Below are 57671 nucleotides of genomic sequence, written 5' to 3' on the forward strand. Positions count from 1 at the left end.
TCTGGCGACCTTCTCCGGCATTCTCCAGGCAGATGCTTACGCTGGTTTCAGGGAACTCTACAAACCCGATGTCGCTGGCGCCGTGCGCGTGCGCGAGGCCGCATGCTGGGCCCACCTGCGACGGGATTTCCACGATATCTGGAAAGGCAGCGGCTCGACGATCGCCAGGGAAGCGCTCGACCAGATCGGCGTGCTTTACGATATCGAGCGCCAGATCACGGGACGGCTGCCCGAACAGCGTCTGGCCATTCGACAAGCGGAAAGCCGTCCCCGCATCGAGAAATTCCGCGTCTGGTGCGAGGCCCAACTCGCCCGCATTCCCGGCAAGGGCGAACTGGCCAAGGCCATCCGCTATGCGCTCAATCGCTGGACCGCCTTTACCCTGTTCCTCGAAGACGGTCGCGTCGCCATCGACAATAATGCCGCCGAGCGCGCCATACGCCCCGTCGTCGTCGGTCGGAAAAATTACCTGTTCGCCGGTTCCGATGCCGGTGGCGACAACATCGCCGACGCCATGACCCTGATCGAAAGCGCCAAGCTCTCCGGGCTCAACCCGCAGGATTATCTCGCCGATATTCTCGCCCGGATCAACGACCACAAGGTCAACCGTCTCCATGAATTGTTGCCGTGGAATTGGCATCCCATGGCAGAACTTCAAAAACAGGCCGCGTGATCATGCGGTCTTGAGCGGCCGGTTACTTTTCAGGTGCCAGACGGAACGCCTTCGCTGCATATGCAGGGTGTCGTCAATTTGGCTTTCCCGTGTGCCACCAACGTGTGCCACACACTGCCGAAGCCAAGAAAAAGACGAATGAAATCAGTTGGTTAGGGTAATGGCGGAGAGAGTGGGATTCGAACCCACGGTACGCTATTAACGCACACACGCTTTCCAAGCGTGCGCCTTAAGCCGCTCGGCCATCTCTCCGGCATACAAGCGGGCACCCTGTGTGGTGGACCCGTTAGTATGGGGCGGGAACATAGCAACAATTGGGGCCCGCGCAAGGGGGTAAAGATGTACCGAGAGGGCGGGGTGCGGGTTGGGTCAATGGTCCATCTTTAAGGCGGCTAGGAAGGCGCTCTGGGGGATTTCGACCTTGCCGAACTGGCGCATGCGCTTCTTGCCTTCTTTCTGCTTTTCCAGCAGCTTGCGCTTGCGCGAGATGTCGCCGCCATAGCATTTGGCCGTCACGTCCTTGGACATCGCGCCGATCGTCTCGCGCGCGATCACGCGGCTGCCGATCGCGGCCTGGATCGCGATCTTGAAGAGCTGGCGGGGGATCAGTTCCTTCAGCTTCGCGCATATCGAGCGGCCTCGACTTTCGGCCGCCGAGCGGTGGGCGACGAAGGACAGCGCATCGACTGGCTCCAGATTGACCAGGATCGAGATGCGCACCAGATCGCTCTCTTCGTAGCCGTCCATCTGGTAGTCGAAGCTGGCGTAGCCGCGCGAGACCGATTTCAGCCGGTCGTAGAAATCGAACACCACCTCGTTCAGCGGGAGGCGATAGACCGCCATCGCCCGATTGCCGACATAGGTGAGGTCCTTCTGGACGCCGCGCCGCTCGCTGCACAGGGTCAGCACCGCACCCAGATACTCGTCGGGCACCATGATGGTGGCGACGATCCAGGGTTCCTCCATCCGCTCGATCACCGAGCCATCGGGCATGTCGGCGGGGTTGTGGAGTTCCTCCATCTCGCCGTTCGTGCGGTAGAGGCGGTAGACCACCGAGGGGGCGGTCGCGATCAGGTCCAGGTTGAATTCGCGGCTCAAGCGCTCCTGGATGATTTCCAGGTGCAGCAGGCCCAGGAAGCCGCAACGGAAGCCGAAGCCCAGCGCGGCGGAGGTCTCAGCCTCGTAATGGAACGAGGCGTCGTTCAAACGCAGCTTGGACAGGCTGTCGCGCAGCTTCTCGAAATCGTCGGCATCGACGGGATACAGACCGCACCACACGACCGGGATCGACGGCTTGAAGCCCGCCAGCACCGTTTCGGCCGGGCGGCGGTCGTCGGTCAGCGTGTCGCCGACATTGCAGTCGGCCACCGTCTTGATCGCGGCGTTGATGTAGCCCATTTCGCCCGGCCCGAGGTCATCGACAGGCACCATGCGCGGAGCGAACACGCCGACCTGATCGACGTGATAGACCGCGCCGTTGGACATCATGCGGATGCGCATGCCGCGTTTAAGCCGGCCTTCCTTGACGCGGACCAGAATGATCACGCCCAGATAGGCGTCGTACCAGCTATCGACCAGAAGTGCTTGCAACGGCTTGGTGTCGTCACCAACCGGTGGCGGCAGGCGCGTCACCAAGGCTTCCAGCACGCCTTCGATGTTCAGGCCGGTCTTGGCCGAGATTTGGACCGCGTCGTCTGCCGGGATGCCGATCACTTCCTCGATCTGGGCGCGGACGCGCTCGGGCTCGGCGGCGGGCAGATCCACCTTGTTCAGGACCGGCACGATCTCGTGATGGGCGTCAATGGCTTGGTAGACGTTGGCGAGCGTCTGCGCCTCCACGCCCTGCGAGGCGTCGACGACCAGCAGCGAGCCTTCGCAGGCCGCGAGCGAGCGGCTGACCTCGTAGGCGAAATCGACATGGCCCGGCGTGTCCATCAGGTTCAGGACGTACGTCTTGCCGTCCTTGGCCGGGTAGGTCAGGCGTACCGTCTGCGCCTTGATGGTGATGCCGCGCTCGCGCTCCAACTCCATGTTGTCCAGGACTTGGTTGGTCATTTCGCGCGCCGTCAGCGCGCCGCAGGCCTGAATCAGCCTGTCGGCCAGCGTCGATTTGCCGTGGTCGATATGCGCGATGATCGAGAAATTGCGGATCAGCGAGAGCGGTGTGTCGGTCATGGTCGCAGACATAGGCCAAAATCCGGCGAAAGTCAGCGGGCTCGCGCAAATTCTCCCGTGCCCTCCGGCACTCGGCCCTTCGTTCAGGGTCCTGTCAGCTTGCTGTGTTAGAGCGCGCTCTCGGCAGGGATGGCATCGGGCTATCCGGAGCATGGGGACGGATGGATGCCAAGGGCCTTGTCGCGTCGGCGTCGTGCCGAAAAGCCGGCCCTCGCTGCCATACTGGCCACGATTGTAGGCATTGGCCTGGGGGTCGGCGTGGCCGGTCGCGCTTGCGCGGATGACCTATCCTTCCATGAAGCGGTGAGTGCTGCGTGGGCGGTCGATCCGGTGCGGACGGAACTGGCGACCAACCGCCAGTCGGCAGATGCGCGGGCGGAAGCCGCGAAATCCTGGTTTCCTGGCGGACCAGTGGTGTCGGCCCAGTATTACGACGACCACTTCATAGGCTCCAACGTCGGTTATACCACCTATCAGGGCACGGTGTCGGTGCCGCTGTGGCTACCGGGTCAGGGGACCGCGACACAGCGGGTGGCGCAGGCTGAATCTGCCACGATTCAGGAAAAGCTGAATGTCGAGCATATGGCGGTCGCCGTGCGGGTGCTGGAGGCCGCTTCCGCGCAGGTGATCGCCCGACGCCGTCTGGCGGTGGCGTTGTCGCTGGTGCAGGCGATGCAGCGGGTCGGCGGAGCCGTCGGGCGGGCGCAGCGCGTGGGGGAATCGACTGCTGCTGACCAGCAGGCGGCGACCGCCGAATTGGCTGCCGCACGGAATGAGGCCGGTTTGGCGCGTGAGCAGGTGGAGGTTGCCGTCGCTGCGCTGACGGTGCTGCTGGGGCGGCCCGGTTTGCCCGATATCCTGTCTTATGACGCACGCTTCCTGGCACATACGCGTCTGGATACACCGCAACTGGTCGAGGACAATGATCCGCGTGTGCGGGCCGCCCATCGGGATGTCGCGGCCGCGCAGGAAGCGGTGCGGTTGGCGCGGGCGTCGTTCATGCCCAATCCTGAAATTGGGATCGGGGCGATTCATGAAGGCCAGTATGGCAGCCCGTGGGATAGCCGCGTGGGCGTGCAGGTTTCGGTCCCGTTGCCGAGCGAGGCGCGGAACGTGCCGATGATGGCCGAGGCACGCAACCGGTTGGCGGCGGCCGGCAGCCGGGAAATACAGGCGCGGCGCATGGTGCGGGTGGAGTTGGCACAGGTGCGCGCCCGGGTGGACGCGGCGCGGACGACGCTGGACGGCGCGCGGACTTCGGCCGCCGCGCTGAACCGGCGCGCGGACGAGATGGAACGATCCTGGCAGGTGGGAGAAACGACGCTGATCGAGGCATTGCGGGCGCGGTTGGGCGCCTATAACGCCATCCTGGCGCTGAATTCCGCTGAAATCGGCTGGCACGCGGCCATTCTCCGCGCCGCCATCGCCACCGGGATGACGCCATGAGCCGTGCGCGTGCCGGCATGGTGCTGGCTGCCGCCCTGAACGGTCTGACCCTGTCGGCGCCTGGCCTCGCCGACGCGCCGGCGGCGATGGCGCCGGTGACGATCGGGGAGGAGGCCAGACGGGCTGAAGGATTGGTCGACAGCGTTGCCTGCCCGGGTACGCTGTCGCGGATGCTGCCGGTGTTGGCCAGCGTGATGGCGGACGAAACGCGGATCGTGCGCGTTCGGCCGGTCGGCGCGGGCAAGGTATTGCGGGTGCGCGTCATGGCCGGGCAGCAGGTGAAGCGTGATAGCGTGCTGGTCGATTATCTGGATCATTCGCTGCATGTCGCGCGGCTGCAATCCGTGCAGATGCATGCCGCGCTGGCCAGCGCTCTGGCTGCGCAGGCTGAAGCCGAGGCGGCGTGGAAACGTGCCCAGGCCTTGTCCGGCACCACCGTTTCGCAGGGGGAAGTCCGGCGCCGGCTCGCGGTGTTGCAGGAGGCGCGCAGCACCGTGGCGGCCCGGCAGGCCGATGTCGGCACCATGACCCATCGTTTCGAAGAAGAGTTCAACTCCGTCAGCGAGCGAATTTCCACGAGCGGCGACGAGACATCGTCCCTGCTGGCCCCGATCGCCGGGCTGGTTCAGGACCTGAATGTGGCGCCCGGCGGCGATATCGAGGCCGGGCAGGTCGTCGCGACCCTGATTGATCTGTCATCGGTCTGGATCGTGTCGGACGTGCCGCCGCAGGACGCCGGCCGGCTGGTGGTGGGTGGCCGGCAGGTCACGCTGCTGGGGGGGCGCCGGATCGAATCGCGGATCAGTTCGGTCAGCGGCGTTGCGTCGCCGGCCACGGGGCTGGTGCGCGTGATCAGCGTCGTGGCCAATCCGGATGGCGCGCTGCGGCCGGGCATGATGCTGGATGCGGCGTTGGAAACCGCCGACCGTCGGACCGGTATCCTGGTCCCGTCCGAGGCGGTGCAGCGGATCGCGGGCCGCGATGTCGTGTTCGTCCGCAGCGGCGCCGACAGCTACCGGCCCGTGCCGGTGACGGTCGGGATCGACGATGGGTGCAGTGCGGTCATTCTTGCGGGCCTGTCGGCGGGGCAGGGTGTGGCCGCCCATGGTAGCTTCGCCCTGAAATCGATGATGCTGCTGGCCGGGATGAGCGGGGACGACTGACATGCGTGCCCTTCTGCTCCTGCTCCAGGCGAACCGTTTCGTCGTCCTGGGAGCCGCGTTTGCGCTGATGCTGGCCGGGATGGCGGCGGTTGTCGGGTTGCCGGTCGAGGCGGTGCCCGATATCTCGCCCCGGCAGGTGTTGGTCTCCGTCGTGGCGCCCGGGCTGGCGACCGAGGAGGTCGAGCGGTTGATCACCTTTCCCGTCGAGGCCAGCATGGCGGGGATTCCGGGCATGAACGACCTGCGCTCGGTCTCGCGGTCGGGCGTGTCGGTCGTCTATGTGCAGTTCGACGACGAGACCGACATCGACCTGGACCGCACCCGCGTCAACGAACGGATCCAGCAGGCGCGGTCGCTGATTGCGGTGCCCGGCCTGTCGATCAACATGGGTCCGCTGGCGACCGGCATGGGCGAGATCATGCAGATCCAGATCCATGGCTCGGGCCGCTCACTGATGGACCTGAACCGGCTGATGGCCTGGACCGTGGTGCCGCAACTGAAGCTGGTGCCCGGGGTGGTGGACGTGAACGTCAATGGCGGGGCCGAGGAGACGTTCCAGGTGGCGCTGGACCAGGGGCGACTGAATGCGTACGGGGTTTCGGTCGGCGATGTCTATCGGGCGGTGGATGGCAACAACGCGGCGTCGGGCGGTGGCTGGATCGAGCATCATGCCGAGCAGCAGATCGTGGTCGGGCGTGGGCTGATCCGCACGCTGGACGATTTCGGCGCGCTGCCGGTGCGCAGCAATGCCGACGGCACGGCGATCCGCCTGCGGGATGTCGGGGTGGTGTCGATGGGGCCGCGCACCCGGCTGGGGGCGGTGACGCGCGACGGGCGGGGCGAGATCGTCAATGGTGTGGTGATGATGCGGCAGGGGGCGAGTTCGGACGCCACGCTCGCCGCCATCCGCGCGGCGCTGCCGGGTATCGGGCGCACCCTGCCGGCAGGGGTGACGCTGGACCCGTACTACAGCCGGTCGGACCTGACGAACCGCACCATTGCCACCGTACGCGATAATCTGCTGATGGGGGCGGTGCTGGTGGTCGGTGTGCTGGTGGTGGTGATCGGGGACTGGCGGGCGTCGCTGGTCATTGCCTCGGTCATTCCCTTCGCGCTGGTCTGCGCCATGGCGGGGATGCGGCAGTTCGGCATTTCGGCCAATCTGCTGAGTCTCGGGGCCATCGATTTCGGCATGATCGTCGATAGTTCGCTGGTGGTGGTGGAGCACCTGCTGGCGTTGCGCGAGACCGATCGCGCGGCCGATCTGCGGGGGCAGGTGGTGTCGGCGACGGTCCAGGTGCTGCGGCCCGTCACCTTCGCCATCCTGGTGATCGTGATGGTGTATCTGCCGGTCCTGACCTTGCAGGGGATCGAGGGGAAGATGTTTCGCCCCATGGCCCAGACCGTCATCATGGCGCTGCTGGCGTCGCTGGCCTATTGCGTGTTGTGCGTGCCGGTGATTGCGGCGTTGGCGATGCGGGGCGGCGGGCATGGGGACACGCGGCTGGTGGCGGCGCTGCGCCGCTGGTACGGGCCGGCGGTGCGGTGGGGGGAGACGCATCCCTGGCCGCTGTTCGGCGCCACGATCGCGGTGTTTCTGGTTTCGGTCGTGCTGGCCACGCGGCTGGGGGGGGAGTTCATTCCGCAACTGGGCGAGGGGGCGCTGGTCGTGACGGCGACGCGCCTGCCCAGTGCCTCGCTGCCGACGGTGCTGGAATCGGTCGGGACGGAAGAGAGGATCCTGATGGGTTTCCCCGAGGTTGCGACGGTGGTCAGCAATACCGGGACCTCGGCCATTCCCACCGACCCGATGGGCGTGAACGAGACCGATACGTTCATCTTCCTGAAGGACCCGTCGCGCTGGCGGACCGCCGGCAGCCAGGAAGGGCTGGTCGACGCCTATGACCGCGCGTTGCGCGACCGGCTGCCCGATGCGCGGTTCTCGTGGAGCCAGCCGGTCGAGATGCGGATGGACGACCTGCTGTCGGGCGTGCGGACGCAGATCGCGGTGTCGATCTACGGTTCCGACCTGGCCGTGCTGGCGCGGCTGGGCGACCGGGTGGCGGCGGCGTTGAGCAGCGTGCCGGGGGCGGCCGATGTCGCGGCGCAGGGCGACGGCACGGTGCCGTTCATCCATGTCGATATCGATCGGGCACGCGCGGCGCGGCTGAATGTCGCGATGGCCGATATTCTGGACACGGTCGAGGCCGTGGGCGGGCATATCGGCCGGCCGGTGATCATGGACGATGCGGTGGTGAATACGCAGATCCGCTTCGCGCCCGACCAGGTGGCGTCGGTGGAGCGGATCGCGGGGTTGCGGGTGCGGCGGGCGGATGGCGCGGGGGCGGTCCTGATATCGCAGGTGGCGCGCGTGTCGGTGGTCGACGGGCCGCCGCGCATCAGCCGCGACCGGATCCAGCGCCGGCTGATCGTGCAGGCCAATGTGCGGGGGCGGGACCTGAGCTCGTACGTCGCGGCGGCGCAGGCGGCGGTGGCGCGGGTGCCTCTGCCGCCCGGCTATCGCCTGACCTGGGAAGGGCAGTTCCGCAATCTGCAATCGGCCATGGCGCGGCTGGAGATCGTGGTGCCGGTCGCGCTGGCGCTGATCTTCGGGCTGCTGGTGCTGGCGCTGGGCGCGGTGCCGCCGGCGGCGCTGGTGTTCGTCAACCTGCCCATGGCGGCGACGGGGGGGATTCTGGCGCTGGCGGCGCGGGGGCTGCCGTTCAGCATTTCCGCCGGGATCGGGTTCATTGCGCTGTTCGGGGTCGCGATCCTGAACGGGGTGGTGCTGGTCAGTTATATCCAGCATCTGCGCCGTACGGGACTGGATGTGGCGCGGGCGGCGTTCGAGGCGGCGGAGCAGCGGTTTCGGCCGGTGATCGCGACCGCGCTGGTGGCCAGCCTCGGTTTCTTTCCGATGGCGTTTTCGACCAGTGCCGGGGCGGAGGTCGAGCGGCCGCTGGCGACGGTGGTGATCGGCGGGCTGGTGTCGTCCACCGTGTTGACGCTGCTGGTGCTGCCCTCGCTTTATGCGCGGGTGATGCGGGAGCGGAAGAAGGGATAGGGGGCGCCGTGCGGATCCTGGTTGTCGAGGACGAGAGGCCGCTGGGCTCGGCGGTGCAGGAGCGGTTGCGCCGGGCCGGGCATGCCGCCGACTGGTTCACCACCCTGGCCGACGCGCGGGCGGCGCTGGGGGCCATCGCCTATGATGTCCTGCTGCTGGACCTGGGGTTGCCCGATGGCAGCGGGCGGGACCTGCTGCGGGAGATCCGGCGCGGCGGCTCGGCGGTGGCGGTGATGATCGCCACCGCGCAGGACCAGATCAGCGACCGCATCGCCGGGCTGTCGGACGGTGCCGACGATTATATCGTCAAGCCGTACGATTTCGACGAGTTGCTGGCCCGGATCGACGCGGTTTCGCGCCGCTATGGCGCGCAGGCCGGCAACCGGCTGGCGCTGGGCGAGGTGGAGATCGACCTGGGGCGGCGCAGCCTGTCGCGGCTGGGGCAGGATGTGGACCTGACGGCGCGCGAATGGGCGGTGATCGCGCTGCTGGCCCGGCGGGCCGGGGCGATCTGCTCGCGCGAGCAGATCGAGGATGCGCTGTACGGGCTGGGCGAGGAGATCGAGAGCAATGCGATCGAGGTCTTTATCAGCCGCGTGCGCAAGAAGGTGGGGGCCGGGCTGATCCTGACCGTGCGGGGGCGCGGCTACCGGCTGGCGCGCGAGGGCGGGGCGTGAGGCGCGGCGGCGGGCGATGGAGCTTGGCCACCCGGATCATGGCCGGGGTGCTGGTGGTGGTGCTGGGCTGCCTGTCGTTGCTGAGCGTGCTGGTGGCGGGGTTTACCCGCTATGAGGTGACGGAGCGGCTGGACAATTCGTTGCAGGAAGTGGCCGAGCGGCTGGAATTCGTCATCGCCGCCCATGCCGTGCGGCCGTCCGGGGGGACGGTGGCGCTGCTGCCCGAAGTGGGGCCGCGCACGCTGGCCTACCAGATCGCGACGCCGGAGGGGCGGCTGCTGCTGCGCTCGCAGAACGCGCCGGCCGGGATCTTCGTCCCGGTGATGCGCGGCGGGTTTTACGACCGGCCGCGCTTTCGCGTCTATGCCGTCAGGGCGCGGGATGGCGGGCATTACATCCTGGTCGGCGAGCCGACCTTTCATCGGCGCGAGGCGGTGCGGCGGGCGACGCTGATCTCGATCCTGCCGATGATCGTGTTCCTGCCCGCCGTGTGGCTGCTGGTGCGCTGGGTGGTGCGGCGGGCGCTGCGGCCGCTGACGGTGTTGCAGGCGGAAATCCGCGCGCGCGGCGGCGGCAATCTGGCGCCGATTCCGGCGCTGGACCTGCCGGAGGAACTGGTGGCGATCCATATGGCCGTCAACCTGCTGCTGGACCGGCTGAAGAAGGCGCTGTCGACCGAGCGGGCCTTCGCGGCCAATGCGGCGCACGAACTGCGCAACCCGATCGGCGCGCTGCTGGCGCAGGCGCAGATGCTGCGCGAGCAGTTGCACGAGCCCGAGGCGCCGGGGCGGGTGGCCGCCATGATCGGGCAGATCCGCCGGCTGGGGCGGATGACGGAGAAGCTGCTGCAACTGTCGCGGGCGTCGTCGGGGGCGGCCATGGGGGACGACCGGTTCGACCCGATCGCGGTGTTGCAGGTCCTGGCCGAGGAATTCGCCGACATGCCGCCGCTCTTCCCCGCCGTGACGGTGGCGTGCGACGGGCGGGAGGCGCCGTGGGCGCGGGGGGATATCGATGCGGCGGGCATCCTGTTCCGCAACCTGATCGAGAACGCGGCGCATCATGGCACGCCCGATGCCGCGATCGCGGTGACGGTGTCGCGCGACGGGGTGGTGGATATCGTCAATGATTGCGACGCCCTGCCGGCGCACGTGCTGCCGGGGCTGACCGAGCCCTTCGTGCGGGGCGGGAGCGCCGCCGACGGCAGCGGGCTGGGGCTGGCCATCGCCGCCAGCATCGCCGGGCAGATGGGGGCGCGGCTGGAGATCGCCTCGCCGGTGCCGGGGACGGAGCGGGGATTTCGCGCGCGGGTGATGCTGGCGGCTACAGCAGGGCCATCATGATGCGGTGCAGGTGATCGGCGGGATCGGCCTCGAAGGGGCCGGCGGCGGCGTGGCCGATCGTGGCCAGCAGAGGGCCGGAGCCGATTCCCGTCCGCGGGTCGATCACCATCGCGCAGAGCGCGCCTTCGGGCCGCAGCAGCAATGCCCGGTCGTGCCGGCGGAGCGGGGTGGCGGGCGAGACCAGCAGGATCGTCCCGGCGCGGAAGACCGGCTCGAACAGGTCGGTATCCAGCGTGACGGCGTAGAGATCGGCCTCGGCGGTGCCGGGCATTTCCCACTGGTCCCAGTGGCGGCCGCTGGGCAGGCCGCCGCCGTCGAACATGCCGGGATGGTCGAGATGGGAGAAGGTGGACAGGCGGAGGCGCGACCGCGCGGGGCGGGGCGCGGGGGCGTGGGGATGCCGGCCGCCCGCGAGGCGGGCGAACGCTTCCAGGCTCACGCCCGTGACCTCCAGCACGCGGGCCAGGCTTTCGGTGCCCGGCCAGCGGAGCCTGCCGGCCGGACCGGCGCGCTTGGAGGGATTGAAGCTGGTCGGGTCCAGCCCCGCCGCGCGGGCCAGGCCGGAGGGCGTGAGGCCGCGCTCGGCGGCCAGCGTGTCCAGCGCGCGCCACAGATCGTCCTGCCGGATCATGGCGGGGAGAGGATTTCCGATTGATGCCGGGCGACGCCCTGCGGCGTGGGGCGGTAGCGGCCGTCGGCGCCCTGGCCGGCGAGGCCCATGCGCGCCAGCCGTTCCAGGCAGGGCTGGTCCTTCATGCCCGGCGGGCGGCCGGCAGGGCCGCTGAGCATCAGCCGGTGCAGCGCCGAGCGGCAGCAGGTTTCCAGATAGGGTTCGGTCCACATGGGCGGAGGATCGGCGTTTCGCGCCCGGCTGGCAACCGCCTCACGCGCCTGATCGGCATCCGGTGCGTCGCAGCGGTGGCCACAGGGCCACGGCCGACGCGGCGGCGAGCGCCGCCATGTAAAGCGCGGTGCCCGAGGCGCCGCCCGTCGCGTGATAGAGGCCGGCGGCGACCAGGGGAGAAATGCCGCCCGCGAGGACCGCGCCGAGTTCGTGGGCCATCGCGACGCCGCTGTAGCGGAGTTCGGGGGGGAAGAGACGGGCCAGGAGCGCCGGTTCCACCGCGATCATCGGGGCGTGGCACAAGGCCATGCCGCCGGTGAAGGCCAGGACGACCGACCACAGGGTGTCGTGGTCGAGCAGCATGAAGAATGGCTCGGCCAGGACGGCCAGCGCCACGGCGCCGCCGAGATAGACGCGTGGGGCCCCGATACGGTCGGCGAGCCAGCCGAAACACGGCATGGCGAGCCCGTCGGCCGCCATCCCCGCCATGCTGCCCATCAGCAGCCATGCGTCGGGAATATGCCGTGCGTGGCCGTAGAACAGGGCGAACACCGTCATCAGGTAGACGCCGCCATTCTCCGCCAGGCGCAGGGCCATGCCGCAGGCCAGAGGGAGGCCGCACCGGCGCAGGACCATGATGGCGGGAGGACGGGACGGCGTCGGCGCGGCCGGGCGGCCCGGGGGGATGCCGCGCAGCCAGACCCCCAGCGCGACGAACGGCACCGCCGCCAGGAAGGCCAGGCGCCAGCCATAGGCCAGGAACGCGTCGCCGGGCAGGCTGCGCGCCAGCAGCAGGGCGGCGGTTCCCAGGACCATGCCTGCCGCCACGCCGGACTGGCTGAGGGCGAAGGCGACGCCACGTCCGGTCGCCGGTCCCGCACGGGCGGGCGTATCCCGCAGCGCGGTTTCGCCCTCGCCGACGATCAGGACCGCCCCTGCCCATTCCCCGCCCGCCGCGAAGCCCTGGACGAGGCGCAGGCCCAGCAGCAGGAGCGGCGCCATCATGCCGATCCGGGCGTGGGTCGGCAGCACGCCGATCAGCGCCGTCGCGATGCCGATCAGCAGCAGGGTCCAGCGAAGCGCCTCGCGATGGCCGCGCCGATCGCCCAGCGCGCCGAAGAAGAGCCCGCCGAGCGGCCGCACGACGAAGCCGGCGGCGAAGACCATCAGCGGCTCGGTCTGGACGAGCAGGCTGTCCTGCCCGTGCGCGAAGAACAACTGCCCGAACACCAGCGGCGTGGCCGCCGTGTAGAGCGCGAAATCGTACCATTCGACGATATTGCCGATGATGGCGCTGGCCAGAACGCGTCGTTCGCTGCCGTGCATGCGTCGCTCCGATTGCGTGTCTGTTTCGATACCATAATATTGATCGATCCGTCCCGGCTATGGCTGCATCAGGACCGAAGCCGTGGGGATGGACTCCGCCCAGCCGGGGCGCAGCGGTGCGACGAACACGTTTTCGGTACGGGTCCGTGCGATCTTCCAGACGCCGTGCCGCCGGCGGAACAGGTTGTTCAGGCGGCTGGAGCGCAGCAGCGTCCGCCCGTCCGAGAAGATCCAGGGCTGGCAATGCACCCATTGCCCGTCGGCCTCGTCACCCCGGACATGGATCTGTTCCGAGGTGAGGTAATGGACGTTCAGCAGCAGGGCCGGGTCGCGCTTCCGGCCCCAGAACGAGTCGAAATGCGCGCGGATGTCGGCCTTGCCCACGCGGCGACCGAACTGATTGTCGTAATATGCGCCCACACCTTCCCAGATCGCGTCGTCGCAATACAGGTCCATGATCCGGTCGATGCGTGTCCTGTCGTCATCCACCCCTGCCTCGGGGCAGGGTGTGTCGCACAGGAACATGTAGCGGGTCTGAAGGCGACGGATATCGGCTTCGGCGGACAGGTCGGCCACCCGGGCGGCCAGGGCGTCGAGACGATCGGCAAGGTCCATGTTCGGTTTTTCCATGTCAGGGGTAATCGCCGTGGGGCGGGGTGCCGCGCGCCGGGAACAGCGCCTCGGCCCAGGCCGCGTGGCCTAGCAGCCGCTCGTCCCCGTCCCTTGGGCCCAGCAACTGGACGCCGACGGGCAGCCCGGACGGGCCGGCGAAGCCCGGCAGGGTGACGGTCGGCAGGCGCAGCAGGGTCCACAGCCGGCTGAAGCGGGGGCTGCCGGTGCCCGTGTCCGCCAGCGGGGCCTCGCCCGGTGCCGCCGGCGCCAGCAGCACGTCGTAGCGGCCGAACAGATCGGCCGCGCGGGCGCGCAGGGCCCGCGCGGCGACCAGCGCCGCGCGATAGGTGTCGTCGCCGATGCGTTGCCCGCTTTCGATCAACCCGGCGATCTGCGGGCTCAGCAGGGCGCGTCGGGCGCGATATTCCCAGGCCAGGGCCTGCGCGGCCTCGTAGCCCATGATCGTCGCGTGCAGGTCGCAGCCCGTGGCGAAGGGCGCCAGGTCGACCGGTTCGATCGCGGCATGGGCGGCCAGCAGGGCCGTGGCCCGGGACATGGCCCGACGGGTGCCGCCCTCGGCCTCGTTCCACCAGGGGGTGTGGCACAGGCCGATCCGGGCCGGGGCGCGCGGCGTGGTGGCTGGCGCGCCCGGCAGAGGCCCCTTCAGCACCGCGTCCGCCCGCGCGGCCGTCGCGACGTCGCGCGTCAGCGTGCCCAGCGTATCGAAGGAGGGCGCCAGCGCCTTCACGCCCGCCAGGGCATAACGCCCGTAGGATGGTTTGAACCCCACGATGCCGCAATAGGAGGCGGGGCGCGTCAGCGAAGCCGCGGTCTGCGACGCCAGGCCGATATCGGCCATGCCCGTCGCGACCGCGGCCGCCGAGCCGCTGGACGACCCGCCCGGCGTGCGCGCGGCGTCGAACGGATTGACGGTGGGGCCGGCGCGGAAGAAAGCGAATTCGGTCGTCACCGTCTTGCCCGCGCAGAGGGCCCCGCCCGCGCGCAGCAGGGCCACGCAGGCCGCGTCCGCCCCGGTGTGAAATCCGTCATAGATGGGCGATCCGTAGCCGGTCGGATAATCCTCGGTGGCGATGATGTCCTTGACGCCGATGGCGAGGCCGGCCAGCGGCCCGGCGGGCGCGCATGCGGCCTCGCGCCGCAGCAGGGCGGGGTCGTGGGCGGAAAATGCGCGGATACGGGCTTCCCGGGCCGCGATGCGGGCCAGGACCCGTTCGGCGCAGCGCGGGGCGGCGGCCTTGGCGGTCACAGGTCGATCACCAGCAGGGGGGAACGGGCGCGCGAGCAGCAGAGGGCGATCTGGTCGGTGCGTTCGTCGTCGGTGAGGTACGAATCCCGGTGGTCGGCCTCACCCTCCAGCATCGTGACGACGCAGGTGCCGCAGATGCCCTGCTCGCAACTGACCGGAACGCGGAGTCCGGCCCGTGCCAGGGCCGCGGTGATCGGTTCGTCGCCGCCGACGGCGACCCGCAGGCCGGCGCGCGCGGCTAGGACTTCGAAAGCCCCGCCGGCCGCGACCGGTCGGGCCGAGAACGCCTCGCGGTGGATGGCGTCGGGCGGCACGCCGGCGGCGCCTGCCGCGCGCGCGACATCCTCCATCAGGCCCGGCGGCCCGCAGACATAGACGGACAGCCCGGCCGTGCCCGCATGCGCCGCCGGCACGACGGACGGATCGAAACGTGGCGCATCCGCCTGGCTCCGGTCGTGGACCCGCACTCGCTCGGCGAAGGGCGTGCGCCGCAGCAGGGGCGCGAAGACCGGGTCGCGGGCGACATAATGCAGCACGAAGTCCCGCCCCTGGTCGTGCAGCGCATGGGCCATGGCGACCAGCGGGGTCACGCCGATGCCGCCGCCGACCAGCACCACCGGCCCGCTGCCGGGGCGCAGGGGGAAGAGGTTGCGGGGGGCGCCTGTCGCGAGTCGCGCGCCGGGGCGGACACGCGCATGCACGGCCCTGGAGCCGCCGCGCGAGTCCGGTTCCAGCAGGACAGCCAGGCGATAGCGATCCTGCCGCGCCGGATCGCCGCACAGCGAATACTGGCGCACCAGCCCGTCACCGAGGAAAAGATCGACATGCGCGCCGGCCTGCCACGCCGGCAGCAGGCCGGATTGCGGCCGCAGGTCGAACAGCACGACCTGGCCCAGGAGCGCGACCGTCTCGACGACGACGGTGATCCGGTCGGGCCGGGGCGCGGGGATGGTGTGCGACGGGATCGTGCTCACAGGATGTAGCTCACCGCCGTCAGGGCCTCGGTGGCGTCGAGCAGGCGGATGACCTTGCGATCGATCCTCAGCCCGTCGGAGGTCCGTGCCAGGCGATAGGTCAGGTTGGCGGCGTAGTCGCGCACGCGATGCTGCCGCAGTTCCTTCAGCAACTGGGCGCAGCGCACGGTGCAGGACGCCGCGCCGCATTCCAGCATCCGGGCGCGGCCGAGCAGCCTGATCGTGCGCGCGGGCGGCGCCGCCGAGATCGAGCGGCCGCCCAGCAGCCGCGCGACGCGCTTGCGGCGCATGGCGGCGTCGTCATACGCGTAGTTCAGCGTTGCCTCGAAATCCTCCTGGTCGGGGTCGATGGGAACGATGTATTTCGCCTCGGGCGTGTAGAGCGCGAGCCATTCGTGATAGGCGCCGTGATCGAGCAGGTCGGCTTCCAGCGTGATCAGGGCCATGGCCTCGTCGAGCGCGATGGTCATGCCGCGTCTTCTCCGGTCAGGGTGGCCAGCCACTGGCGATAGGCCGCGCGCATGCCGGTCTCGGCGCTGACGTCGCCGCGTGGATGCCCGTCCGGGCCCTGTGTTTCGCCCCCCAGGCCGCGATTGAGCAGGACCGGGATGCCGCGCCCGGCATGGGAGCCGCGCTGCACGCGGTCCCATGCCTCGGAATCGTCGGGGGTGCCGAAGCCCATCGGGCCCTGGAAATGCTCGTGCAGGCGCAGGCGCATCTGGTTGGCGATGTCGGGGCCGCCATCCATGCCGATGGCGATATGGCGGATTTCGGTCTGCGTCACGTCGAGCGGGCGCAGGACGCGGAAGAACGCCATCGAGCAAGCCAGGTTGGGGAACAGGTTGAGGTTGAAGCCGGTCCCCCCCACGGCGCGTACGATCCGCCGCACCTGCCCGGGCGGGTGATCGTGCGACAGCGCCGCCGCCAGTTCGCGGAACCGTTCGGGGATCGGTGCGTCGAGATCGGCCTCCAGATCGACCAGTTCGGGGATCATGACCATGACCGAATGGCCATGGCCCAGATCCTCGACGAACCCGTCGCCTTCGACGAAATTGAACGTATCCTGCGTTTCGTGGTCCACGGAATCCAGGAAGGATTTGTGGACGATCGGGAAATGATAGGCGTCGGTCGTGTTTTCGAGCTGGATCTTCCAGTTGCCGGGGAAGGTGAATTTATGCTCGCCCATCGTCTTGACCGGCCAGCCGGCGCCCTGTTTCATGAACAGGTCGATCCACGGTTTCGCCGCGCCCAGCCAGTTGTCCAGGTCGGGAATGGCGTGATCGAAGGTGGCGAAGATCAGGCCCTGATAGTCCGCGACCCGCAGGTTGACCAGCGGCAGGGATGCCTTGTCGAGCTGTCCGTCATAGCCGTCCACGTGCGGCACGCCGCGGAGGGCACCGTCCAGACCGTAGGCCCATCCATGATAGGGGCATACGAAACTGGCCGTACTGCCCTTTGCTTTCTCGCACACCGTCGCGGCGCGGTGGCGGCAGCGGTTGAGCATCACATGCACCGTGCCCTTGCGGTCGCGGGACACGATGACCGGATGCGCGCCGACGAACGTGGTGATGAAATCGCCGGGTTCGGGAATGTCGCTGTCATGCGCCACCCAGATCCAGTGATGCATGAAGATGCGGTCCATCTCCAGGGCGAACAGCGCCGGGTCGCTGTAGATCGAACCGTCGGCACGATCCGGCGCCAGGACCGTTCGGGGATCGGGCGGGTTGGTCATGATGTGCTCCATTCGAAGGAAAATCGGGATTCGGTCCTGGCCAGGTACCTAGAAATCGTGGCTCAGTTCGAATCCGGTCATCATCGGCGACGCCACGATGTTGTGTATGAAGGCGCCGCTGGGCTGCACGAAGAAGGCATTGAACTTGGAGAGGATGATGTAACGGTCGAGCGCGTTGTTGATGTAGAACGATGCCCGCCATCTCGGCCGCTTGTAGGTGATGCGCAGGTCCAGCCGGTTCCATGCGGGAATATCCAGGATCGGGTCGCTGGAGGTCGCGTTCGAACCGACATAGCTGCTGTCGACCCAGCGGAAATTGGCCTGGAACGCCAGGCTTTGTTCCGGCGCCAGCGGCACGGTGTAGGAACCCATCACGTCCGCCGTCCAGTCCGGCGTGCTGGGCAGGCGGTCGCCGGTGCGCACCACCGGGGTCAGGCCCGCGCCGGGATAGATGACGTAGTTGAGGAAGCGGCTCGCGGTGTAGGAGATGCTGCCGCTGATATTCAGCCGCTGCGTCACCTGCGCGTCCAGCCCGCCCTCGAAGCCCGTCACGCGGCTTGCCGCCGCGTTGGTGATCGCGTGCGAAGTGATGCCGTCTCGAATCACCGTCGACTGGACCTGCTGGTTCTTCATTTCGATATCGTATCCGGCGACCGTCAGGTTGACGCGGTGCGCGATCCGGAACTTGCCGCCGAGTTCGTAGTTGGTGGCTTTCTCGGGCGCGACCGGGGTGACGTCGCTGGGCAGGAACGGTGCCTTCTGGTAGCTGCCGGACTTGAAGCCCTGGGCGTAGCTGAAATAGATCGAGCCCAGATCGGGAAAGTCGTAGCGGAGCGAGGCCGACGGCGAGGCATTGTACCAGCCGTGCGAATTCTGCACCGGGCTGTTGAAGCTCTGCCAGCCGTTCTGCAAGCTGCTTCGGGGGGCGGTCAACACGCCGTTTACGGGCATGACGTAGCGCTCCAGCCCCGAGGCATCGACATGTTCCCATGTATAGCGCACGCCGGCATCGAGATGCAGGCGCTGCGTGATGGCGTAGCCCGCATGGACGAATCCGGCGATGCCGGTGCGGCGCAGGGCGACGATCTGCGAGTTCCAGAACCCGCTATAGAGTGACGGTGCGCCGCCATCGGGATCGTTGAGGTCTGCCAGGCTGTAGAAGCGGTTGCTGTATTCCCGGTCCTTGTAGGCCGAAATGCCGCCGCCCCAGGTCAGCCGGCGGGTGGGCAGGGAATCCAGCCGCAGGGTCTGGACCTTCGATTGCTGTTCCTCGTAGAGAACCTGGAGGTTGTTCTTGTATGCGGCGTTGCCGACGAAATCGATGGGCGCGTCGGAATAGGCTTCGCGCCACGAGGTGACCGAGGTGAGCGTGCCGAAGGGCAGGTGCCATTTCGCATTGATGCCAACGCCGTAATCGGCGCTGTCCGCCTGATAGGCCAGGTCGCCCAGGATGTCGTAGCAATGGCAGCTTGTCAGCGGGCCGCCGGCACTCTGGTTGCCGTTGTCGCGATGATAGTCGCCGATCAGGCGGATTTCGATCCTGTCTGTCGGAACGAAGCGGAATTCGGAACGGAAACCTGCATTCTGTTCGATTCCGGTATATTTTCCAAGGCGGATATGGCTGCCATAGAGGGCAACCAGATCCTGGCCCGGGAAATAGGGGTTCTGATACCGGGGGGATGAACCGGTATTTTTGAAATACCCGTCCGACCGTGTGTAGTAGGCCAGGAGCGAGCCGTATACCCCGCGCGCGATCCGACCGCTGACCATGGCCTGGACCTTGGCCGTGTTGTAGCTGCCATAGCCGACTTCCATCCGGCTGATGGTGCGATCGCCCGGCGCGCGGGTGGTGATGCTGACGGCGCCGGCCTCGGAATTGCGGCTGAACAGGACGTTTTCCGGACCCTTGTAGATATCCACCCGCGCCGGATCGAGGAAACCCATGTCGAAGCTGATCGCCGGCATGTAGATTTCGTCGACATAGGTGCCGGTGCCGGGTTCGAGCTGGGCGTTGTTGCCGACACCACGGATGACGAGCTGCTGCGATTCACCCGTGGGAGACAGCGAGCTTGTCGCCAGTGAGATGCCGGGGGTGATGCCCAGCAGGTCCTTCGTGTCCCGAATCCCCATTTCCTGCAATTGTTCGGAGGAATAGGACGACACCGATTGCGGCAGGTGGCGGATCCGGGCCGTCTGCCCGCTGGCGGTGACCGCGATCACCTCGCCTTGCGGCGGAGGCGGCGCCGCTCTCGACCTGCGCCCCTTGGCGACCGCTTTGGCGGGGGGAGGGGGATCCTGCGCCTCGGCGATGGAGGCATGGCCGACGAGCATGGCGGACGTGGCGATCACGGCCGCCATGGACCATTGTTGTCGCGGGTTTACAGCACGGCGGGGGCGCGCGGACATTGTAAATCCTTTTGGCGTTGGGGGCAAAGTCGGTTCGATGATTTATCGAACCATGTTTCGTATCCGGATACATCACTTTTCATATTAATTTTAGTTAATTTGTGCGTGCGCGTTCAGCCGCCCGGAAAGTGATCCCGGTCGGTTGTGTTGTGGAATGCGCTGCCGCCGATGCCGGCCGGTTGGCCGGTGGTGCGGGATCAGAAACGCCGGAGCTGTTCGAAGATTGTCTGGAGACGCGCGTTCATCGCGTCCATGTCGGTATCGGACAGGTCGCCGAATACGAACGAGAAGATCTGCCCGATTTCCGGTCGCAGGCGCTCGAGCGTTTCGCGGCCGTGATCGGTGATCGTGATGTGGATCGCGCGCCCGTCACCCTGCGACGTCGTGACCTGTACGAGCCCTTCCGCGGCCATGCGCTGGATGACCTTGGTCAGGGTGGACTGTTTCAGCACCGCCTCGTCCATCAATTGCGAAAGCGACGACATATCGCGCCGCGACAGGGCGGAGAGTACTTTCCATTGCGAGTGGTCCAGGCCGGCGCGCTTCAGGGCGCGCTCCGCCTTCAATCCGTGGAGGCTGGAGATGCGGCCCATCCAGTAGAACGGCGAGTCCTCGAGTTTGAAGTCGGGTGAGGACGGGGTTTTGCGGCGACCTGTCACGGTGTATTTTCACTCTTGTTGTAGGATCTGTATTTCCACTCGCAAGGTATATAGGAACAATCCACAAGATCCAACAGGCCCCATTTTTTAAAAAAACAGATCGTTCTGATACCGTTTAAGATAAAAAATACTACTTTCCCCGATCATTCGAATGGCAGCGATCTTTTCGGCGCGGGTTACAGGAGAGTGGTGCATGAATGTCGCTTCAAGTTGAACGCATAAGTTGAACAGTTCGGAAAGACCAAGAGACGAAGCCGCTCCACCGAGACGATGAATCGCCTCGATTCGATCCGTGTCGTTCCGAGACATTTCAATTTTCTCCAGGCGTTGCTCCAGTTGCCCGCAAAACACGTCAATGGCCCTGCATATGGCTTCCGGACCGGCATAGTTCATCTGGGCGGTCAGGAAGGCCGCGTCAAGAATTGGGCGCCGATTCTGAACGATATCAACTTGCCTGCCTCTGGAGGACCGGCCGAGGACATCAAGCACCATTGATCGCAGGTGCGATGGCCTGAACGGCTTGGCCAGAAAATCCTTGATCCCGGCGGCTTCCATTTTCGACGCGTCAGGCGTCGCATTCGCGGAAACTGCGATAATTGGCGTGCCACCGATTCTTCCGCCCAGGGAGCGGAGTCTTGCTGCGGTCTGGTATCCATCCAGGCCGGGCATGCGGAGGTCCAGCAACAGGAGATCGAACACATCCTGCTGCATCAGACGTATGGCGTCTTCTCCATTGTCAGTCGTGGTTATGTGCGCGCCGCATGCCCGAAGCCCCCATTCGATAACCAGCCTGTTTTCTTCCACGTCGTCGGCAACGAGGATGCGCGTGCCGGAAAGGGAGGGGGCAATCTGTTGTACTTCGGCGGTCTGTGTTGTGGAGTCCTGCTCACTCAGGGCCGCGCGAAGACTGGAGCGCCCTATGGGATAAAACTCGAGCTGACTATTCTCGAACAACACGCTGGGGAGCGTGTCGATAGTTTGCCCGATCGGACTGAATACGATGACGCGGGAACAGAGTGACCGGGCGCGCTGATACAGCTCGATCGCCGAGGGAGGACTGACGGAGAGCGGAAGGACTACCAACGCCGCGGTCCGCGACGGAGAGCCCGATAGCGCAGTTTCCCTGCCCGCCACCCGCGAAGCGATACCCAACCCGGCGCAGGCCGCCTCCAGGGCCGAACGTGTCCTGCTTTCCGGCCCCAGTATGATGACTTCGCTCACCGTCATGCCTGACGGCGGGGCGCTACAGGACCTTACCGGGAGGGCTACACTGAATGTGCTTCCATGATTTCGGGTACTATCGACGGTAATTCTGCCGCCCATGGCCTGTGCGAGACCTTGAGCAATGCTCAATCCCAGGCCGGTTCCGCTGGTCGCGTCGTCGGAGCCGGGGCTGAGCTTTGAAAATCGATCGAAAATCCGGTTTTGATCGGCCGGAGCGATGCCTATTCCGGTGTCCTGAATCGACAGAAGCAACTCGTGCTCATCATTCGTCACCACCAGGTCGACATTGATTTCAATCCATCCGGATCTGGTGAATTTTATGGAATTTCCGATAAGATTATACAAAATCTGCCGTAAACGCGTCGGATCGATCCGGATACTCTCCGGCAACCGTGGCGCATGGGTCAAAACGAACTCTATCCCTTTTCGGTGTCCCAGAGGCGCGAGGCTGCGGACGACTTCTTCGACAATGGCCTCGACATTCACTTCAATCGGAACAATCTTTAGTTCGTTTTCTTCTATTTTGGCGAAATCAAGCGTATCGTCGACAATGCTTGCAAGAGAATGTGCCGAATTTACAATATTGACCAGATATTTTTTGTCGAGATCGTTCGATTTTATCTCAAGAAGTAGTTCCGCCATGTTGATGATGGCATTCAGAGGGGTCCGGATTTCATGGCTCATTGTTGCCAGAAAACGGCTCTTGGCGTCATTCGCGGCCTGAGCAAGCCGCGCCGCGTCCAGAAGTTGCGTGTTTTTGGTCTCCAATTCAGCAGTGCGCTCCGCAACGCGACTCTCGAGTTGCCGATTGAGCGCTTCAAGGTCCGCATGCGATTTCTTGACCTCGGTGATATCGTGAGATGCGAAGACCGCCAGGATCCGACCGAAATATGAAACCCGCTTCGCGCTGACAATGATATCGCGCAGGTTGCCGCTTTGGGTCCGCATTCTTCCTTGCAGGTTGTCGACGTGGCCGTATTTCGTCAGTTGCCTTACAACTTCGGATCGGAACGAAGTGTTTTCCCAGATATTCATATCCTGCGCGGTTCTTCCGATCACATCGCCGCGCTGATACTCCATGGCGTTGAGCCAGGCGGGATTTACATCCAGATGCTCCCCCGTTTCCAGAACCGAAATAGCCGAGAGGCCGGGATTGAGCTGGAAGGCCTGGGCATGGATCAGATTCAAGGTCAGAGTGTCGTCACCCAGAAAAAGAATCGCTCCGCCTTCCGTTTCCCTGGTGAACGACGTTATTGGCTCAAGCCGATATCGAATGATCTTGTTTCGCCGTTTTAGACGAAGTGTCCCCTCGATCGCCGCGTTGCTGGAAAACCATGGGGATGATAGCGGGCCTGACTCTGGTTCAAGCCAATGTGTGATGGACCCCCCGGCTACGGGGGTGCCCTGAGCCGCCGCGACGACGTGGACAAATGAGGAACTGCAATAGGCAATGATACCTTCCGCGTTCAGGACGCCGAAGGCGATGGCGTTTACGGCAAGGTCACACACCGAACTCTCCCTCGTGGGTCTGATGGAATGCGAATTAACAAAATCATCATAAACTAAAATATCCTCATGACGGGATATTTATGTCGCACATTCGAGACAAATTGATGCCAAAATCATGGATTGAACCCGAACGATGTGTACAGAGCCATATGTTACAAGAGTTTCAATTTCCTCAGTCAAATCCTGTCTGTCTATATGATTTACTTAAGGCGGATCGTGGTGGAGATGAAAGCGGTCTTGGAATCGTAAGACTGCATGATGATTAGAGCGACTGTGAAAAAGAATTTTGTCCGCATGCTGGAAATATTTGGATTTTCAATGAAAAAAAGGGGGGCAAAGCGTCCTTTTTCTGTCGGTGATATGGTCCGTGTTCATACGGGATGGCCACGAAATTACGATCTCGATTTTATCGGGCGGATCGAAGACATTAAAGTCAAATTCGGCCCTGAAGATCATGCTCTTCCTTGTCGGGAGCGGCATCGTTTTGGAATCAAGCTTCCCTATTCCGGACTTTATTACTTCAGTGCCGTGGAAATTGCGCACCTTCATTAGGTCAGGTCGAGCAGGGTCTTGATCCGATCGTGCCTGAGGCGATCGTGACAGGCGGTGTCTCCTGGAGATGACGCGGTCGAAAACAGATTTCCTTTCCGATCCTGTCGCCGATCTTGGCGACTTACAGTCGCTTCGCTGTCAGCCTGTAACCAAACCCATGTACCGTCGCGATCGGGGAGGGGGTCGTATTATGGACGGCCTGTAGTTTGAGGCGCAGACGATAGATTGCCTTGTCGACGGCTCGGGTGGTGATATCTTCATCGTCACTCATGAGAAAGAGTATACGGTCCCGATGAAGTGGCTTGGTGGCATTGCTTATTAATGCGTCCAATATGCGAAATTCATTTTTGGTCAGGGAAACGGATTTTCCAGTACTGTTGAATATTTTTCTCGCACTCAGATCGACCGACCAGCCTTCGAAATGATAGGCAGTCGTGCCCTTGTCCGCGATTTTTGTGCCTTGTATCCGGAACGAAAGATTACGAACGCACGCGACGAGCTCTCGTGGATGGAGTGGCTTTTCCAGATATTGATCGACGGCGCTCTCCAGGGCCTTTAGTCGATCGGTTGCCTCGGCGCTGGAGGTAATGACGATGATGCCTGCGGAACTGACGTTTCGAAGCTCGGATATCAGTTCAAGAGCATTTCCGTCGGGAAGGCGAAGATCCAGTAGAATGATATCAAAACGCGCCTGATAGGCTTGTTGCCGCAGTTCGGATAACGTGCCCGCCGTTTTTACCGTAAAGCCGGCACCAATTAATATCGCACTATAAAGATCACGCGTAATCTCGTCATCTTCGACTAGTAGAAGTGTGGGTTTCGGATAATCGGAAATCATGGCCCGCAATATCTCTCCATTGGGCGGCGAATGCAACGACGAGTTGGACGAAACCAGCGCTTGCCAAATATCTCATCATTGAGATGAATATGTCGCAATTTTGGGATAAACATCTGATATCGAGACACGTTGACGGAGTTCTCGAACAAAGTGAGGGCGTGTTCAGGATCGAGTGTTCATTCTGAATTTTCTCGGGAAAGCGGTGATCGCTGCCCGGGATCACCGAGAACGCACAAAACGCGAGAATAGGTAGGGTTCCATTCAATTTAATAAGTAATTAACTATTCTTATTCCCATCAGTTCGTTTTGATAAGATAATAATGGCCCGCGCTATTCGGTCCGTTCCCGGAAAGGGCGCCTGCTGCGTTGGTTCACGAAAATATCCAATCTTTGCACTCAATCGTTATGCAATGAACAATGGTATCGAAATGGTCAGACCAGGGAAGAATATTGGGGGCGGGCGCCGTGGTGATTCCGGTGTGAAGGAGTGCTGGCGGCGGACAGTTTTCGTGCCTCGATCTCCCGCGTTGCGTATGACCGTCCGATGCCTGTCGCGACATGATCACGGAACGCAGTGAGGCGATTTGTCGATGCGGGACGACTATTATGGCGCTGGCATCACGGCTCTTGACGTGGCGGCGACGCTGCTCTGGACCGGGGGGTCCACCGCCATGGTTACAATTCGACGTCATATCGCACGCTGTCTGGAGGCGGGGGCGCCCGACGAAGCCGAATTCTGGCTCAAGGTGAGAAACCAGGTTGAGGCTTTGTTGGAAAAGGAAAAGAATTCCAACGGTTTGTCCCATTGAGACGGCATATATCCAAATGTGTCCGAAAGCGTCGATCTCATGGGGCGAGCAGATAAAGTGCAATTCAAGACAAGGATCGCAGAATGACAGGTAGGAGACTCGGAAGGATCATCACCGGCCTGATGATCGCGGGAGGAGTGTCCTATGGTGTGACTATCGCTTTTCTCGATCATTTCGATCACCAGGGGGCGCCGCGTATTCCTGCTGACAGCCCGTCTCGGCATGATCCCGTATCGATGAAGGCATTTGCTGCGTTCCAGGAAGCGCGATGCGACTACTGTCACGTGGCCGGCACCCGCCTGCCATTCTATTTCAGCCTGCCCCTGGCGAATCGGATCATGGAGCGGGATTTGACGCAGGGCCAGCGTCACTTCCAATTTCAGCCGTTGATCGTGGCGTTTCAGGCAGGAAAGCCGCCGTCGGTCGAACAATTGTCACGCATCGAGGAGGTCATCACCCAGAACCGCATGCCACCGTGGGCTTATCTCACCTTGCATTGGCATGCCTATCTGGATGCGCGACAGAGGCAGGATATTCTGGCCTGGATTGCTGATCAGCGTCGACGTTATTACGCGACCCCGGGCGTGGCACCGCAATTTGCCGGCGAAGTCATTCAGCCCATTCCGGACGAGGTGCCGGTCAATTGGCAGAAAGCCGAATTGGGACGGCAGTTGTTTTTCGACAACCGGCTGTCGGGTGACGGCACGTTGAACTGCGCAAGCTGTCATGGATTGAACAGCGGGGGCGCCGATCGCATGGTGACGGCGACCGGCATCGGCGGCCAGAAGGGGCCGATCAATACGCCGACAGTCTATAATGCCGTATTCAACATGGCACAATTCTGGAATGGGCGTGCCGCCGACCTGGCAGCGCAGGCGGCAGGACCTGTCACGAACCCGGTTGAAATGGGATCGCACGACTGGGCCACAGTCGCAGAGGCAGTCGCGGCCGTGCCGGATTATGCGGCAGCGTTTGAGAGCCTGTATGGACCAAACGCGGTGAATGAGAAGACCGTTACCAACGCGATCGCCGAATATGAAAAGACGCTGATTACCCCCAATAGTCGCTTCGATCTCTATCTGAGGGGCGATTCTGGTGCCTTGAGTGCGCAGGAAAAGCGGGGCTACGCGCGTTTCAAGCAGATTGGCTGCTCGGGTTGCCATAGCGGTGTCGCGGTTGGTGGGGATGCGTTCGAGATTCTGGGCTTGGAAGGGCCCTATTTTCAGGACCGCGATCGGCCGTTGACCCAGGCGGATCTCGGCCGATTCGCCGTGACGCAGTCGAAGGCCGACCTACAGCGCTTCAAGGTGCCGAACCTTCGCAACGTCGATCTGACGGCGCCCTATTTCCATGATGGCAGTGCGAAGACATTGGAGCAGGCCGTGCGGGTGATGGCACGCTATCAGACACAGGACAGGAATATTTCTGATCGGGATGTGACGGATATCACTGCGTTCCTGCGGACGTTGACGGGCAAATTCCAGGGAATGGACCTGAAGGACGTCCCGGCCAGGCCGCCTTTGCGCGGGAGGGGGTAACTGGGATGGTGCCAGTCTACCTGACGGCCGGCACCGGCCGAACCAAGATGGTTGGGATGCCAGGCGGGAATCGAACGCGATATTGAAAATATAGCCGATAATCTATCGCCTTTGATTATAAACTTATGAATCATGCAATATCTTGTCCCGCCATGCTTCGCATGACGAAACCGCGAGGGAATTGAAGTGGAAAGTACCGAACGCGGTATTCTTGATCTCGAAAAGTTGCATCAGTTCATTCTGATGACGGCGAGGGATCACGACATTCTTCGTGAGATAGGAGGCGTGCTCGAACGAGCCGTGCCGGGCGCGCTGGATGCGCTCTATGTCCAGATTCGCAAAACACCAGAAGTTAAAAGATTCTTTTCTTCCGATGCCAAGATCGAGAAGGCGAAACTTGCTCAGACGGCTCATTGGCGGGCGATACTGGCGGCGCGCTTCGATACGGATTACGTCGCCAATGTTCATGCCATTGGCGAGGTGCATGCCCGTATCGGTTTGACCCCGTTCTGGTATATCGGCGGCTACACGGTCATCCTGGACCAATTGCTTCGTTCCGTCATCGATGAGACGGTGGAGCATGAAAGCATCTTTCGGAGGTCGAGGGTTCGCCGGAAACTGACGGACCGGGTCGGCAGTCTGTGCAAGGCTGTCCTGGCGGAAATCGATCTTACGGTGGCATTCTATCTGGAGGAAATGGAAGCGGCGCGCGTCGAAATGCAGGCGGAGCGCGAACGCCTGGCACAGGAGGACCGTGCCGTTATCTCGGCGATCAGTACGGCCTTGACGGCTCTGGCGGACGGTGACTTGTCCTATCGTGTTACTGAATCGCTCCCGGAACGGGGAGAGACGTTGAAGAGGCATTTCAACGCCACCGCCGAACGGCTGGCCCAGAGCATGCAGAAAATCGCGCGGAACAGCCAGACCGTCATGGCGAATGCCGATGGTATTCGTAACGGTGCGGACAGTTTGTCCAGAGCGACCGAGCAGCAGGCTTTGGCCCAGGAGGAAATGACCGCGACGGTTGATCAGATCGCGCAAGGGGCGTCGGAGACGGCCGAGAAAACCGCACGGGCGTGTCAGTTGGCCGAGGCTGCGCGATCCGGTGCCGATCGGGCCGGCCATGTTGTGAGCGAGGCCGTGGAAGCCATCGGCCGGATCGAGCAGTCGTCTCAGGAAATTTCCAAGATTATCGACGTCATCAATACCATATCTCTACAGACCAATATGTTGGCGCTGAATGCCGGTGTCGAGGCAGCCCGGGCGGGTAATCATGGGCGTGGATTCGCCGTGGTCGCGACTGAAGTCCGAGCGCTCGCGCAGCGTTCCGCCGACGCGGGCAGGACGATCGCAGCGCTGATCAAGAGGGCCGGCGCGGAGGTGCAGGCCGGTGTTGCGTGTGTGCGTGAAACCGGTGAATCTCTGCGGAATATTGCGTCTCTGATCAGCGACATCGACGGTACCATCGCGACGATCGCCACGGCATCGCAGGCGCAGTCTGCGAGCCTGCGTGAAGTGAGTATAACGATTGGTGGCCTGGGGCAGACAACGCTGCAGAATGCGGCTGTTGCGGAACAGAGCGCCGCTGGAGCGCATAACCTGGTCGTCACGGCGGACGAACTGGAGCGGCTGGTCGCGGTATTCCAGTTGGCTGAAGGTGGTGGTGCAGCACGGCAACGCCCGGCACGCATAAAGCTTGTGGCACATAACGATCCGAATGGAAAATAGACGGATATATAAGGCGAGGTGGGACATTGGTGAAGACTGACGAGGTTGATTGGGAGATCCTGTTTGTTTCATCTGGAATTCAAGGGGGATGATGAATTTATTCGTTTCGCGCTTGATAGTGCTGCCATCGTCGCCATGACGGATGTGCAGGGAACGATTACTTTCGTCAACCAGAAGTTCTGCGAGATCAGCGGCTACGATAGGGACGAGCTGGTTGGAGCCAATCATCGCATTCTTCGATCTGGTATCCATAAGCGGCCTTTCTTTCGCCGGATGTACAGGAAAATCGCCAACGGGGATGTATGGCATGGCGAAATTTGCAATCGGAAGAAGGACGGGACTCTTTATTGGGTCGATACCACCATCGTTCCCCACGTCTCCGCCACGGGCAAGGTCGACGGTTACGTGGCGATTCGATTCGATATCACGCATCGTATTCAGCTGGAGGACGCGTTGCGTACGAGCCGTGAGAGCCTGAAGACTCTTGTCAACGTGGATTCGCTGACTAATCTCCCCAATCGCAGATATTTCCGGCAACATGTCAAGAAGCTGGCTTGGCGGAACGAGCAGTCGGGTGGCAGATTTCATGTTGCGCTTTTTGATATTGATTCGTTCAAGGAGATCAATGATTCGTTCGGCCATACGGGCGGAGATTTTCTGCTTCGCACGGTCGCATCGCGCCTTCGTTCACTGATAGATGATCGCGTTTTTATCACCCGCCTTGGCGGTGACGAATTCGGGATCACGCTCGATGCGTCGGATGACCATGAAGCGTTCGTATTTTACGAGAAGGTGCTCGAATCCATCAGGGTACCGATCAGGATCGATTCTGCACAGCGGTATTGCTCTGCAAGCATGGGATATACGGTCTTTCCTCAGCACGGAACGGACACGGCCAGTCTGCTGAAAGCCGCCGACCTGGCGCTGTATCGTGCGAAGACTCTGGGACGAAATCGATGCGAGCGATTTCGTCCTGAATTTCAGACTGCCGCCGACAGGAGATCGCAGTTGCTGCTTGAGATTGCGGCCGCGGTGAAGCGCGAGGAGATACGTTTCTTCTATCAGCCGATTCTCTACCCCAGGTCGGCGCGCGCGCCTTCCTTCGAGGCGCTCATGCGATGGAAGCATCCCAGGCGTGGGCTGATCGGTCCTACAGATTTTCAGGCTGTGTTCGCCGAGCCGGCCACATGTGCAGCTTTGGGTATGTATATGTTGGATCATGTCTTCAGTGATATGAAGATCATGATCGATCGGGGTATTTCGTTCGGGCGGGTTGCGATCAATCTGACCAATGCAGATTTTCGATCGGATATTTTCGTGGAACGTTTCTTCAGTCGTTGCGTGAGTACGGGAATCAGCCCGGAGCGGTTCTGCGTCGAGGTTACGGAAGGCATGTTTCTCGGGCGCTATCAGAAGCAGGTGGATCAGGGGCTGCGCCAGCTCCATACAGCAGGGGTTGAAGTGGCGCTGGATGATTTCGGTACCGGCTATGCGTCTCTGACGCACCTACAGGAACTGCCGATCAATCGTTTGAAGATCGATCGGCGTTTCGTCGCCGGTATTCTCACGTCGCATAAGGATCGTGTGATCGTTCAGGGCGTCATCGATATCGCGCACGGGCTGGGGAAAGTCGTTACCGCGGAAGGGGTCGAAACGGCGGCCCAGGCGAAGATGCTCCTGGATATGCGCTGCGATTCTCTTCAGGGATGGTATTTCAGCAAGGCGAGCGATGTGGAACATCTCTCGTCAACGATGCAGACCGTTGGGGAGGTGTCCCGTGCGCTCGAAACGGAAGAGTGCGTCGAGACCCCGGGAGGTCGTTAGAAAAGTCCCTTGTGTGGGAATGAGACGGCATAGTCGTCCCGACTGCCGGGATAGCAAGAGGGCTCTTCCGCGTAGGTCATGCGCAGGGGCGACATCATCACCGTCGCGCCGGAACCGCGGGCCCGGCACGACGGCGGTGTGTCCGGTCAGAAGATGACACGTAGGCGCAGGCCGAGTACGCTGAGGTTTTTGATGCGTTTTTCCAGATTGGGGTTGATGACGTACTGAAAGTCCGGCTGGACCCACAGGCCCTGTGCGACGTGGATGTTGTAGGTGGCCTCGACCACCGTTGCGGCGCTCTGGGGGGTGAGGGCGTTGGCGGGGAGCTTCTTGTGGCGTTGGGCATAGAGTTTCTGTGCCGCGACGAGGGTCGGGCTGGCCGTGATGTGGTTGACCATGAGGCCGAACGTGTCGCTGGGGCGGCCGGGGATCATGCCGCGATCGGTCAGGCCGACATAATATTGGTGTTCGTAGAGTGAATTGCCCGGCGTGTTGTGGACGTAGCCGGCCATGAGATACAGGCCCTCGTAAATGCCGCGGCCGTGGCGGAGGATCATCTGGTCCATCGTCGTCCAGACCTGGATCTTGCCGCGCGTGGTGCGGGCGGGCAGGCCGGTGAGCGGGATCGGGCGGCCGTGGATGTCCTCGTAATAGGAGGGGTAGGGCGAGGAATCGTAGGCGGCGGCGACCTTGTAATGGCCGATCAGCGCGTGGGGGCCGAACGTGGGAATGGCACCGATTTCAAAGGGGACATACACGCCGGTATAGGCGCCGGTATCGAATTCGAAACCCGTGCGGGTATAGCGGGGCTGGCCGATGCCGGCATTGACGCCGTAGGCGCCGCCCTGCACGTACAGGCCGTGCAGCGGCCAGAAGCGCAGCCGGGTGCCCAGCGCGCCGTTGGGGGTGTTGGAGAAGCCGATCGAACCCTTGGTTTCAGTTTTCGGGTTGCCGCATATGGCGTTGTTCATGAACGTGCAGTAGAGCGGCGAGGTCGAGAAATCGAGATTGACCGACATGTAGCCCAGCGCGAGCTGCATGCGCTGGTGCAGGAAATCCTGCGTGCCGTAGGCGGACACCAGGTGGACGATGACGTTGCCGCCGCCGCCGTAGATTTCCTGCACGTTGACCAGAGAGCGGTCGCCGGCATCGGTGGAGAGATTGTGGCCGGCGCGGTTGACGAAGACGACATGCGTGTTGAAGCCGTTCCAGCCCACCAGTCTCTGCCAGTTGAGATTGAGCTGCACCGCGACCTGGTGCGTGTAGCCGGCCGAGCCGGTGACGTCGGTGCGGCCGCCGCCGAGGATGATGGCGCTTTCGCCGACATAGTCCAGCCCCAGGCCGATGCCCCTGGCGGCCAGCCGGGTACGCAGGCCGTCCCATGTGCCGTAGGCGTGCTCGGTATTGGGGGTGAAGGGCGTGTTTTCGTAGATCGTCGGGCTGTCCAGGAAGGAGGACGGGGCGCTGGGAGAACTCAGGCCCGTATAGGGCGAGGTTCTGGCCGCCGCCGGGAGGGCATGGATGGCGAGGAGGAGGATGAGGAGGAGACTCGCGACGGCGCGACGCATCTTCCTCTCCCCCCGGAGGGAAAGAAAGCATGATATGGACACGACAGTTTTCCTGTTCTTGATTATGTCCGCGGAGTGTACTGGCTTGCCTGGAACCCGGCCTGGGGCCGGGTTGCCGCGGGCGGCCTACGGCGCGTGCGGCCCGTGGAGCGGATGCAGAGCGGTGCGGTACCGTTGCGCCCGGTCGCGGTAGGACTGGCTCGCGCCCCGCATCATGGCCTCGTGGTCCGGGCTGGTCGGGCCGACGAGGGTGGCCGGGCGGCCGCGGATGACCGAGCCGTCGGGGAAGATCTTGCCTTCCGGGACCAGGCTGCCGGCGGCGACCAGACAGTTGCGGCCGATCCGCGCGCCGTTCATGATCACCGAGCCCATGCCGACCAGCGATCCGGCGCCGATGCGGCAGCCATGCAGCACCACCATGTGGCCGATGGTGACGTCCTCGGCGATGTCCAGCGGGAAGCCTGGGTCGGTATGCAGGACGCAATTGTCCTGCACGTTGCTGCCGGCGCCGATGGTGATGCGTTCGGCATCGCCGCGCAGGACGGCGCCGAACCAGACGCTGGCTTGCGCGTGCAGCGTCACAGCGCCGATGAGGGTGGCGGTGGGGGCCGCGTAGGCGGCGTCGGCCGACAGGTCGGGGGTGTGGCCGTCATATTCAAACAGCATCGCGTTGCTCGTTTCCGTCCAGCGAGGCCAGGGCGATCCGCACGCTGGTCCCCGCGATGTGGTTGCGCAGCAGGTGTGACAGGCGCGCCCCGTCGCGCTGTTCCAGGGCGTCCATGATCTCGTCGTGTTCCGCGATCGCGGTGGCCCAGTCGTGATCGTCCTTGCGGCGGATGAAGCGGCAGGCGTGGATACGGGCCAGGATCTGCTGGTACATTTCGAACAGGGCGGGGTTGCGGGCCAGGGTGAAGATGGCCTCGTGGACCTGCCTGTTCTGGCGCAGGTAGCGTTGTTCGTCGCGCCGGGCGTAGCTTTCCATCATCTGGTCGTGCAGCGCGCGGACCCGCGCGATGTCCCGCGCGTCGGCGCGGGCGCAGGCGAGCTCGCCGGCCACGCCTTCCAGCGCGCCCATGATGGGGAACAGGTTGGCGATATCGGCCTCGGTGATCTGCGCGACGATCGCCCCCCGGCGGGGCAGGAGTTCGACCAGCCCCTCGGATGCCAGGACCTTCAGCGCCTCGCGCAGCGGGGTGCGGGAAATGCCGAGCCGGTCGCACAGCGCGCGCTCGGCGATCTTCTCGCCCGGCGCGAGCGCGCCGTCGAGAATCATGCCGCGCAGGGCGGTGACGATCGTGTCGTGAAGGTTGAGGCGCGGGACGATCGTCGGCTCGGTCATGATGTGGGGGCTTTCCGGACGGGGCCGAGCGGGAGGGTGTCGGATTGCGGGCCGGCGGCCGCGTCGGGCCGGGACGGCAGATAGTGGAACGCCAGCGCCGCGCCGGCCAGCAGCAGGACCACCGGCCCGTAGAAGGGCAGGCTGTAGCTGTGCGACAGGTCGATGATCAGGCCGAAGGCGAAGGGGGACAGGATGCCGGCGACCGCGGAGCCGGTATTCATGATTCCGCTGCTGGTGCCGGCATATCGGGGGGCCATGTCCATCGGGATCGCCCAGATCGGCCCGACAGTCAATTCCAGGAAGAAGAAGGCCGAGGCCAGCGCGAGGCCGATGATCGTGAGGTTATGCACGAACAGGGCCGGCAGCAGGCAGAGCATCGAGCCGATCATGCTGGTGATGATGACCTGGCGCCGCGCCTGGGGAAGATTGCCGTGGCGGCGATAGAGATAGTCGGTGAACAGGCCGCCGCAGGTGTCGCCGACCACGCCGGCGGTGAACACGCCGAACGAAAAGACGGCCGTGTGCTTGAGGTCGAGCCCGTAGGCCTGCACGAAGAAGGTGGGCAGCCAGGTGATGTAGAGCCACAGCGTCCAGTTGTAGCAGAAATAGATGAGGGTGGCCGGCATCATGGCCGCGACCAGCGCCCGCCACGGGATGGCGGGCCGGCCCGCGCCGGCGCGGGGGGAATCGATGACCGGGAGTTCGGCCAGCTCGGCGGTCGTGACCGCCGGGTGGTCGGCCGGGCGGTCGCGGAACAGGACGGCCCAGGCCAGCGTCCAGCCCAGGCTGACGCAGCCCAGCGCCATGAACGCGCCCCGCCAGCCCAGCCACAGGGCGATGGCCACCGTCAGCGGCGGGGTGAGCGCGTTGGCCAGCCGCGACGAGGAATGCATCATCCCCTGCGCGTAGCCGCGGCGGGTGGCGGGTACCCAGGCGGCGACGGCGCGGGTGGCGGCGGGGAAGGTCGCGCCCTCGCCCACGCCCAGCAGGACGCGGATGGCGATGAGCGACAGCAGGCCGCCGACCAGCCCGGTGAGGATGGTGGCCACCCCCCAGATGAGGCCGCTGACGACCAGCGTGCGGCGCGGGCCGAGGCTGTCGGCCAGGCTGCCGCCGGCGATCTGCAACAGGGCGTAGGGATAGCCGAACGCGGACAGCGCCAGCCCCAACTGCATGTTCGACAGATGCAGGTCGCGCGCCATCAGCGGCGCCAGCGTCGAGATGTTCACGCGATCGACGTAGGTGATGAAATACATCATGCACACCAGCCCGAAGACGCGGCCGGGCGCGGTGGTGAGGGTGTGGCGGATATAGGCGGTCGGCGTCATTGTCTTGCCGTGGAACATGGTCGGCCTCGTTTCTTCTTGTTTTTTACGTGCGCCCGTCGCCGGCCCCCGAGGGGAGGATGGCCGACGCGGCGTGTCCTGGCCTCTCACAGAACGGAGTACTGTGCCTCCTGCCCTGCCGGAATGCTTGTAGCACACCGGCATTATGAATTATGAATGCAAAATACCAACACCCGTTCGATCACGAAGACGGGATAGGCATCGGAGGGCCCGCATCATGGACAGCATGCTCCATTCTCACGACGCATCGACGGCACAGGACCGGGGGGACGACCCGGCGCGGCGGGGCGCGGCCCGGCCGGACGGCGCGGGCGCGCGGCCGCTGCCGCTGGCCGGAATCCGGGTGCTGGACGTGACCCAGGTGATGGCCGGGCCGGTCTGCACCATGCTGCTGGGCGACCTGGGCGCGGACATCGTCAAGATCGAGCCGCCGGGGACCGGCGACCAGACGCGCGGGGCCATGGGGTTTCGCATGAAGGGCGACGACAGCATGGGGTTCCTGAACATGAACAGGAACAAGCGCAGCCTGGCGCTGAATCTGAAGAACCCGGCCGGGCGGCAGGTCTTTCTCGACCTCGTGAAGACCGCCGACATCGTCGTGGAGAATTACCGGCCCGGCGTGGTGCGCAAGCTGGGCATCGACTACGAGACGCTGGCGGCGATCAATCCGCGCCTGGTCTATGCCAGCATCTCGGGCTTCGGCCAGACCGGGCCGTGGGCCGCGCGGCCCGGATTCGACCTGATGGCGCAGGCGATGTCGGGCGTGATGAGCGTGACCGGGCACCCGGGCGGGCCGCCGGTGAAGGCGGGCGTGCCGGTGGCGGATATCGGCTGCGCGCTGTTTGCGACCTATGCGATCCTCGCGGCCTATATCGGGTGCGAGAAGAGCGGGCAGGGGCAGTTCATCGATGCGTCGCTGTTCGATTCGGCGATGGCGTTTTCGATATGGGATATCTCGGAATATTGGGGGCGGGGCACCATTCCCGAGCCGCTGGGCACCGCCAACCGCATGAGCGCGCCCTATCAGGCGGTGCGTGCCTCGGACGGGTATTTCGTGATGGGGGCGACCAACCAGAAATTGTGGGTGCAGCTCTGCAACGAGCTGGAGCGGCGGGAATTGCTGGACGACCCGCGCTTCGCCACCATTTCCGACCGGCTGGCCAATCGGGTGGTGCTGATCGAGGAACTGGAAAAGACCTTCATGACCCGGCCGTCGGAGGAATGGGTGGAGACGCTGCTGGCCAAGGGGATTCCGGCGGGGCGGATGAACACCTATCCCGAGGCGTTCGAGAGCGCGCATGGGACGTTCCGCGAGATGAAGATGGAGATCGCGCATCCGGTGGAGGGCGTGATCCCGAATATCGGCTTTCCGGTCAAGCTGCGCGGCACGCCGGCGGCCGTGCGCCGGCCGCCGCCGCTGCTGGGGGAGCATACGCGCGAGATCCTGGCCGAGCGCGGCCTCTCGGACGATGCCATCGCCGGGCTGGCGGATGCGGGAGCCTTTGCGTCGTGAGCGGCGCGGCGACGCGGCGGGACGACGCCGCCGGGCAGGTGCGCCTGACGATCGACAATGAGGTGGCCTGGATCGTCTTCGACCGGCCGCAGGCGCGCAATGCCATGACGTGGCAGATGTATCGCGACCTGGAGGAGGCGATCGGGCGGATCGACGCGACGCCGGGCCTGCGGGTGGCGGTGCTGCGCGGGGCGGGGGGGCAGGCCTTCGTGGCCGGGACCGATATCGCGCAGTTCCGCGATTTCCGCTCGGGCGAGGACGGGGTGGCGTACGAGCGCGGGATCGACCGGTGCATCGCGCGGCTGGAGGAAATCCGGGTGCCGACCGTGGCCGTGGTCGAGGGCTGGGCGGTCGGCGGGGGGCTGGCGATCGCCAATGCCTGCGACGTGCGCGTCGCGGCGGCGGGGGCGCGGTTTGGCGTGCCGATCGCCCGCACGCTGGGGAACTGCCTCTCGGCCGCCAACCTTGCCCGGCTGGAGCGCGCGCTGGGGGTGAGCTGGGTGAAGCGGATGACGCTGCTGGCGGAGATGCCGGCGGCCGAGGACCTGGCGGGGATCGGCTACCTGCACGCCGTCGTGCCGGCCGGGGAGCTGGACGCGGCCGTCGGCAGGCTCTGCCAGCGCCTGTGCGGCCATGCGCCGGTCACGCTCGCGGTGACGCGCGAGGCGCTGCGGCGGCTGGGCGCGGACCCGGTGCCGGATATCGCCGACCTGATCCGGCGCTGCTATGGCAGCGAGGATTTCCATCGGGGGGTCGCCGCGTTCGGCACCGGCGTGCCGGCGCAGTGGGAGGGGCGGTGACGCGCCGGGTCGCGGCGCGCGTGCCGGAGGGGGCATGCCGGGCGGGGGAATCCTGATACGATGACGCCATCGGGGAGGCGCGGCGCGGCCGGAGACGGGCGCGACCGTGCTTCCATGCAGGAGGACCGACATGATTTCGATCGACGACCCCGCCATCGTGGCCGAAGTGACCGCCTTGTCCGACCGCTATGAGGCGGCGCTGATGGCCAATGACGTGGAGACGCTGGATGCGCTGTTCCGCGACGCGCCGGAGACGATCCGCTATGGCGTGGGCGAGGTGCTGTACGGCTTCGCCGAGATTGCCGCCTTTCGGCAGGGCCGGGCCGGCGGGTCGCCGCAGCGGCGGGTGCTGCGCCGGGTGATCACGACGTTCGGGACCGACATGGCGACCGTGAACCTGGAGTTCCTGCGCCAGGGCGGCACGCGGATCGGGCGGCAGAGCCAGACCTGGGTCCGCACCGATGACGGCTGGAAGATCACCTGCGCGCATGTGTCGCTGATGGCGGATATGTCGTGAAGGGCCGGCCGTGAATCGCTGGTGCGGGGCGGTGGTCAGGACAGGATCAGGCGGTTGCCGGATTCCGTCAGGTGGCAGCCGAGCAGGCGCTGGACCGAGCGGGCGAATTCGGCGGGGCGGAGCAGGTTGAAGCTGCCGGTGACGCGGTCGCGGGCGATCCGGTCGCTCGCGATTTCGATCCGGGTGTGGGAATAGCGGCTGAACTGGGCGACGGCCTCGGCCAGCGGCGTGTTGCTGAGGACCGACTGGGCGTCGCGCCACGCGCGGCGGGCCAGGGCGCCGGTCGGAGTGAGCGGATGGGCGGCGGGCGCCGCGCCGCCATCGGCCAGGTGATAGATCGCCGGGCCGCGCAGGACCGTGTGCCGGCCGCCGTCGGACAGGAGGATGGCGCCGCGATAGGCGACCAGCGTGGGCAGCGCGCTTTCCAGCGCCAGGTCGAAATCGGCGTCGGCCGCGTGGAACAGGAACCCGCCGGCGGACAGGCCGACCGTGCGCCGCGCCGCCTGCACGCCGACCCGGCCCGACAGCACGCGGATCCCCTGGCCGGCGTCCTGGCCGGCGCCCCGGTTGGCTTCCGCCGAGGCCGGCACGTAGGCGGCCGAGAGCGCGTCGAGCGTGATGGTGGCATCCTGCCACGCATAGCGGCGCGGGGCTTCCTGCTCGCGGCGCAGCAGGGTGATGCGGTCGGGCGGGACCGGCCGCGCGAGCAGGCCGGCGGCGCAGGCGGCCGCCGCGCCGACGAGGACGCGGCGCCGGCCGGTGGCCGCCTGCGCCCGGCCGGGTTGCAGCGGCAGCGGCGTTTCGGCCGTGGTGTAGTTCAGCGCGCGATAGATGGCCTGGGCGCGGACATAGGCGCCGAGATTGCGGCTGTCATCGTTCAGCCATCGGTCGAAGCGCGCCCGTTCGGGCGGCGGCAGGGGGCCGCGATCGTGGCGTGCGGCCCAGCGCCCCGCCTGTTCGGTGCGCGCGTCGGGTCGGGATGAGGCGGCCGGTCCGCTGTCGTCGGTCACTGGCGGTCACCTGCCTGGCGTTTGCTGCCGGGCGGGAGGGGGTCCTTCCGCCTGGCCGGCTGGAGCGCGCCGTCGGTCTGCCGATCGTCGGCGGCGTGGCAGGCCAGGCGGGCCAGGCCGTTGGCGATCTGTCGTTCGACGGAACGTTCCGAAATGCGGAGCTTTTGTGAAATCTGCGCGTAGGTCAAGCCATATATTTTCCTGAGTACGAAGACGTCGCGGCAGAGCGCCGGCAGCTTGAGCATGCCGGCCTTGAGTCGGTCCATTTCCTGCCGGCCGGCGGCGATGCGCTCCGGCGAGGGGGCGGCGTCGGCGATATCCGCCGCGTCCCAGTCCAGGTCGCGGTCCAGGTAATGAACGTTCGCCTTGCGCGCCGATTCGATGACGAGATTGCGGGCGCAGTGGAAGAACAGCGAGCGCCCGTCGCGGATGTCGCCCGGGCTGGCGGCGCAGAGCCGGGCATAACATTCCTGGATGATGTCCTCGGCGCTGGTGCCGACCAGCGGGAAGCGCCGCAGCCAGCGCCGGATCGCGCCCTCGTGGGGCAGGATTTCGTCCACGATCCAGGACAGGCGGCGATCGTCGGGCGGCGTGGCCTGCCGGCCGCCGGAAGGGTCTCCGCTGTGTTCGCGCACGGTGAGTCGGACTTTCCCCTGATGACGGCGCCGTTGTGACAGGATCGGGAAGGAGCGTAAAGGGGCCGTCGCGCGGCGATCGCTCCAGGCCGGGTCCGTAACGACTGTAATAAAAATGAAATATTCATGACGCGTATCTTTCATGATTTTGCGGGGTGTCGGGGGGAGGGGAGCGGGAGGCGGCGTGCGTCTTCCTGCATGCATGCCCATTCTCTTCAGAGGTTTCATCGCAATGCGTCGTTCGCGCGCCCTGGTTTCCGGGCTTCTTCTTGGTACAATGATCTCGCCGGCGCCGGTCCTGGCCGCGACGCATGATTTCGACATTGCGACACCGAGCCTGCCCGCGGCACTGGCCCTGTATGAAAAGGCCACCGGGATCGGGGTGATCGCGAATGCGCGCGATACCGGCGGGATCAGGGCGCATGTCATCAAGGGCGTCATGGACGACAGGGCCGCGCTGGCGGCCCTGCTGGCGGGGTCGCCGCTGGTCGTCGGGACGTTCGACGGCCGGAGCGCGGTGATCCGCCGCAAGCCCGACGCGCCCGCCAGGGCGGTGCGCCATGTGCGCGATGACGAATATCTCGACGTGGTCGGCCGCCGGTCGGTCGTGACCCGGAAACGGAATTCCGACGTTCTGGTCGACAGCATCGCCTATAACGACACGTCGAGCCTGGGCGGCGGGGCGGCGTCGGTGGCCGACCTGCTGGTGCTGCTGCCGGGCGTGACCGGCATCCAGGACGGTGACGAGCCGCGCTATGTGAGCGTGCGGGGCATTTCGCCCGACCTGAACCAGACGACGCTGAACGGGATCACGCTCGCGACCATCGGCGATAACGGCGGGGGCACCCGGCGCGTCAACCTGCAGAACATTCCAGGAGAATTGACGGGCGAGGACGATATCTACAAGACCTTCACCGCCGAGCAGGATGGCGGGGCCATCGGGGCCGTCATCGACATGACGCCGCGCAGCGCCTTCGACTACAAGGGATTGTACAAATATTTTACCGCCTATGGCGTCTACAACACCTACAAGGGGGCGGCGGGGGTGGACCGGATACCGGGGCAGGCGGGGCATCTGGCGCAGGGCGCGAAGGGCGTGCTGTCCGACCGGTTCGGCAGGAATGGCGAATTCGGCGTCATCGTTTCCGTCCGCTACCAGAACCGGGTTCGCAATTCCTACAAGAACTGGCAGACCGACAGTTATTTCTATGACGGTCACGGGCTGCCCGTCGGCGGCGAGAGCAACAATATCCCGAGCCGCGCCCTGGGGTGGAACGGGCTGGAGGCGCCGCAGGATATCGAATACGGCAATTATTCAAATTCGATCACGAACCTTGGCGGTTCGGGGCGGCTGGACTGGCGGCCGGGCGGCTCGGGGGTGCAGGCGTCGCTGATGGGCTACACCTATGAGCGGTGGGAACATTCGGCCATGAACCATACCTATCTGCTGCTGGACAATCCGCAGATCTGGGACCAGACGCCGACCAGCGGGCGGGAACTGATCTATCGCTCGGCCAGCTATATCCGGCGCGACCGGTGGCAGACCGACAGCAGCGGGGTGCTGGGCGACCTGGGGTGGCATGACGCGCTTTCCGCCCTCAAGCTGCGTGTCGGCTATACCTGGGAGGATTACCGGAACTATCAGCCGCGCCTGACCGCCTATGCCTATCCCAAGAAGCAGGGCCTGTATCCGCTTTATGCCGATTATGAGGTGAATGACGATTTCGCGTCGATGACCGGCGTGAGCGACCCCGGCAAATTGCGGGCGATGAAATATAATCTGAGCCAGATCCAGCGTTATCACGACAATGCGCGGGAGGGGGTGACGAATGTGCGGCTGGATTATACCCGCAATATCGGGCCGCGCGCGCGCGGGTTCGGCCTGGCCGCCGGGTTCGAGTGGCGGACGCTGAACGTGACCGACAGGATGGAGTACGAGGATTACGTCGCGGGCGCCGATGCCTCGGCCTATATGTATTTTCCGAATTTCCTGCCGCCGGGCTCGCGTTATACGCTGCCGTGGATCGATATGGGGAAATTCCCGTGGTCGGCGCAGAAGCTCGACGTGGTGGCCAGCCGCAACGATTCGCTGGAATCGTTCTATCGCTATCGGGAGCAGTTGATCGACGGGTATCTGTCGCTGCATTACAAATGGCGGGATTCGCTGCTGATCGCCGGCGTGCGGGCGGACTCGGTCAGTTTCAACAGCCTGCTGCCGCAGGTCAGCAACGGCAATGCGACGGGGACGCTGGGGACGAACCGGGGCGGGTATCTGCACCCGCTGCCTTCGGTGACGTTCGTCCATGATTTTCCCTATGACATCAAGCTGCGGGCGTCGTACAGCCAGTCGGTCGGGCGGCCCATGCCGTCGCAGATCGCGCAGGTGCAGAAAATGACCTGCGGCGACGACGAGCGCGGCGGGACCGAATGCACGCTGTCGCGCGGCAATCCGAACCTCCAGCCGCGTCGGGCGCAGAATTTCGATGCCTCGGTCGAGAAATATTTCAACCATAATCACGGGGTGGCCAGCGTCGCGTATTTCGACAAGATGATAAAGCACGATATCTATACGCTGCTGGACCACGAGATGATCAACGGCATGCCGACATCGGTGACGGAGCCGCTGAACGCCACCAATTCCTCGCTGATGGGGGTGGAGGGCTCGGTGGTCGAGGAAGGGCTGCGCGGGCCGTTCGGGCAGCGTTTCGATGTGTCGGTCAATGGTACCTGGATGCATGGATCGATGATCTATGCGTCGTCCAGCGGGTCGTACACGCTGCATCAATTGCCCGACCAGCCCAACTATATCTTCAACGGTGCCGTGACGTGGCGTGTGCCGCAGATGCGCGGCGCGGTGCGGGCGACCCTGTCCTACACGCCCAAATACCTGACCGACCCGGCGTCGCAGCCCTGGGAGAATGTGGGGTATGGCGAACTGGCGAGCCTGGACCTGGCGGCGTGGAACGACATTACCGACCATGTTCGCCTGAAATACGAGGTGGACAATCTGGTGGGCGCGCACCGGACCTATGTGCAGGGCACCGATCTGCAACGGATCAATGAGAAGGATTATTACGGGCGCAGCATCTATTTCCAGGTGGTCGTGGATTGAGGGGGCGCGGCATGTCCGGGGGAGAGCACCCGGTGGCGCACCACTTCGCCGACCAGGATCAGTGCCGGGCTGCCGATGCCGCCGGTGCTGGCCAGGGTGGGGAGGGTTTCCAGCGTGCCCGTCAGCACGCGCTGGTCGGGGCGGGTGCCGCGCTCGACGAGCGCGGCGGGCCAGTCGGGCGGCAGGCCGTGGCGGACCAGCATGGCGCACAGGTTCGGCAGGGCGCTGACGCCCATATAGATCGCGATCGTCTGGCCCGGGCCGGCCATGCGGTCCCATGGCAGGTCCAGCGTGCCGTCCTTGCGGGCGTGGCCGGTGACGAACAGGCAGGATTGCGCGCAGTCGCGGTGGGTCAGGGGGATGCCGGCATAGGCGGCGCAGCCGCTGGCCGCCGTGATGCCGGGGACCACCTGGAAGGGGATGCCGGCTTCGACCAGGGCCTCGATTTCCTCGCCGCCGCGACCGAAGATGAAGGGGTCGCCGCCCTTGAGGCGCAGCACGCGCTCGCCCGCGCGGGCGCGGCGGATCAGCTCGGCATTGATGTCGGGCTGCGGCATGGTGTGGCGGTCGCGTTGCTTGCCGACGAAGACGCGGGTGGCGTCGCGCCGCACGCGATCGAGCAGCTCGGGCGGGAGGAGCTGGTCGTACAGCACCGCGTCCGCGTTCTGCATCAGGTGCAGCGCGCGCAGGGTCAGCAGGTCGGGGTCGCCGGGGCCGGCGCCGACCAGCCAGACCTCGCCCGTCACGCGCGTGCCGTCCAGCACCTGGTCCAGGACCTGCCGGGCGGTTTCGGTGTCGCCGCGCCGGGCGGCGGCTCCGCCCGGGCCGTCGAGGAAATCCTCCCACACGCGGCGGCGGCGGTCGATGTCGGGGCAGCGGGCGACGACATGGGGGCGGGCGTCGCGCAGGAAGCGGGCGAGGCTGTCGAGCCCGGCGGGCATGACGGCCTCGACGGCCTCGCGCAGGCGGCGGGCCAGCACCGGGGCGGCGCCGCCGGTGGAGATGGCGATCCGCACCGGGCCGCGATGGATCTGCGCCGGGGTGATGAAGCTGGACGGCTCGGGGTCGTCGACCGCGCAGACCGGGATGTTCAGGGCCTCGGCCCGTGCCGCGACGGCGCGGTTGACGGCGCGGTCGTCGGTGGCGGCGTAGACCAGGCGGCAGCCGGGCAGCAGCGCGCTCAGCCGGTCGGGATCGGCCGGGGCGGCGATGTGATGGATCCGTCCCGCGTCGCGCAGGCTGGCCAGCGCGTCGTCCAGCGCCGGGGCCAGGACATCGATGCGCGCGGCGTGGGCCAGCAGCAGGCGGATCTTGTTCAGCGCGATGGTGCCGCCGCCGACCACCAGCACCCGCGCGCCGTGCAGGCGCAGCGCGATGGGGAACCAGCCGGGTTCGTTCGGTGCGGTCATGGCGCGTGTCCGGTCGGGGGGCAGGGGCGGGCGTGGGCGCGCACGAAGCCGGCGATCGCGGCGGTGTCGTTCAGGTCCAGCCGGGCGAGGCCGGGCGGCAGGTCCAGCGTCGGGGCGTCGGTGGCGATGGCGGCGATGTGGGGCGTCGCGGGCCAGAGCGGGTCCTTGCCCAGCGCGGGACGGTAGATTTCGATCGCTACCGGCAGGGCGGCGCGGAATCCTTCGACCAGGATCAGGTCGGCCGGGGCCATGCGGGCGATCAGATCGGGCAGGGCGGGGGGTGTCGGCGCCTCGCTCTCGTGCAGCAGCGCCCAGCGTGTGTCGGAGGCGACCAGGACCTCGCGCGCGCCGGCCGCGCGGTGGCGGTGGGAATCCTTGCCCGGGCGGTCCATGTCGAAGCCGTGATGGGCGTGCTTGATGGTGGAGACGCGCAGGCCCTGCCCGGCCAGCATCGCCACCAGCCGGACCAGCAGGGTGGTCTTGCCCGCGCCGCTGCGCCCGGTAATGCCCATGATGGCGGCCTGCCGCATCGGTTTCGTCCTGTCGTCTTCGCCCGCCGGGGTACTGGTGCCTTCAATCCCCGTTGATGGCAAGGTCGGGATCGGGTTGGCCGGTGGCAAGGAGGGGCGGTGGTGACGGGGGCTGGCGTGGTGCTGGCGGGTGGGGCGGCCACCCGCATGGGCGGGGGCGACAAGCCGCTGCTGACCGCCGGGCGGATGACGCTGCTGGCGCGGCTGCTGATGCGGCTGGCGGCGGACGGCATGACATTGGCCATCAGTGCGCGGGGCGACGGCGGGCGGTTCGCGGCCTATGGGCTGCCGGTGCTGCCGGACCCGGTGGAGGGGGCCGGACCGCTGGCCGGGGTGCTGGCGGCCATGGACTGGGCGGCGGGGCTGGGGCGGCCCTGGGTGCTGACCGTGCCGGGGGATACGCCCTTCGTGCCGCGCGGGCTGGCCGCCGCGCTGGCGCCTGGGCCCGCCGTGGCGGTGTCGGGAGGGCGGCGGCACCATCTGGTGGCGGTGTGGCCGGTGGCGGCGCGCGACGCGCTGCGGGCGCGGCTGGGGGCGGTCGGCCCCGATGCGCCGCGCCGAGCCTATGGCGTGCGGGCCTTTGCCGAGACGCTGGACATGCGCGAGGTGGCGTTTGCCGACCGGCCGGTCGATCCGTTCCTGAACGTCAATACGCCGGAGGATCTGGAGGTGGCGCGAGGGATCGCCGAGGGGGAGGATGCTGTTCTTTTTTGAAAAAGAACAAAAACATTCCGATTCGGTCGGGAGCCTTTTGCTGGCGTATCGCGAGGCTCCTGAACCGATAAAAGTCTTTTTGCTTCTTTTTCTTCAGAAAAAGGAGATCACTGCCCCGTCACCCGCCATAGGGTGTTGCCGACATCGTCGGCGACCAGCAGGGCGCCGGATTTGTCCAGGGCCAGGCCGACGGGGCGGCCGTGGACGTGGTCTTCGTCGGCGGTGAGGAAGCCGGTCAGCACCTCCCGCGGCGGGCCGGATGGGTGGCCGTCGGCGAAGGGGACGTAGATGACGCGATAGCCGCTCTTGGGCTTGCGGTTCCAGGAGCCGTGCTGGGCGACGAACAGGCCGCTGCGCCAGGCCTCGGGCAGGCTGCTGTCCTGCGAGAAGGCGATGCCCAGCGAGGCGGTGTGCGGGCCCAGCGCGTAGTCGGGGGCGATGGCGCGGGCCACCAGGTCGGGCCGCTGCGGCTGGACGCGGGTGTCGACATGCTGGCCGTAATAGCTGTAGGGCCAGCCGTAGAACGCGCCCTCGCGGACCGAGGTGATATAGTCGGGGACGAGGTCGCTGCCGATTTCGTCACGCTCGTTGACCGCGACCCACAGGGCGCCGGTCCGTGGTTCCCACGCCAGGCCGTTGGGGTTGCGCAGGCCGGTGGCGAACGGGGTGAGGGTGCCGGTGGCGATGTCGAACCGGTCGATGCGGGCCCGGCCTTCCTCGACCGCCATGCCGTTGTCGGCGACGTTGCTGTTGGAGCCGATGGTGACGTACAGGCTGCGCCCGTCCGGGCTGGCCAGGATGTTCTTGGTCCAGTGATGGTTGTAGCCGGCCGGCAGGTCCACGAGTTTCTCGGCCGGGGCGTCGATATGGGTGTCGCCCTCGTGATAGGGGAAGCGGACCAGGGCGTCGGCATTGGCCACGTAGAGCGTGTCGCCGACCAGGGCCATGCCGAAGGGCGAGTGGAGATGGTCGAGGAAGACGCTCCGCTGGTCGGCGATGCCGTCGCCGTTGGTGTCGCGCAGCAGGACGATGCGGTCGGGGCTTTTCACGCCCGCGCCGGCGCGGTCCATGAAGATGCCGGCGATGCGGTTTTTCAGCGTCTGGATATCGGTGCCGGGCGCATTGGTTTCCGCCGCCAGGATGTCGCCGTTGGGCAGCCTGTACAGCCAGCGCGGGTGGTCGAGCCCGGTCGCGAACGCATGGACGGCCAGCCCCGGCGCCGCGACCGGCGCCTGCGTGCCCTGCCAGCCGATCGGGGTGGCGACGTTGATCGTGGGGACGACGGTCTTGTTGGGCGGGGGCAGTACCGGATGGGGGCCGGTGCCGGCCGCGACCGTCTGCGTGGCTTCCTCGGGCGAGACCACCGCGCGGTAGCCGGCGGCCGCCAGCAGGGCGAGAACGCCGGTGGTCGCGACGAGAAGCCGGACGTGGGAACGGGTCATGGCGGCGGCCTCGTACTTTCTGGCTCCGCGGACAGGGGCGGAGCCGGGCGATATCAGGCCATTTCGCGCGGGAGCGCAACCACCCCCGTCTTTTCCGCCGGGGTTCGCGTGGGGGAGGTCAGAACTCCGCCGAGAGGGTGAAGTGGTAGACGCGCGGCAGGCCGGCATACAGGGTCGAGGCCGCGCCGGACGTGCCGCTGGGCGCGCCGGTATAGACCGAGGCCCAGTAGCGCTCGTTGGTGACGTTGCTGACGCCGAACCGCGCGACCCAGGGGAAGCGGGCGACGTGGAAGGCGTAGCGCGTGCCCAGTTCCAGCGTGGTGTACGAGCCGGTATGCAGCGTGTTGGTGATGTTGGCCGCGCGGTTGCCCATGTAATGGACGCCGGCATTGACGGCCCAGCCCGAGGCGAAGCCGCCCAGGGAGGCCGGCAGGCGGTAGTCGAGCAGCAGGCTGGCCTGCACGGGGGCCGCGCCGACGATCTCCTTGTCGTCGTAGGCGGCGGTGCGGCTGCCGACCAGTTCGGCGTCCAGCCAGGTCATGCCGGCCAGGACGGAGAGGTTGGGCAGGACCTCGCCCGAAACCTGGGCCTCCACGCCGTAATTGCGCTGCGTGCCGCCATACACGTAGGTCTGGCAGGCGCCGCCGCTCGCGCATGTGCCCCTCGGCGCGGCGACATACATCGCGTAGGGCGACGTCATGCGGAAACCGTCGATATTGAGCTGCATCTTCCGGTAGCGCAGCTTGTAGCCGACTTCATATTCCGTGGCGCGCCCGATCGGCAGCGCGATGTTGGTGTTGGTGTAGATCGGGTTGTTGGGGGTCACGGGCCCCGCTTCGACCGACCGGCCGTAGGTGAAATAGAAGGCCTGGTTGTCGGCCGGCTTGTACATCACGCTCGCGGTCGGGCTGAAGGCGGCGTCGGCCGAGAAGGTCTTCCTGAGCGGGCTCCTGGCGTTGAGCGCGCCGGACTGGTCGATCCAGCTCCAGGCGAGGGTGCCCATGATCGACCAGTGCCGGTCGATCGTCAGCGTGTCGCCCGCGATGAGGGACTGGCTGGTGATGGCGCTGGATTTGTAGCGGCCCGTGTAATAGGGCTGCCGGCCGTTGGTGGGGGCCGCGCCATACATGGTGTAGGTGCCCAGGTTTTGCGGCGGCGTGACCGCGCCGGTCGGGTTGTAGTTGCCCATCATGTAGCCGTTGGTGCCGATGACCAGGTCGTGCCGGATCGGACCCGTACGAACGCGGCCGTTGACGTAGGCCATGTTGCTGCCGACGCGGAAATCGTCGGCCGTGGTGGTGGCGGTGGCTTTCGCCGCGTAGACGCCGTCGGTGCCGCCGGTCGGGGTCAGCGTGTCGCTGATGCCGAAGGACTGGCGCATCGCGTCCTGGTACAGCCCGCCCAGCGTGATGCTCCAGTCCCGGTTGATCTGGTGGCGGATCTTGGCCAGGAACGTGTTGGTTTCCATGGTGTAGCCGCTCCAGTCCGGTGCCAGGCGCCGGCCGAGATCCGGCGCCTCGGGCAGCGGGCCGCCGATGCCGGTGGGATTGGCGGCGGTGCCGGCGGAAATGCCGAAGCCGGGGGCCAGGCCGCGCGCGGCGTAGCTGTAGTGGCTGGCATCGACCTCGATCACCGTCCGGTCGTCGAGGTGGAAATCGAGGTCGGCGCTGACCATGTCGCGGCGGATCCAGCTTCCCGACGCGTAGGCGGTGCCGTCGGCGTGCAGCATGTTCAGCCGGTAGCCGAACCAGCCGTTCCGGCCGACACGCCCGGATATGTCGCCATTGACGATCGGGGTGCCGATGGAATCCGCGCCGACCGACAGCCGCTCGGTCCGCCGGTCGGTGGGGCGCTTGAGGGTGTATTCGAACACGCCGGCGGGATTCTCCGGCCCGTACATCGCCGCGGCCAGGCCGTTGAGGACCTGGAGGTTGTCCACCCATTCCGCCGGGTAGGGGGTGGTGGAGACCACGTTCAGCCCGTCGAGGCGGGAGTTGGCCACCACGTCGGCCTCGAACCCGCGCGATTGCGGGCGGGAGGTGTTGGGGTCGCCACGGATTTCGAGCTGTACCGAGGGCAGGTACTGCGCCATGTCGTTGATGTTGCGGAGCTGCTGGTTGACCACGACGTCGTGCGGGACGCCCATGACGGAATAGGGCGTGTCCAGCGTGTCGCGATTGCCCAGCGGGCCGAGATAGACGCGCCGGTTCATGTACCGGGCGCCCGTGCCGTCCGCCGCGTGGCGGCCATGGACGGTCAGCGTCTCGCCGTTCGAGCCGTCGAGGATGCCGGCGATGGGGGCCGTGGCGGCGGGTCGGGCCTTGCCGGCCGGTGTCGCGGCCTGCCGGGCCGTCTGGCCGTGCTGGGGGCGGGCGGGTGGCGCGGCGAGGGCCGAGCCCGACAGCAGGATGGCGCCGAATGCGCCGGCGGCGAGAAGGACGGGCAGGCGGTGAGGCATCGATCGGGCGTATCCGGGACAGGAACGTGGGACGGCGGGTGTGTCCCTTCTGGCATCCGCGCGAGCGGGTTGTCTATGTACCGTGGGATATAGATCTATATATGGTCGAATATAATCATGAACTGTTGCCGGAATAATACAGCTATCGAAAAATGCTGATGAATGGGGGTTGGTCTCAAAAAGATGGAAACCGAGCATTTCCGTCTTTTGCGGTGTCAGGGGGCGGGGCGGGCCGTATGGTCGGGGGGTTGCTATTCGCTCCCCGAGGAGACGGCCGTTCGGCCGGGAATGAGGTCACGATGACGAAGCTGCTGGTTCTCTATTATTCCACCTATGGCCATGTCGAGACGATGGCCGGGGCCGTCGCCGAGGGCGCGCGCGCCGCCGGGGTCGAGGCCGATGTCAAGCGCGTGCCGGAGACGGTGCCCGAGGAGATCGCCAGGACGCATCATTTCAAGCTGGACCAGGCGGCGCCGGTCGCCACGCCCGACGACCTGCCGCACTACGATGCCATCGTCATCGGCGCGCCCACGCGGTTCGGGCGCCTGCCGGCGCAGATGGCGGCGTTCTGGGACCAGACCGGCGGGCTGTGGCTGAAGGGCGCGCTGGTCGGCAAGGTGGGGGCGGTCTTTACCTCCACCGCCAGCCAGCATGGCGGGCAGGAGACGACGCTGTATTCGCTGATGTCCAACCTGATCCATCACGGCATGGTCGTCAGCGGCCTGCCCTACAGTTTCCAGGGCCAGTTGAACGTGGACGAGGTGACGGGCGGCGCGCCCTACGGCGCGACCACCATCGCCGCCGGGGACGGGTCGCGCGCCGTCAGCGCCAACGAGCTGGCGGGCGCGCGCTTCCTGGGCGGGCACGTGGCCGGGCTGGCCAGGAAGCTCGCCTGACGGTCAGGCCGCGCCCATCGCGGGGTCGGTGCGGCCGGGGCGGCCGGTTTCGACCCGGCCGGCGAACCGGTAGGCCAGGTCGGGGTCGTGCGGGCTGGTGAGAGTGACGTCGTACCACATCGCGCCCGCTGCCAGGTCGAACGCGGCCTCCGCGCCGTGGCCCGGGGCCAGGTGCAGCGTGCGCGCCGTGCCGCCCGGGCCGGCCAGGGCGCAGGTGAGGGTGAGGGGCGTGCGGCCGCGGTTGGTCAGGCGCAGGACCAGGTCGCGGCCCCGGCCGCGCAGGTAGCTGCATGCCGCCAGCAGGCGCGGGCCGCCCGACCGGCCGGCGAAGCGGCGGTAGAAGCCGTTGGGGGCGTGGACCGTGACGTCGTAGCGCCCGTCGGCCGGGAGGGCGAAGGATTCCGCCAGTGTGTCGCCGGCCGCCACGGCGTAGGTTCCGGCCTGCATCGCGGCGTCCGGGCCGATGCCGTGGCAGTAGATGTTGAAGGGCAGGCCGGCGGCGCGCGGGCCGTGCAGGGCCGTGCCCGCCCGCAGGCTGAGCGCGACCTGGCTGCCGTCCGCCGAGAGTCCGCCGTCGCAATAGGGTTCGTAGGGCAGGGCGCAGGCGGGGCGGGTGCCGGGTTCCTGCCGCACGGTGTCGCGCAGCGTGGCCGGGTCGGCGCGCAGGGCCGCGATGTCCGCCGGGGCGAGCGCGCGGAAGCCGCCGGGCAGCGGGCGGTCGCGCGCGTCCTCGATCATGCGCAGGTGGGTGTCGCGGTCGAGGAAGGGCAGGGTGGGCACCGTGCCGTCATAGGGGCGGAAGCAGGAGGTCAGGTCGCCGCTGATGGCGCGGCGCCAGGGCGAGATGTTGGTCTCGGTTACCGTCCTGCCGAACTTTTCGCGGATGAAGGTTTCCAGGAATTGCAGGGTCGAGCTGTGCTCGAAGAGCTGCGAATTGACCCAGCCGCCCCGGCTCCACGGCGAGGCCACGATCATCGGCACGCGGAAGCCCAGGCCGATCGGGCCGCCGCGGGCCAGATGCGCGGGCACGCCGCGATCGGTCTCGTCGCGGGCGGTGGTGTATTCCAGCCCGTCGGGGCCGATCGCCGGGGACGAGCGGCCGGTCTCGGGCCGGGTGGGGTCGGGCGCCGCGTAGGAACAGCAATGGTCGAAATAGCCGTCATTCTCGTCATAGGTGACGATGAAGATGGTCTTCTTCCAGATGTCCGGGTTCTCGGTCAGGATATCCATGACTTCGGACACGTACCACGCGCCGTACCAGGGCGAGGTCGGGTGGTCGGAAAAATGCTCGGGGGCGGCCAGCCAGGACACGGTGGGCAGGGCGCCCGTCTTCACGTCCTGGCGGAACTGGTACAGCACGTCGCCCTTCGGCGCGTCCATGCGGATGGGGCTGTCGCCGTCATGGAGCGTCAGTGTTTCCAGCGCGCGGTAGTTCCTGTCGCCGCTGTTGATGACGAAGGCTTTCTCGAACAGGGCGCGCTCGCCGGGGGTGAGCGCGGCCGGCGTGCGGCCGGCGGCGCGGCGGCGGGTGAGGACGTCGAGCAGCGCGCGGGCCTCGGCCAACTGGTCCGCGCGGGTTTCGGAGACCAGCATTTCCTGCCGGGTCAGGCGGTCGATATGGCCCTGGCAGTCGCTGATGCGCGCTTCGAGCCAGTCGCTGAACCCGGGATTGGCGTCGACGCGATATTGATCGAAACATTCGAGGACGTTGCAGCCGAAATTGGAGAGCCACGCGCGTTCGGGGCCGCTCATCCCGCCGGTCTGCGACAGTTCGTTCTGGTAGAATTTCCAGGCGATGCCGGCGGCCTCCAGCCGTTCGGGGAAGGTGGTCCAGGTCAGGCCGCCTTCCAGGATCTCGCCGTTGCGCATGTAGACCCTGGAGGCGGGGTCCTGCCGGTCGCGGACCGTGCCGGTCCAGAACAGCAGCCGGTTGGGCGTGGTGCTGGTCATTGCGCCGCAGTAATGCTGGTCGCAGACGGTGAAGGCGTCGGCCAGCGCGTAATAGAACGGCAGGTCTTCGCGCGTGTAGTGGCCCATCGTCAGCGGATAGCGGTCATAGCCCTTGTGGTGCGATTTCTTGGCGTCGATCCAGCGGTCGTGGCCGCCGTCGTTCCAGGCATCGACCTGGCTGTCGCGCGAATGGGGGATGGAGCCCATCCAGGTGACGCGCGTGTCGCGGATGTTCAGCCGCCAGGGCAGATAGGTCTCGCCCGTCGCGCTGCCCTGCGCGAAGACCGGGTTGCCGTTCGGCAGGCGCATCGCGCGCGGGTCGTTGAAGCCGCGCACGCCCTGCAAGGTGCCGAAGACATGGTCGAACGACCGGTTTTCCTGCATCAGGATCACGACATGCTCGGCGTCCCGCCAGGTCGTGCCCGGGTTCGGCGCGATGGCGAAGGCGCGCCGGATCGTGTCGGGCAGCGCCGCGCCGGCGCCCGCCGCGCCGGACAGGAGGGCGTATTTCAGGAAATCTCTGCGTGTCGTCATCGTCCGCTCGCGCATCGTCCCCGCCGGAATGCGGGGCTCTGTCAGGACGGTCCCTATACGACGGGCGGTGCGGTTTTCCCATGTGACAATTCTGTGGCATGGCGCTTGCGCCGCGCCGACATTGCCAACTTGTCAGGAAAAATGAACCGGATTGACGTTGGAAATCCGAGACCGGCACTCTAAGAGCCTAGCGGGGGCCATGAACGACATCCGGGGACCATGAACAGGACCATTCGCTTTCTGCTGCTGCTGCCGGGCCTGTCTGTTCTGCAAGGGTGCTACGAAATCGGGCCGACCCGGCTGGATCGGGACCAGAGCGATTATTCGCGCGCGCTGACCAGTTCGGGCAAGCAGCAGACGCTGCTGAACGTCGTGCGCCTGCGCTATGCCGATACGCCGGGCTTCCTGGATACCACGCAGATGATCTCGGGCTATCAGTTGCAGCGCAACGTGTCGGTGGGGATCGGCACCTATTCGCTGGCCACCCGGCCCTATGGCGGGGCGGGCATGCAGGTGCAGGAAAGCCCGACCTTCACCTTCCAGCCCGTCACCGGCGATGCCTATGCGCAGAGTTTCCTGCGCCCGCTGCCGCCGGGCAACCTGCTGCCGCTGGCGATGGGCGGGCTGCCGATCGACGTGCTGTTCCGGCTGGCGGTGCAGTCGGTCAACCTGATCAGCAATGCCGGATCGCTGGGCGGGGATTCCGGGCGCGGGTCGCCGGCCTTCTTCGACCTGATCTACGACCTGCGGCTGCTGCAACTGGCGGGGCTGCTGGGCATCCAGTTGGAGCGCAGCCCCGTCGCCGGCGACAAGGACGGATTGGGCGACCGGGTGTTCCTGTCGATCGCGTCCAGCGACGATCCGGACCTGGCGCGGGTGGCGCGCGATACGCGCCGCCTGCTGGGCATGGCGCAGAATGACGAGCGGGTGGAGGTCGTCTATGGCGGCGGCCGGCCCCGGCGGGGGCAGATCCAGTTGCTGACGCGGACCGTGCTGGGGGTGCTGGGGCAGATCGCCTATCAGATCGACGTGCCGAAGGAGGATATCGCCTCGGGGCGCACGCGGCCCACCGTCAAGCTGGTGGGGCGGGTGACCCGGCCGATCGTCGTGATCCATGTGACCAAGGAGCGGCCGGGGGCGGTCTTTTCCTGGACCACCTACAACCACAAATTCTACTGGATCGCCGACGACGATTTCGACAGCAAGCTGGCCTTTACCATGTTGCAGATCCTGCTGGAGCTGTCCAAGACCAGCAAGGGACCGAATACCATCGTCACGATTCCCGCCAACGGGTGAGTGCCTCCCGGCGCGGACGGGGCGTGAATTTTTTGCAATTGTGATTGATTCTCATTTGTGTTCTTAACATCGCGTCCAGACCGTGGGTGCGAGAACGAGAGAATGCAGAATCCATTGATCCGCCGCCGTGTTCATCCTGCGCCGCTGATGGCCGGTTTCGCGCTCCTGTGCTCCGGGCTTCATGTGGGGGTGGCCGAGGCGCGGGCGCCGTCCGACGGGGATGACGCCACGCAGGCCGGGCATCATCGGCCGGTTCGCAAATCGCGCGCGCGGGCGCATGCGGTGCCGCCCGGTGGCCATCAAGCCGCCGAGGCCGCGCCCGCGCGCGCCGATGGCGTGACGGCGGCCCGGCCGCTGAACGGCCAGGCGCAGGCGGGGGCCGGCCCCGTCGGGGAGGAGCATCTGACGGTCGTCGGCAGCCCGATGAACATCCTGCACGAGGATATCGGGCTGAGCCGGATGCCGCAGGATGTCATGCATACGGCGCAGACCGTCAATGTCGTGCCCAGGATGCTGATGGAACAGCAGAACGTGAAATCGCTGGAGGAGGCGCTGCGCAACGTGCCCGGGATTACCGCCTCGGTCGGCGAGGGGGAAGGCGGGATGAGCGGCGACCAGTTCCTGATTCGCGGCTTCCAGGCGCAGAACGATATCTATGAGGACGGGCTGCGGGATTTCGGCGTCTATAGCCGCGACAGTTTCGATTACGACCATGTGTCGGTCATCAAGGGGCCGTCCTCCGAAGTGTTCGGCAACGGTACGACCGGCGGCGCCATCAACATGGTGACCAAGATGCCGCATCTGGGCGACAGCTATGGCGGCCAGGTCTCGGGCGGGTCGGCGGCGTATTATCGGGGCACGCTGGATGTGAACCGGCAGGTCGGCGAATCCACCGCGATCCGCATCGTCGGCATGGGGAACGAGAATGACGAGGTGGGGCGTGACGCGGTCTATTCGCATCGCTGGGGCATCGCGCCCTCCATCGCGTTCGGGCTGGGCCAGCCGACGACGCTGACGCTGGAATATTTCCATCAGACCGACAACCGCATTCCCGATTACGGCGTGCCGCTGCTGACGAAACCCGGGACCTCCGTCGCCCGGCCGGCGACGGCGTTCGGGCTGAACCGCCGCAACTGGTACGGCACGCAGTACGACCAGGACGCCACCAATGTCGATATGCTGACGGCGCATCTGAAACATGAGATGAACAGCAACGTTTCCTTCTTCGACGATCTGCGCGGCGGGATGTACGAGCGTTATTATTCGGCCTCGCAGCCCGGTTGCAATGCGACCTGCAACGCGGCGTATTTTACCGATCCGTCCATGGCGATGGTGAACCGGCGGGGCCACCTGGGCGGACCCGAGCCCTATCGGCAGAATGACTGGTCGGTGCAGAACGTGTTTTCCGCCATCGCGAAATTCAATACCGGCGCGCTGCGGCACCAGGTCATCGCCGGATGGGACGTGGCGCATGTCTATGACCGGCGCATCAACTATGCCTTCAACTATAACGGGCAGAACGGGACGCGGCAGGACCTGACCAGCCTGGTCGATCCGACGCATGACGTGCCGGGCCTGCTGCTGGGCGGACAGGGGCAGTACAGCTACGACCTGGTGAATATCGGCGGGGTCGGGCGGGCGTTGTACAAGACCGGCTCGGCGACCGATGTGGGGGCCTTCTTTTCCGACCAGGTCTGGTTCACGCCGAAAGTCTCGGCGCGGGCGGGGTTCCGCTGGGATCATTGGGACAGCCATTATGCCGCGAATGAAGGCATGGTCGGCGCGGGGGTGTCGTACGGGCAGGACCAGGATACCTACAACCCGACCGTCAACCTGATGTACACGCCCGACGACAACACGATGCTCTATTTCAACTGGGCGAAATCGACGACGCCGCTGGGGCTTTACGTGACCAACAGTTCGGAGCCGCTGAAGGCCTCGACCGAGGGGTTCAAGCCCGAGAGCAGCAGCCTGTACGAAGTCGGCGCGAAATATAACGCCTTTCGTGGGCGGATGGGCTTTACCGTCTCGGCGTTTCGTCTGGAGAAGGGCAATGCGTTGCAGACGGACCCTTCGACGGGGAACGTGACGGCGTCGAGCGACCGGCAGCGGAACCAGGGATTCGAACTCAGCGCGTCGGGCGAGATCGTGAAGAACTGGAACGTGATCGCGACCTATGCCTATTACGACGCGACGACGGTCGCATCGCAGACGGCGGCGAATGTCGGCAAGCGGATCCAGTATGCGCCGAAAAATTCGGCGACGTTCTGGACGACCTATACCGCCGGAGCGAATACCCCGTGGAACGTGACCTTCGGCGGTGGCCTGACCTGGCGGCAGGGTGTGTGGCTGGATGCCGCCAATACCGCGCGGGCGCCCTCGACCGCCGAATGGGATGCCATGATTTCGCACAGCTTCCTCAAGCACTGGAAAGTGCAGATGAACGGCTATAACCTGGCCAACCGCCTGAATTATTCCAATCTGTTCAGCGACCGGGTCACGCCTTCGACGGGGCGGGCGTTCCTGTTCGCGCTGTCGGCGACGTATTGAGGGCGCGTCATGGACCCTGCCGCACGGGCGGGGTCCGCAGGGTTTCCAGGGCTTCCGACAGGGCCTGGCGGGTCGTGGCCATGTCGGCCTCGTCGTGCGGCGCGCCCAGATACATCAGGCCGCGCGGCAGGGCGTAGATGCCGCGTTGCAGCAGGGCGTCGGTCAGCCGGGAGGTCGCGGCGCGGTCTACCTGCGCCAGGTCGCCGATACCGTTCAGTCCCCGTGTTCCGGCGAAGAGTTGCACGGCTGAACCGACGGGCTGGGCGCAGGCCGCGACGCCCGTCCGTGCGGCCTGCGCGTTGACATGGGCGCACAGGGCGCCGGCCATGGCATCCAGCCTCGGATAGAGCGTTGCGGCGTGCGCGCGCAGATGGGACACGGCCGCGAAACCCGCCGCCAGGGACAGCGGATTGCCGTTGAAGGTGCCGCGATGCAGCAGGCGCCCCGTCGCGACGTCGTGCATGATGTCGCGCCGTCCCGCCACCGCGCCGATCGGGAGGCCGCCGCCCAGCACCTTTCCCAGCACCGTCAGGTCCGGCAGGACGCCGTAGCGTTGCTGGGCACCGCCCAGGCCGAGGCGGAAACCGGTGATGACCTCGTCGAACACCAGGACGATGCCGTGTTCCCGCGTGATGACCCGCACGGCTTCGAGAAAGCCCGGCGGCGGGGCGAAGCAGCCGGGGTTGATCGCCGCCGGTTCGAGGATCACGGCGGCGAAGCTGCCGTCGAGCGCGGCCAGTTGCGCGGTGTCGCCCCAGTCGAACAGCACGATGTCGGCCGACGCCGCCGGGTCCTGGCCGATCGTGTCGGGGCCGTCATGGCCCGGTGCGCCGGCGATATGCAGATTGTCGATCCAGCCATGGTAGTTGGCGCGGAATTTCGCGATCTTGAGCCGCCCGGTGGCGGCGCGTGCGATGCGCAGCGCAAGCTGCACGGCCTCGGTGCCGGTCGTGACGAAGGCCGTCTGCTCGGCCGAGGGCACGCATTCGGCGAGCAGGTCCGCCAGGGCGGCCTCGCCCCTATGGACCGTTGCCGTGCGCAGGCCGCGGGCCATTTCCCGCGTGACGGCCGCCTGCACGCAATCGGGCGTGTGGCCGAGCAGGAGCGGGCCGTAGCCAAGCGTGAAGTCGATATAGCGGTTGCCGTCCAGGTCGGTCAGGTGAACGCCTCGGGCCTCTTCGATCACGACCGGTACCGGGGTCTGCCGTCCGCGGGGGGTGGAGGAGACGCCGAAGGGCAGGTGTGTGCGGGCCGCCGCGCGATAGGCGCGCGAGCGGGTGTAGACGGGAGCGGGCATCAGGGCGTCTCCACCCGCGCCGGGCAGGACCGGAGATAGGCGGCGACATCGTCGGTCGGGACGACGTCGGCATATTTGCAGTTGAGATCGAACAGGTTGATCGCGTGGCTGGCCTCGAACCTGTCGAAGGCCGTCTCTTCGGGGATGATGGTCTTGAAATTGTAGGAATAGGCGTCGACGGCCGTGGCACGCAGGCAGCCCGACGTGGTGCAGCCGGTCAGGATCAACGTATCGATGTCGAGGAAATTGAGTTGGCTCATGAACAGCGTGCCGAAGAAGCAGGACGGTTTGCGCTTGCCGATCAGGTAATCCTGGGGGCGAGGGGCGAGAGGGGCGACCACGCGTGTCGCATGCGTGCCCTCGATGACCGTC

Annotated in this window: 45 protein-coding genes and 1 tRNA gene (1 of these 46 running past the window's edge); 19 read left to right on the plus strand and 27 right to left on the minus strand. The window is 65.9% G+C overall.

What is annotated here, in order from left to right; all coding sequences use genetic code 11:
• The coding region (gene tnpC, locus HLH48_RS03140) for an IS66 family transposase (RefSeq protein WP_182996061.1) at positions 1–673 on the plus strand (673 nt) is incomplete at its 5' end.
• 161 nt (positions 674–834) lie between these two features.
• On the opposite strand, the gene HLH48_RS03145 is transcribed toward tnpC, so the two are convergent.
• A tRNA-Ser gene (locus HLH48_RS03145) sits at positions 835–925 on the minus strand.
• A 117-nt stretch (positions 926–1042) separates the two neighbouring features.
• Positions 1043–2848 carry a translation elongation factor 4 gene (lepA, locus tag HLH48_RS03150; RefSeq protein ID WP_182996252.1) on the minus strand — a complete coding sequence of 602 codons (1806 nt, stop codon included), beginning with the start codon at positions 2846–2848 and terminating at the stop codon, positions 1043–1045.
• Positions 2849–3151: 303 nt separating this feature from the next.
• On the opposite strand from lepA, the gene HLH48_RS03155 reads away from it, so the two are divergent.
• The 5 genes from HLH48_RS03155 to HLH48_RS03175 are packed head-to-tail and all read left to right on the plus strand — an operon-like array spanning position 3152 to position 10541.
• The gene (locus HLH48_RS03155) at positions 3152–4294 is read left to right on the plus strand and encodes a TolC family protein (protein ID WP_264812387.1); all 1143 of its coding nucleotides are present in this window, start codon (positions 3152–3154) and stop codon (positions 4292–4294) included.
• Positions 4291–5457, plus strand: a complete 1167-nt coding sequence (locus HLH48_RS03160) for an efflux RND transporter periplasmic adaptor subunit (RefSeq protein ID WP_246386782.1) — start codon at positions 4291–4293, stop codon at positions 5455–5457. The genes HLH48_RS03155 and HLH48_RS03160 overlap by 4 nt, the downstream gene beginning before the upstream one ends.
• A 1-nt stretch (position 5458) precedes the next feature.
• Entirely contained in the window at positions 5459–8521 is a 3063-nt protein-coding gene (locus HLH48_RS03165) for an efflux RND transporter permease subunit (RefSeq protein ID WP_182996063.1), read from the plus strand.
• An 8-nt stretch (positions 8522–8529) separates the two neighbouring features.
• Positions 8530–9198 (plus strand): response regulator transcription factor, encoded by a 669-nt coding sequence (locus HLH48_RS03170; protein ID WP_182996064.1) that lies wholly within the window; start codon positions 8530–8532, stop codon positions 9196–9198.
• A 38-nt stretch (positions 9199–9236) separates the two neighbouring features.
• Positions 9237–10541, plus strand: a complete 1305-nt coding sequence (locus HLH48_RS03175; protein WP_182996254.1) for a sensor histidine kinase — start codon at positions 9237–9239, stop codon at positions 10539–10541.
• On the opposite strand, the gene HLH48_RS03180 is transcribed toward HLH48_RS03175, so the two are convergent.
• From HLH48_RS03180 to HLH48_RS03230, 11 genes are all read right to left on the minus strand, one after another.
• Positions 10522–11172: a helix-turn-helix transcriptional regulator gene (locus HLH48_RS03180; RefSeq protein ID WP_182996065.1), complete on the minus strand. Its 651-nt coding sequence runs from the start codon at positions 11170–11172 to the stop codon at positions 10522–10524. The genes HLH48_RS03175 and HLH48_RS03180 overlap by 20 nt on opposite strands.
• On the minus strand, positions 11169–11384 hold the full coding sequence (locus tag HLH48_RS03185) for a hypothetical protein (protein WP_182996066.1): 216 nt from the start codon (positions 11382–11384) through the stop codon (positions 11169–11171). The genes HLH48_RS03180 and HLH48_RS03185 overlap by 4 nt, the downstream gene beginning before the upstream one ends.
• Before the next feature lie 40 nt (positions 11385–11424).
• Complete coding sequence (locus HLH48_RS03190) at positions 11425–12711, minus strand: MFS transporter (protein ID WP_182996067.1); 1287 nt, start codon at positions 12709–12711, stop codon at positions 11425–11427.
• 57 nt (positions 12712–12768) lie between these two features.
• Complete coding sequence (locus tag HLH48_RS03195) at positions 12769–13326, minus strand: nuclear transport factor 2 family protein (RefSeq protein WP_182996068.1); 558 nt, start codon at positions 13324–13326, stop codon at positions 12769–12771.
• Positions 13327–13342: 16 nt separating this feature from the next.
• On the minus strand, positions 13343–14590 hold the full coding sequence (locus HLH48_RS03200) for an amidase (protein ID WP_182996069.1): 1248 nt from the start codon (positions 14588–14590) through the stop codon (positions 13343–13345).
• Complete coding sequence (locus tag HLH48_RS03205) at positions 14587–15564, minus strand: PDR/VanB family oxidoreductase (protein WP_264812386.1); 978 nt, start codon at positions 15562–15564, stop codon at positions 14587–14589. The genes HLH48_RS03200 and HLH48_RS03205 overlap by 4 nt, the downstream gene beginning before the upstream one ends.
• Positions 15561–16034 (minus strand): aromatic-ring-hydroxylating dioxygenase subunit beta, encoded by a 474-nt coding sequence (locus HLH48_RS03210; RefSeq protein WP_182996070.1) that lies wholly within the window; start codon positions 16032–16034, stop codon positions 15561–15563. Before HLH48_RS03210 ends, HLH48_RS03205 begins: the two co-directional genes overlap by 4 nt.
• Entirely contained in the window at positions 16031–17296 is a 1266-nt protein-coding gene (locus tag HLH48_RS03215; protein ID WP_182996071.1) for an aromatic ring-hydroxylating oxygenase subunit alpha, read from the minus strand. The genes HLH48_RS03210 and HLH48_RS03215 overlap by 4 nt, the downstream gene beginning before the upstream one ends.
• Before the next feature lie 48 nt (positions 17297–17344).
• A complete protein-coding gene (locus tag HLH48_RS03220; RefSeq protein ID WP_182996072.1) occupies positions 17345–19654 on the minus strand; it encodes a TonB-dependent receptor in 2310 nt (769 codons plus the stop codon).
• 245 nt (positions 19655–19899) lie between these two features.
• Positions 19900–20361, minus strand: a complete 462-nt coding sequence (locus tag HLH48_RS23105; protein ID WP_182996073.1) for a MarR family winged helix-turn-helix transcriptional regulator — start codon at positions 20359–20361, stop codon at positions 19900–19902.
• Positions 20362–20448: 87 nt separating this feature from the next.
• Positions 20449–23094: an ATP-binding protein gene (locus HLH48_RS03230; RefSeq protein ID WP_182996074.1), complete on the minus strand. Its 2646-nt coding sequence runs from the start codon at positions 23092–23094 to the stop codon at positions 20449–20451.
• A gap of 255 nt (positions 23095–23349) precedes the next feature.
• Between HLH48_RS03230 and HLH48_RS03235 the strand changes: the two genes are divergently transcribed.
• On the plus strand, positions 23350–23646 hold the full coding sequence (locus tag HLH48_RS03235) for a hypothetical protein (protein ID WP_182996075.1): 297 nt from the start codon (positions 23350–23352) through the stop codon (positions 23644–23646).
• A 121-nt stretch (positions 23647–23767) separates the two neighbouring features.
• Here HLH48_RS03235 and HLH48_RS03240 read toward each other — a convergent pair whose 3' ends face one another.
• Positions 23768–24484, minus strand: coding sequence for a response regulator transcription factor (locus HLH48_RS03240; RefSeq protein ID WP_182996076.1), 717 nt, complete (start codon positions 24482–24484; stop codon positions 23768–23770).
• A 590-nt stretch (positions 24485–25074) separates the two neighbouring features.
• Here HLH48_RS03240 and HLH48_RS03245 point away from each other — a divergent pair.
• From HLH48_RS03245 to HLH48_RS03260, 4 genes are all read left to right on the plus strand, one after another.
• The gene (locus HLH48_RS03245) at positions 25075–25293 is read left to right on the plus strand and encodes a hypothetical protein (RefSeq protein WP_182996077.1); all 219 of its coding nucleotides are present in this window, start codon (positions 25075–25077) and stop codon (positions 25291–25293) included.
• An 83-nt stretch (positions 25294–25376) separates the two neighbouring features.
• Positions 25377–26831: a cytochrome-c peroxidase gene (locus tag HLH48_RS03250; protein ID WP_182996078.1), complete on the plus strand. Its 1455-nt coding sequence runs from the start codon at positions 25377–25379 to the stop codon at positions 26829–26831.
• Between the two features lie 186 nt (positions 26832–27017).
• Positions 27018–28559, plus strand: coding sequence for a globin-coupled sensor protein (locus HLH48_RS03255; RefSeq protein ID WP_182996079.1), 1542 nt, complete (start codon positions 27018–27020; stop codon positions 28557–28559).
• 63 nt (positions 28560–28622) lie between these two features.
• Positions 28623–30383, plus strand: coding sequence for a putative bifunctional diguanylate cyclase/phosphodiesterase (locus tag HLH48_RS03260; RefSeq protein ID WP_182996080.1), 1761 nt, complete (start codon positions 28623–28625; stop codon positions 30381–30383).
• A gap of 146 nt (positions 30384–30529) precedes the next feature.
• On the opposite strand, the gene HLH48_RS03265 is transcribed toward HLH48_RS03260, so the two are convergent.
• The 4 genes from HLH48_RS03265 to HLH48_RS03280 form a co-directional block, all read right to left on the minus strand.
• Positions 30530–31951 carry a carbohydrate porin gene (locus HLH48_RS03265; RefSeq protein WP_182996081.1) on the minus strand — a complete coding sequence of 474 codons (1422 nt, stop codon included), beginning with the start codon at positions 31949–31951 and terminating at the stop codon, positions 30530–30532.
• Positions 31952–32077: 126 nt separating this feature from the next.
• Positions 32078–32617, minus strand: coding sequence for a gamma carbonic anhydrase family protein (locus HLH48_RS03270; RefSeq protein ID WP_182996082.1), 540 nt, complete (start codon positions 32615–32617; stop codon positions 32078–32080).
• Positions 32607–33290 (minus strand): GntR family transcriptional regulator, encoded by a 684-nt coding sequence (locus HLH48_RS03275; RefSeq protein WP_182996083.1) that lies wholly within the window; start codon positions 33288–33290, stop codon positions 32607–32609. The genes HLH48_RS03270 and HLH48_RS03275 overlap by 11 nt, the downstream gene beginning before the upstream one ends.
• Positions 33287–34636: an MFS transporter gene (locus HLH48_RS03280; protein WP_182996084.1), complete on the minus strand. Its 1350-nt coding sequence runs from the start codon at positions 34634–34636 to the stop codon at positions 33287–33289. The genes HLH48_RS03275 and HLH48_RS03280 overlap by 4 nt, the downstream gene beginning before the upstream one ends.
• A gap of 217 nt (positions 34637–34853) precedes the next feature.
• Here HLH48_RS03280 and HLH48_RS03285 point away from each other — a divergent pair, with 217 nt between their 5' ends.
• The 3 genes from HLH48_RS03285 (at position 34854) to hpxZ (ending at position 37466) form a co-directional block, all read left to right on the plus strand.
• On the plus strand, positions 34854–36149 hold the full coding sequence (locus HLH48_RS03285) for a CaiB/BaiF CoA transferase family protein (protein ID WP_182996085.1): 1296 nt from the start codon (positions 34854–34856) through the stop codon (positions 36147–36149).
• Positions 36146–36949 (plus strand): enoyl-CoA hydratase, encoded by an 804-nt coding sequence (locus HLH48_RS03290; protein WP_182996086.1) that lies wholly within the window; start codon positions 36146–36148, stop codon positions 36947–36949. The genes HLH48_RS03285 and HLH48_RS03290 overlap by 4 nt, the downstream gene beginning before the upstream one ends.
• 130 nt (positions 36950–37079) lie before the next feature.
• Positions 37080–37466 carry an oxalurate catabolism protein HpxZ gene (gene hpxZ, locus HLH48_RS03295; RefSeq protein WP_182996087.1) on the plus strand — a complete coding sequence of 129 codons (387 nt, stop codon included), beginning with the start codon at positions 37080–37082 and terminating at the stop codon, positions 37464–37466.
• Positions 37467–37501: 35 nt separating this feature from the next.
• Here hpxZ and HLH48_RS03300 read toward each other — a convergent pair whose 3' ends face one another.
• Together HLH48_RS03300 and HLH48_RS03305 are read right to left on the minus strand one after the other, a co-directional pair.
• A complete protein-coding gene (locus tag HLH48_RS03300; protein WP_182996088.1) occupies positions 37502–38476 on the minus strand; it encodes a DUF4880 domain-containing protein in 975 nt (324 codons plus the stop codon).
• Positions 38473–39111, minus strand: coding sequence for an RNA polymerase sigma factor (locus tag HLH48_RS03305; protein WP_182996089.1), 639 nt, complete (start codon positions 39109–39111; stop codon positions 38473–38475). Before HLH48_RS03305 ends, HLH48_RS03300 begins: the two co-directional genes overlap by 4 nt.
• A 232-nt stretch (positions 39112–39343) precedes the next feature.
• Between HLH48_RS03305 and HLH48_RS03310 the strand changes: the two genes are divergently transcribed.
• Positions 39344–42223 (plus strand): TonB-dependent receptor, encoded by a 2880-nt coding sequence (locus HLH48_RS03310; RefSeq protein WP_182996090.1) that lies wholly within the window; start codon positions 39344–39346, stop codon positions 42221–42223.
• Here HLH48_RS03310 and cysG read toward each other — a convergent pair.
• Positions 42199–43632: a siroheme synthase CysG gene (gene cysG, locus HLH48_RS03315; RefSeq protein ID WP_182996091.1), complete on the minus strand. Its 1434-nt coding sequence runs from the start codon at positions 43630–43632 to the stop codon at positions 42199–42201. The two genes, HLH48_RS03310 and cysG, sit on opposite strands and share 25 nt — an antisense overlap.
• On the minus strand, positions 43629–44162 hold the full coding sequence (mobB, locus tag HLH48_RS03320; RefSeq protein ID WP_182996092.1) for a molybdopterin-guanine dinucleotide biosynthesis protein B: 534 nt from the start codon (positions 44160–44162) through the stop codon (positions 43629–43631). Before mobB ends, cysG begins: the two co-directional genes overlap by 4 nt.
• A gap of 102 nt (positions 44163–44264) precedes the next feature.
• On the opposite strand from mobB, the gene HLH48_RS03325 reads away from it, so the two are divergent.
• A complete protein-coding gene (locus HLH48_RS03325; protein ID WP_343065387.1) occupies positions 44265–44876 on the plus strand; it encodes an NTP transferase domain-containing protein in 612 nt (203 codons plus the stop codon).
• Between the two features lie 107 nt (positions 44877–44983).
• Here the strand turns inward: HLH48_RS03325 and HLH48_RS03330 are convergent, their stop codons facing one another.
• Both HLH48_RS03330 and HLH48_RS03335 read right to left on the minus strand, forming a co-directional pair.
• Complete coding sequence (locus HLH48_RS03330) at positions 44984–46318, minus strand: PQQ-dependent sugar dehydrogenase (protein WP_182996094.1); 1335 nt, start codon at positions 46316–46318, stop codon at positions 44984–44986.
• A gap of 118 nt (positions 46319–46436) precedes the next feature.
• Positions 46437–48776: a TonB-dependent siderophore receptor gene (locus tag HLH48_RS03335; RefSeq protein WP_182996095.1), complete on the minus strand. Its 2340-nt coding sequence runs from the start codon at positions 48774–48776 to the stop codon at positions 46437–46439.
• A 299-nt stretch (positions 48777–49075) separates the two neighbouring features.
• On the opposite strand from HLH48_RS03335, the gene wrbA reads away from it, so the two are divergent.
• Complete coding sequence (gene wrbA / locus HLH48_RS03340; RefSeq protein WP_182996096.1) at positions 49076–49672, plus strand: NAD(P)H:quinone oxidoreductase; 597 nt, start codon at positions 49076–49078, stop codon at positions 49670–49672.
• 3 nt (positions 49673–49675) lie between these two features.
• Here wrbA and HLH48_RS03345 read toward each other — a convergent pair whose 3' ends face one another.
• On the minus strand, positions 49676–52156 hold the full coding sequence (locus HLH48_RS03345; RefSeq protein WP_182996097.1) for a phosphocholine-specific phospholipase C: 2481 nt from the start codon (positions 52154–52156) through the stop codon (positions 49676–49678).
• Positions 52157–52375: 219 nt separating this feature from the next.
• Here HLH48_RS03345 and HLH48_RS03350 point away from each other — a divergent pair, with 219 nt between their 5' ends.
• Positions 52376–53452 (plus strand): hypothetical protein, encoded by a 1077-nt coding sequence (locus tag HLH48_RS03350; protein ID WP_220794985.1) that lies wholly within the window; start codon positions 52376–52378, stop codon positions 53450–53452.
• 102 nt (positions 53453–53554) lie between these two features.
• Positions 53555–56002, plus strand: coding sequence for a TonB-dependent receptor (locus tag HLH48_RS03355; protein WP_182996098.1), 2448 nt, complete (start codon positions 53555–53557; stop codon positions 56000–56002).
• A 7-nt stretch (positions 56003–56009) separates the two neighbouring features.
• On the opposite strand, the gene HLH48_RS03360 is transcribed toward HLH48_RS03355, so the two are convergent.
• Both HLH48_RS03360 and HLH48_RS03365 read right to left on the minus strand, forming a co-directional pair.
• Entirely contained in the window at positions 56010–57299 is a 1290-nt protein-coding gene (locus HLH48_RS03360; RefSeq protein ID WP_182996099.1) for an aspartate aminotransferase family protein, read from the minus strand.
• Positions 57299–57671 carry the 3' portion of an isochorismatase family protein gene (locus HLH48_RS03365; RefSeq protein WP_182996100.1) on the minus strand. Its footprint extends 350 nt past the window's final position, so the window shows 373 of its 723 coding nt (coding positions 351–723); its start codon lies beyond the right edge, outside the window; it ends in the stop codon at positions 57299–57301. Before HLH48_RS03365 ends, HLH48_RS03360 begins: the two co-directional genes overlap by 1 nt.

The organism is Gluconacetobacter sacchari (assembly GCF_014174255.1).
Lineage (GTDB): Bacteria > Pseudomonadota > Alphaproteobacteria > Acetobacterales > Acetobacteraceae > Gluconacetobacter > Gluconacetobacter sacchari.

What these genes read in the sequence shown, in the direction of transcription:
- HLH48_RS03240 (WP_182996076.1), bottom strand. Translation starts at nt 24,484, where the DNA reads ATGATTTCCGATTATCCGAAACCCACACTTCTACTAGTCGAAGATGAC.
- HLH48_RS03270 (WP_182996082.1), bottom strand. Translation starts at nt 32,617, where the DNA reads ATGCTGTTTGAATATGACGGCCACACCCCCGACCTGTCGGCCGACGCC.
- HLH48_RS03220 (WP_182996072.1), bottom strand. Translation starts at nt 19,654, where the DNA reads ATGGCGGCCGTGATCGCCACGTCCGCCATGCTCGTCGGCCATGCCTCC.
- HLH48_RS03215 (WP_182996071.1), bottom strand. Translation starts at nt 17,296, where the DNA reads ATGACCAACCCGCCCGATCCCCGAACGGTCCTGGCGCCGGATCGTGCC.
- HLH48_RS03160 (WP_246386782.1), top strand. Translation starts at nt 4,291, where the DNA reads ATGAGCCGTGCGCGTGCCGGCATGGTGCTGGCTGCCGCCCTGAACGGT.
- HLH48_RS03250 (WP_182996078.1), top strand. Translation starts at nt 25,377, where the DNA reads ATGACAGGTAGGAGACTCGGAAGGATCATCACCGGCCTGATGATCGCG.
- mobB (WP_182996092.1), bottom strand. Translation starts at nt 44,162, where the DNA reads ATGCGGCAGGCCGCCATCATGGGCATTACCGGGCGCAGCGGCGCGGGC.
- HLH48_RS03280 (WP_182996084.1), bottom strand. Translation starts at nt 34,636, where the DNA reads ATGTTCCACGGCAAGACAATGACGCCGACCGCCTATATCCGCCACACC.
- HLH48_RS03210 (WP_182996070.1), bottom strand. Translation starts at nt 16,034, where the DNA reads ATGACCATCGCGCTCGACGAGGCCATGGCCCTGATCACGCTGGAAGCC.
- HLH48_RS03265 (WP_182996081.1), bottom strand. Translation starts at nt 31,951, where the DNA reads ATGCGTCGCGCCGTCGCGAGTCTCCTCCTCATCCTCCTCCTCGCCATC.
- HLH48_RS03245 (WP_182996077.1), top strand. Translation starts at nt 25,075, where the DNA reads ATGCGGGACGACTATTATGGCGCTGGCATCACGGCTCTTGACGTGGCG.
- HLH48_RS03180 (WP_182996065.1), bottom strand. Translation starts at nt 11,172, where the DNA reads ATGATCCGGCAGGACGATCTGTGGCGCGCGCTGGACACGCTGGCCGCC.
- HLH48_RS03335 (WP_182996095.1), bottom strand. Translation starts at nt 48,776, where the DNA reads ATGCCTCACCGCCTGCCCGTCCTTCTCGCCGCCGGCGCATTCGGCGCC.
- lepA (WP_182996252.1), bottom strand. Translation starts at nt 2,848, where the DNA reads ATGACCGACACACCGCTCTCGCTGATCCGCAATTTCTCGATCATCGCG.
- cysG (WP_182996091.1), bottom strand. Translation starts at nt 43,632, where the DNA reads ATGACCGCACCGAACGAACCCGGCTGGTTCCCCATCGCGCTGCGCCTG.
- HLH48_RS03235 (WP_182996075.1), top strand. Translation starts at nt 23,350, where the DNA reads ATGATGATTAGAGCGACTGTGAAAAAGAATTTTGTCCGCATGCTGGAA.
- HLH48_RS03190 (WP_182996067.1), bottom strand. Translation starts at nt 12,711, where the DNA reads ATGCACGGCAGCGAACGACGCGTTCTGGCCAGCGCCATCATCGGCAAT.
- wrbA (WP_182996096.1), top strand. Translation starts at nt 49,076, where the DNA reads ATGACGAAGCTGCTGGTTCTCTATTATTCCACCTATGGCCATGTCGAG.
- HLH48_RS03330 (WP_182996094.1), bottom strand. Translation starts at nt 46,318, where the DNA reads ATGACCCGTTCCCACGTCCGGCTTCTCGTCGCGACCACCGGCGTTCTC.
- hpxZ (WP_182996087.1), top strand. Translation starts at nt 37,080, where the DNA reads ATGATTTCGATCGACGACCCCGCCATCGTGGCCGAAGTGACCGCCTTG.
- HLH48_RS03165 (WP_182996063.1), top strand. Translation starts at nt 5,459, where the DNA reads ATGCGTGCCCTTCTGCTCCTGCTCCAGGCGAACCGTTTCGTCGTCCTG.
- HLH48_RS03195 (WP_182996068.1), bottom strand. Translation starts at nt 13,326, where the DNA reads ATGGACCTTGCCGATCGTCTCGACGCCCTGGCCGCCCGGGTGGCCGAC.
- HLH48_RS03310 (WP_182996090.1), top strand. Translation starts at nt 39,344, where the DNA reads ATGCGTCGTTCGCGCGCCCTGGTTTCCGGGCTTCTTCTTGGTACAATG.
- HLH48_RS03185 (WP_182996066.1), bottom strand. Translation starts at nt 11,384, where the DNA reads ATGTGGACCGAACCCTATCTGGAAACCTGCTGCCGCTCGGCGCTGCAC.
- HLH48_RS03285 (WP_182996085.1), top strand. Translation starts at nt 34,854, where the DNA reads ATGGACAGCATGCTCCATTCTCACGACGCATCGACGGCACAGGACCGG.
- HLH48_RS03350 (WP_220794985.1), top strand. Translation starts at nt 52,376, where the DNA reads ATGAACAGGACCATTCGCTTTCTGCTGCTGCTGCCGGGCCTGTCTGTT.
- HLH48_RS03175 (WP_182996254.1), top strand. Translation starts at nt 9,237, where the DNA reads ATGGCCGGGGTGCTGGTGGTGGTGCTGGGCTGCCTGTCGTTGCTGAGC.
- HLH48_RS03345 (WP_182996097.1), bottom strand. Translation starts at nt 52,156, where the DNA reads ATGACGACACGCAGAGATTTCCTGAAATACGCCCTCCTGTCCGGCGCG.
- HLH48_RS03355 (WP_182996098.1), top strand. Translation starts at nt 53,555, where the DNA reads ATGCAGAATCCATTGATCCGCCGCCGTGTTCATCCTGCGCCGCTGATG.
- HLH48_RS03360 (WP_182996099.1), bottom strand. Translation starts at nt 57,299, where the DNA reads ATGCCCGCTCCCGTCTACACCCGCTCGCGCGCCTATCGCGCGGCGGCC.
- HLH48_RS03275 (WP_182996083.1), bottom strand. Translation starts at nt 33,290, where the DNA reads ATGACCGAGCCGACGATCGTCCCGCGCCTCAACCTTCACGACACGATC.